Raw genomic sequence first — 46,782 nt, forward strand, 5'->3', positions numbered from 1 at the left:
GTTCCGAAGCACCCACGTCCAGTCCGAGACTGCGTCCCGGACCAATCAGTCCTGCCCAGCATCAGCCGGCAAGACTATTCGAAGAAATCTTGGTCACCCCTTGACGAAAACCATAGGGGCACCCCCCCAGGCTCTTTTGCGATGCGAGCAAAGAGTTCCGGACGATCTGTGCGGAATTCTGCCCGAAATTCCCGCACAGATCGTCCGGAACTCGGCTGACGGCTCCCTCCTGACTCGCGCAGCGTTGCCTGTGGACGGTGATTCTTCATCCACAGGCCAGATTCTTCCTATTCTGTTTCCTCGCCCGGTCGACGATGCTGTCGTCTATGTCCGATGACGTCCGCTGGCAGATGCATGACTTTCCGCAGGTGTTCCGTACACGGGACCATGCAGAACGGGGAATCACCCGGCACAGTCTCTACCATTCGAAGCGCTACGAGGAGGTGCTCCCGGGCGTGAGGATGGACCTCGAGAAGTTCGACCGGTGCGCGGCACCGGTCTGGGCCGACGCCGCATGGCGCTTCGATGCACAGAGACTCCGCGCTGCTCTCCTCCTCTACCCCGCCATCGCTGCCAGTCACGCATTGGCCGCGAGGCTCTATGGATGGCCGCTTCCGTCCAACTGGCTGGATTCGCACCTCCACGTCTCGCTCACGAACCCGAACTCACGAATCAGACTCTCCGAGATCACTCTGCGTCGGATGACGTCGATGTCGGTCAAGCGGTGGTTCGGGCTGCCGATCCTCGCACCTGAGGACGTCATCATCGGTATCGCCGGCGACTTGCTCCAACGCGATCTAGTGAAAGTCATCGACGCTGCCGCCGGCAATTGGCACGGACCGCCGCAGATCCGCCTCGATGAGCTTCGCGTCTCTGTTCGCGGACGCCCCTTCGTCCGCCAACGACAGCACCTCATCGAGGCGGTCGATCTCGCTCGTCCGACTGTCGACTCTCCACCGGAGACGGATCTGCGTCTGTGGGCCGTTGCGGTCGGCCTTCCCGAACCAGTCGTCCATCCGAAAGTCCCCAGCCGCAGTCTCGGGCGCATCGTCGAACCGGATCTCGGGTACCCCGAAGCCTTACTCGCTCTGGAGTACGAAGGCGGTCACCACTTCCAGTCGAAACGACAGAGGGAAAACGACCTCAAACGCGATGAAGCGCTACGGGCCGAGGGATGGACCGTCCTCCACGTGACAAGCAACGTCGACTACCGACAGCTTGAGACTCAGATCCGGCACCACCTCGGGCTCGCGTCCCGCTCTCGTCCAGGCGGTGGCCGATCGGGGTGAGGCATCGGGGTTCTCGTCGGTTCGCCTTGCCCTCGCCGCCGGAGCCGAACCCCTCGCGACGGGAGCCGAAATCAAGTTCCGGACGATCTGTGCTGAAATTGTGCGCCAACTTCAGCACAGATCGTCCGGAACTACCTGAAGTTCCCGCGGCCGTCGACTGCACCTCAGCTCAGGTGGTGCACCTCCTGCAGACCATAGACCGGGGTGTCGATCCCTTCGTGACGGGCCTTGAGCTGCAGGGCCAGGTAGAGCGAGTAGTGCCGTGACTGGTGGAGGTTGCCGCCCATGAACCACAGGTTCTCCTGCTGCGTGGGCTTCCACATATTGCGCTCTTCACCCTCCCACGGGCCGGGGTCCTTCGCGGTGTTCGAGCCCAGTCCCCAGCACTTGCCGACTTTGTCGGCCGTCTCCTGGTCGACGAGGTCTGCCACCCACCCGTTCATCGAGCCGTAGCCGGTGGCATAGACGACGAGGTCGGCAGTCAGCTCGGTGCCGTCATCGAGAACCACTGAGTTCTCGGTCAGGTGGTCGACTTGCCCCTTGACGAGCTTCACCTTGCCGTCGGCGACGAGCTCGGCGGATCCCACGTCGATGTAGTAGCCGGAGCCGCGGCGCAGATACTTGAGGAAGAGCCCGGATTCGTCATCACCGAAGTCGAGTTCGAACCCGGCGTTCTCCATCCGCTGGTAGAAGTCCTTGTCGCGTTCCTTGATCTGGTCGTAGAGCGGGATCTGGAACTCGTGCATGATCCGGTAAGGCAGCGAGGCGAAGATGAGATCCGCCTTCTCCGTCGTCACACCTTTGGCCAACGCGCGCTCGGAATACAGGTCCCCCATCGCGATATCCACGAGCGAATCGCTCTTGACGATGTGCGTGCTCGAACGCTGCACCATGGTGACGTCGACATCGTTCTCATACAGTGCGCCGCAGATGTCGAAGGCCGAATTGTTGCTCCCGATGACGACGACCTTCTTGCCCGCGTAGGCATCGGGGCCGGGATGCTGCGAAGAATGCTGCTGCTCGCCCTTGAACACGTCAGCGCCAGGGAACGTGGGGATGTTCGGTTTGCCCGACATGCCGGTGGCCATGACCAGGTGAGTGGGGCGCAGCGTGAGCTTCTCCCCGTTCCGCTCGACGTCGACCGTCCACTGACCGGCGTCTTCGTCATAGCTCGCCGAGCTGGCCGTCGTCGAGGACCAGTACGGGATCTCCATCACCTTGGTGTAGAACTCCAGCCAATCCGCGATCTTGTCCTTCGGTGCGAACACCGGCCAGTTGTCCGGGAATTTCAGGTACGGCAGGTGGTCGTACCAGACAGGATCGTGCAGGCACAGCGACTTGTACCGTGACCTCCACTGGTCGCCCGGCCGCTCCCACCGGTCGACGACGAGGGCGGGAACTCCAAGCTGGCGAAGGCGAGCGCCCAGAGCGATTCCGCCCTGTCCCCCGCCGACGACGAGGATGTACGGGTCGGCGGTCTTTCCCCAGGAGGCGTCCTCCTCGGCGAGTTTCTCCGACCAGCTCTTCCGCTCGGGATCGACTCCGTGCTCCGCGCCCATGATGCGGCGGGTGCCGCGCGGCTCTTCGTGTCCGGCGATTTCCTGCAGTGAGGTCAGGACGGTCCACGCTTTGGTGCCGTCCTCGTCGATGAGACGGACGAGTCCCTTGCCCCGCCCCACCGAGGTGGTGAAGGTGAACCAGGCTTCGGTCACCCCATCTGCTTCCGCGGCGGGTTCGCTGAGTTCGAAGTTCATGGGCGAGACGCGCTCGAGGTTGTGCGTCAGCAGGTCGGTGACCCCTTCGGGGTTCTCCACGGTCTTGAGGTTCCAGGTGAAGGACACCAGGTCTCTCCAGTAGCTGGCCGTGGCGAACAGTCCAGCCGCGGCCGGGATATCCCGGGCCCGCAGAGCCGATTCGAATTCGTTCAACCACTCGGTGGCGATGTCGTCTGCAGTCAGCTGCCGGCGTTCGATCGTCGTTGTCATGATCACTCCTCTTCGTTGAGCTGTGTGAGTCCAAGCTATGTGCGGCCGGCCCCGGAAGGAAGAGTTGCATCAAGTTGCATGGCCATGCGCGAGGACCGCCCCTATACTCAAGACATGCCTCAGCCCGACCTGGCACACCTCGCCAGGGATCTGACACGCATTCACGATGCCGTGATCACCGGTGGTTCGCCGCCGGTGCAACCGCGCGCGCTCGTCAAGCGCTCGTGGGATCGGATGCTGCGCCTGGGCCTCGATCCTGCAGGCGGCAACCGGAGGCTCGTCGCCGCCGAGGCGGATGTCGAGGCACGCAGGCAGCGGTCGAAGCTGCGCCTGATCATCGACGAGATGAAGACAGTGCTCCTCCAGGCTCCGGACGCCGCGACCTTTATCCTCGTCGTCACCGATGCCGAGGGTGTCATCCTCTGGCGCGATGGAGCCACCGTCGCACGCCGTCAGGCCGATGGTCTGGGCTTCGTCGAGGGTGCGCACTGGTCGGAATCGGTCGTCGGGACGAACGCCATCGGCACGGCCTTGGCTGAGGAATCGCCCGTGCAGCTGTTCTCTGCCGAACACTTCGAATCCTCACAGCACCCGTGGTACTGCAGCGCGGTTCCGATCCATGACCCCACCGACGGCACTTTGCTGGGAATCGTCGACATCAGCGGTCCTGCACTGACTCTGCATCCGACGGTGCAGACCCTGGTCAACACCGCTGTTCGTCTCGCCGAAGCGCGGCTGCTGATCATCCAGCAGGAACAGCTGTCGAACCTCCGTGATCGCATGTCGACGATGCTGCAGGGCTCTCAGGGTCCTGCTCTGGTCGTCGACGACGCCGGCTGGGTCGCCTACCAGCAGGGGGTGAGGAGCCGCGACCGAATCGAGGTGCCCTCACCGGACCGCACGATCCTCATCCCGGGAGCCGGACTCTGCCTGCCCGAGAGGATCACCGGAGGCTGGCTGCTCCGGCCCTCCGGAGACCGCCAGGCGGCAGTGGTGCTCCGGCTCTCTTCCGACCCTGCCGTGCTCGAGGTCCACTCAGGGGCGGATCCGCTGACCGTTCCGCTTACGCCCCGCCACGCACAGATCCTCGAGGCGGTCACCTCGGCGGGGACAGCCGGCATCAGTGCCGCAGAACTCAGCCGGACGCTCTACGGTGACTCCGACCGGCTGGTCACGGTACGCGCCGAGGTGTCCAGGCTGCGACGATCGATCGGTGCACTGCTCGCCACCCGCCCCTACCGCTGGGCCGAGGGAGTCAGCGCGCGGGTGGAGTGATCACTGCCTCCCAGCACCCCGATACGTGCCGAAGTTCCAGAGCACGCCCTCGGGGTCCTGGACGCTGAAGTCGAGTGACCCGTAGTCCTGTTCGGTCAAGCCCACGACTTCGGTGGCCCCGGCACTGATCGCACGACGGTAAAGCTCCTCGACACGGTCCGTTGCGATGTAGACCGAGCCGGAGGCGACACCGGTCTTCGTCATCACTCCCCCGTCATCGCGGACCGAGCCGAGCATGATTCCCCCGCCTTGGGGCCAGGCCAGTTCGGCGTGGTCGACCCGTTGCGAATCCTCGGCGTTCGTGTACTCGACCACGACCTCGAATCCGAAGGCCTCGCACAGGAAGGCGATTGCGGCCTTCGCGTCCCGATAGCGGAACGTCGGCCAGATGTTCGCTGCGGTTCCATTCGACATGTCAGCTCCTAGAGTTCGATCCTCAACGGACAGCTCTCTGCTGCCCGTTACCCCTCTATCGTGGATCGACCGCCTCGGCGAGGTCTTGGACAAATGGGAACTGCCGCCGCTGACGATCGGATCCTCTTTCAGCCACTGTCGAGGACTCGTTCCGGTCAGTATCTTGAAATCGCGGTTGAGATGAGATTGGTCGGCATAGCCGCACACCGTCGCGATCTCGGCCAGCGAAGCAACAGGAGGGTCGATCATCCTCCGGGCACGATCGAAGCGCATGACACGGGCTGCCTCCTTGACCCCGATGCCGAACTCGGCACGGAACTGGGCGTTGAGATGCCGTCTGCTCCACCCGATGCGATCGGCGAGGAGTGAGACCGGAAGCCGTCCACGGCTGGCCGCCATCTCCCGCCATGATTCGAACACCTCCGCTCGAGGCTGCGCTTCCTCATCGACGACCCGCAGCAGCACCTCGTCGATGGCATCGAACCGAGCGGACCAGCTCGTCGCGTCGTTGACGCGCTCATGGAGCTCGGCGGCGATCGGAGCCGAGACCTCGCCGAGGTCGTAGGTGCGGTGGGCGAAGTCGACCGCCGGCATTGCGAAGAACACCCGCGGAGCGAAAGGCGTGAAATTGATCTGGATTCCGGCCATCGTGCCGTTGTGCCGGATGTGCGTCGCCCGCAGATGAAGCCCCGCCAGCAGGACGTCGAAGTCCTCGACGTCTCCGGTCTCCGGATCCGATTGGCGCAGCGGCCGGCCGATCGAGACGATGAAGGTCATCGCCCCCGAGGGCAGGCCCAGGTGCGTCCCCGCGGGGACGCCTGAGATGTCGTAGCCGACGTAGTCGCCGACATAGGGCCGCAGACGCGGATGCGGGCTGCGGGTGAGGTCGTCGCCGGATGCCGCAGACATGCACCCAGTGTATGCCCGCCTCCTCGGCGAGGGCCCTCCCACATCCTGCCGGCTGCGACGACTCACCCGCGCAGCACGACCTCGCGAGAATGCGCGCCACGTGCCCGAATGTGTCTGTCCTGGCTGGCGAAACCGCCGATGACCAGCTGGACCACGAGCATCACCAGCAAGGTGATGAGCGGGACGGTCCAGGACCCGGTCACTGTGTGCAGCCAGCCGATGCCGATGGGACCGAGGCCGGCGAAGAGGTAGCCGAAGCCCTGCGCCATCGTCGACACGTGCCCGGTGTGGTGGGCGTCGGGCGAGCGCCACACGATATAGGACAGCGACAGACTGATCGTCGCACCCTGTCCCAGACCGAGCAGCGTCATCCACACATAGGCGCCGCCCGTGGGAGCCACCAGCAGCCCGGCAAACCCCGCAGCAGTGAGGACGAAGGCGGCAGCAACACCGAGCCAGCGCGGCCGCAGCCGTTGCGCTGCCGCAGGGGCGAAGAGGCAGGTGATGATCGCCGGGAATGCGGAGAAGGACAGCATCCAGCCTGCTTCGTCGGCGGGCATCCCGCTGTCCTGCAGGATCGAGGGCACCCAGGTCAGCGCGGCGTAGTAGCTCATCGACTGCAGCCCCATGAAGCCGGTGACCGCCCAGGCGATCGGGTCGGTCAGTATCGAGCGGAACGGCGGTTCACCGGCTTCGCTGGCAGCGTCTGCTGCACCGTCATGGCCGGCGACCGTCCCTGCGAGGCGGCCGGGGCGCCGACGCATCTGCGGGATCCACAGCAGCGCGGCCAGCACCGCGGGGACAGCCCAGATCCCCAGAGCCCAGCGCCAGGAGCCGCCGACGATCGGCAGCAGCGGGACGGTCAGGCCCGAGGCCGCCGAGGCTCCGAGGAACAGCGCCGTCGAGTACAGGCCCATCATCAGGCCCACCCGGTGGGCGAAATCGCTCTTGATCGCTGTGGGCAGCAGGACGTTGCCGACGGCGATCGCCGCGCCCACGAGCACCGTTCCGGAGAACAGCGCGAGCAGGCTCGGCTGCAGACGCAGAGCAATGCCGGCGGCGAGGATGATCATGACGAGCCCGAGCACCCGGTGCACGCCGAATCGGCGCGTGAGTCCCGGAGTGAGGAACGCGAACGCGCCGAAGGCGAAGACCGGGATCGTCGTCAGCAGACTCCCCACCGTCGCACTCAGGTGAAGATCGCCGAGGATGTCACCGAGCACCGGCCCGACCGAGGCGACGCCGATGCGCAGGTTGAGACCGATGAGGATGAGCCCGGCGCCCAGGACGAGCAGAGAGATTCTGCCCCGTCCGCTCGTCATCCTCCGCTGGAGTGGATCGGTGAGCGTGGTGCCGTGCTCGGTGAGGGAGAGCTCCTCGTTCGCATTCGGGTCGGATCTCTTCATGTCGTCCTTCGTCGTCGCGCAGTCGGTCAGTGCTCGACCATTCAATCGCGAACCGCCTCGGCGGGGAACCGTTAAACTGACGGCAGATGAACAAATTCAGCCACGAATCGCTCAGTCCGGAACTCATCCACCTGCTCGGCCACGATGAGCGCACCCCGGCCCACACCCATGCGCTCGGCCACCTGGTCTACCCGGCGACCGGCGTGCTGTCGCTGGTGACGAGAGACGGCTCGTGGATCGCTCCGTCCAATCGCGTCGTCTGGGTGCCCGCGGAGTTCGAACATCAGCACCGCGCACATGGGGCGACCGACATGCGCGTCGTCTTCCTGCCCGAGTCGATGGCCACATCCCTGGTGCCGCATCCGGCGGTTCTGGCGACGACGCCGCTGGCCAGGGAGGCGATGCTCGCACTCACCGGCCCCAGGCGGCGGGAGAAGGAGAGCACGGAGCGCCTGCGCCTCGTCGTCATCGATGAGCTCTCGGCCACCGGCGAACAGCCGCTGCACCTGCCCGAACCACACGATGATCGACTCCTTGCCGTGACGAAGCTTGTCGAGGAGGACCTGTCGACCCCCGTCTCCCTGGCCGAGCTCGGTCACCGGGTCGGCGCGAGTGAGCGGACGCTGTCCCGCCTGTTCCAGCAGGAGACGGGGATGACCTTCCGCCAGTGGAGGGCCGAGCTGCGGGTCCACCGTGCGCTGCTGCGACTGGCCGACGGGATGAGCGTCTATGACACCGCCGCCGAATGCGGGTGGGCGAACCCCGGCTCGTTCATCCTCGCGTTCACCTCCTTGGTCGGGATGAGTCCGGGGAAGTATCAGCAGTCGCTGGTGTGAGCCGGACCGTGGAGCTCAGCTCCTGCGTTCGTCGGCTCAGTCTTCGCTGGCGCGGGCGAGCAGCTCGGTCAGCAGCGCCTCGGTCACGGCCGTCGGCAGGGCTTCGATGAGCGCCATGAGCGGCCCGAGCCTGCCGGGAACACCACCGCCGGTGCCTGCGAGCCTGAGCAGCAGGGCGCACATCGCCGGGCTCGGCCGATTGCCCCGTGGATAGAGCGCCCGTGCGATCCTCGCAATCGATGCCGCCGAGTGCGGTCTCTTTCCCCGCACCCGATCGGCCGAGCCGGAGACGGCTGCCAGCAGATCGGGCATCACAGTCTCCGTGACCGGGGTGATGGTGAGGTGGACGCTGCGGGGCAGAGACGTGCCGTCGGACTGGGCGTAGCCTGGCTGGTGCTGGAGCATGAACCCCGCCGTCCGCACCTCGTCGGCCAGGCGATGCGGATCGACCCGGCGTCCGGCGGGCACGGATGGGTCCGCGATGAGGGCGAGCGCCGGCCCGGTGGGCCGTCCCCACACGGTCAGGCCGTCGATGTTCTCGACCGCGGCGATGATCGCCTCGGTGGTCCGGCGGCAGGAGGCGACCGCCTCGGCGTAACCGTCATGCCCCAGATAATTGATGACCGCCCAGGCTGCGGCCAGCGGGGATGCCGACTTCGACCCAGCAGCGTGGGATTGACCACGGGATAGGCCGGCCAAGAGTTCGTTGCGAAGAACTGTGCGCGGTGCCGGCGGCGGCCGCGGTGCAACAGCACAGAAACGCCCTTCGGCGCGTACCCGTACTTGTGGAAGTCCGCGGAGATGCTCGTGACGCCGGGCACCGCGAAGTTCCACGGCTGCGTACCCGACCACCACGGCAGTGCCAGTCCCCCGAAGCAGGCGTCGACGTGCAGCGACAGCCCGCGTTCACGGGTGCGGCCGGCCACCTCGGCGATGGGGTCGATCGCTCCGGTCGGGTAGGCCGGTGCCGAGAGCACGACGAGGGCGACATCGTCATCGAGGCGGTCGATGATCTCACCGGCACGCACCCGGCCGTCGGCGGGCACGGGAACGGGATCCCAATCGAGGTCGAACAGCGCCGCCGCCTTCTGGAAGGCGGCATGCACCGTCACCGAGGTGAGCAGTCGCGGCCGGCGAGTCGAGTGCGGATTCTGCTGCCGCCAGAGGTCGCGGGCGGTTTTCACGGCGAGCAGGCAGGACTCGGTGCCGCCGCTGGTGACCGAACCGAACACCTTCCCCCGGGTCCCGCCGGTGATTCCGGTGGCGAAGCGGACGAGGTCCTTCTCCATCCGCGCGATCGAGGGGAAAGTCAGCGGGTCAAGCCCGTTGAGGGGGCGGGCGGATTCCATCGCCGCCCCAGCCAACGTGTCGAGGACCTCGTGACCGGGGTCGTAGACATAGGACAGGACGCGGCCGCCGTGGGTGGGGGCGTCGGCGGTGCGCATCCGGCTGAGCGTTGCGAGGATCTCCTCGGCCCGTGGATCGAGGGGCCCGCGCCGAGGCGGCCCGGCCGGTTCCCCATGGCGGCGCGGCTGATCACTCACGGTCGACCTCATCCTTGCGCAGTCGGTACCGGGCCAAGGTCACCAAGCTGGCGACCATGAGCAGTGCCGGGATGAGCGAGAACGCCAAGGCAATGCCCAGCAGGGCCGCTGCCGGCTGGGCGACGGTGACCTCGGCGGTGGATTCGATGTAGCCGGTGACGGCCAGGACGATCGTGAGCACGGTCGACCCGAGCGCCATGCCGGTGGTCTCCCCTGCCGTCCAGACTCCACCGAAGATGCCTGCTCGATCGCCGTGGGTGCGGGCGTCGACGGAGATGACATCGGGCAGCATCGCCATCGGCAGGGTCTGCATGCCCGCATAGGCGGCACCGGCGAGGACGATCGGGGCGATGATCCAATAGCCGGGAGCCCAGATCAGCGGGATGGAGGCGAGGTTGGCCGCGAGGAAGAGTGCGCTGGCGATGACGAAGGCGCGTTCTTTGCCGAGCCGGCCGGCCACGGACTTCCACACAGCGGCGACGAGGAGCGCCGGGGCGATGAGACTGACGAAGAGCAGCGTCACCGCCCCTTCGTCACCGAGCAGCCAGCGGGCGACGAACTGGGCCGCGGCGAGCATGAGACCGGTGGTCAGCCCTTGGATGACGAAGGTGGCCAGGAGCGCGCGGAAGTGTTGGCTGTCCTTGAGCGTGCGCCAGCCGCTGCGGTAGTGCTCGAGCACCGGGATGCCCGGCGTGCGCGTGTGTTCGCCGACCGGCTGAGCCGGTGTGTCCTCGTGTCGGCTGACCGGCACGATCGTCGTGGCCGTCCAGGTGCCGATGAAGAGGAGGACGCCGGCGGCCACGGCCATGGCGAAGTACCCCAGGTACGGGTTGTCGACGAGGCCGCGGATCTCCGGGCCTCCCCCGCCGAAGATGAGGATGGCGGCGGTGAGCACGACGACGCGCCAGGTCAGCAGGTGGGTTCGTGCCGAATAGCGTGGGGTGAGTTCGGCCGGCAGGGCGATATAGGGCACTTGGAACAGGGAGAAGCAGGTGGCGGCGAGGAGGAAGGAGATGAAGACCCAGACCATTGCGGCGGCCGGCGGCAGGCCAGGTGGGACGGAGAATGTGGCGATGAAGGCGAAGGGCAGGCCGATGGCGCCGAGGATCATCGGGCCGCGACGAGTGCCCTTCGACTGCAGGGCGCGGTCGCTGAGCCCGCCGATGATCGGGTCGATGAGGACGTCCCACACCTTCGCCAGCGTGATGACGGCACCCGCGGCGAGCGCGGAGACGCCGAGGGTGTCGGTGAGGTAGTAGATGAGCACGAGGCCGGGCAGGGTGGCGAAGCCGCCGGTGCCCAGCGAGCCGAGCGCGTATCGGACCGTTGTCGTCCTCGACAGGCCCGGACCACCGTGTCCAGTCATGTTCACATGCTACGTGGCCACGGCCTCGAATGATTGCGCCCACCGCCTGACTCGGTGGCGGCCGCGGTTTCCATCGACTTCGGCCGCCGCGTATTCCCGGATATCCGCTCAGCTGCCCCAGACCTGTGGCTTCAGCCCGTGCTGTCCTCGATAGCGCGGTGACTGCGGTTCCGTCCACTCGCCGAGGAGGCTCTCCGCCAGCCGGTAGACCGTGACCTTGAGCGGGTGGCAGTTGTCCACCGGGTCCTCGTTGTCCTCGCCGAACATCGGTGCGGACAGGTCTCCGCCCGGGCAGGTCGACAGGGCTGCGAGCAGATCCTGTTCGGCGAAGAACTCGAAGTGGTCACCGGGTGTCGCCGGACAGGTCTTCATGAAGTATTCGTCGTTGTCGTTCAGCCCTGTGCACTGGAAGACATTGAGCACATCGTGGACGTCGAACTCCGTGAGGCCATAGGGCAGGACGGCCCGGACCAGATTGGAATGGCAGTGATAGTCGAAGTCGACTCCGCTCAGCATCTGTGAGACATAGGGGTCGCAACGGGTGCCCAAGGTGTCATGCAGCCGACCGCCTTCGGCGTCGGTGCCGTAGTCGGCAAGGGTGTCGCTGACGATCGTGGCCATGGGGCGGAGGAACGGCAGCGTCGACCACAGCCGATCGAAGGTGGACACATGCGCGGCTTGCAGCTGCCGGGTCCTGGCTGCCCAGAAGCGCTCCCTGGGGTCATGGCGATTCCACAGGTTGAGGTCCCCGACCTGCGGGCCTTCGACGGTCGAGATCCGACACACATGTCCGGCGGGGATGTCCCACGCCTGTCCCGAGCGGATTGGCACCGTGAATTCGTCGACGATCTTCCGGTTGTCCGTGTCCTTCCCGATCCGTCCATAGAAGTCTTTGTCGACGTCGAGTGCGGATCCCTGGTAGGCCGCTTCGGTCAGGCGTGCGTTCTGGTTCATGGTCGCCCCTCCCCTGCTGCGAATTTCGGTGGTCTGCCTGCCACGATGCCACCTTCCTGCCCGCGGCCCAAGTGCTTGCCGAGGAGGTCTATGCTGAGAAGAGAGTCGTCGTTCGCGCCGCATCGTAGGAGGTCGGAATGGCTGAAGAGGACATCGACATCGAATTGCAGGACACCGGAGAGTTCCTGGCCAGCATCCATACGGATACTGGGACGGAGGAGATCGTGCTCATCCTCTCCGATGCCGAGGACGTCTCCGACGGCGTGCTGGGCAATGACGAAGCCACCGCACGAGCCACTGTGGAATTCATGCTCAAACATCAGGCCGCCGGAGACCTGCCGGATCGGATCGACCTCGTTGACATCTCCGCAGCGTACGACGGAGGAATCGAGGCCATCCGCGACCTTCGCAGCTGAACTCCGTTTCACTGGACAGCAAGACCCAGGTCGGTCAGCTCTCTCCTGGCCCCTCTCCGAGGAGTTCCCTCCGCGGAGGCAAAGAAGAAACACACCGAAGAGAAGAAGATGACGAACATGTCGGACACTCAGCGTCTCAACATCCAAGCTGTCGACAAGAATGCCTACCAGCCGCTGGTGGCGATGGAGAAGTACATCCACAGCGGCAGTCTCGGCGAGGGTCTGCTCTCGCTCATCAAACTGCGTGCTTCACAGCTCAACGGCTGCGCGTACTGCTTGAACATGCATGCCGGCGAAGCCCGCAAGGCCCAGGTCGACCAGGTCAAGGTCGATGTCCTTGCCGGATGGCACGAAGCCGCCTCCGTCTACTCCGACCGCGAGCAGGCCGCGTTGCGCCTGACCGAAGAGGTCACGCGCATCTCCGACGGCGTCTCCGATGACACGTGGGCGGCCGCCTCGGCGGTGTTCTCCGAACAGGAGATGGTCGAACTGCTCATGGCCGTTTCAGCCATCAATGTCTGGAACCGTCTGGCAGTGGCCACCCACCAGCACCTGGACTGAGGTTCTGAGAAGATCAGTGCACCGAATCATCAGCGTCGTTCGTTCGCTGGCTGATGATCGGCACTGGTCTTCTTGCCCACCATCTTCTTCCACGGCAGGGCCGTCAGCAGTGCGAGGACGGCGATGGCGAGGAACAGCAGCACCAACGGCTGGGAGATCATGGTCCAGAAGTTGCCGCCGGAGAGGCCGAGCGCCTGCTGCAGATTTCGCTCGAGCATCTCGCCGAGGACCAAGCCGATCACGAGCAGCGCCGGAGACATGCCGACGAGACGCATGACATAGCCGAGAACGCCGAACGCCAGAGCAATGTACACGTCTGTTGCGGAGTTGTGGATGCTGTAGCAGGAGATGAGAGCCAACATGAGGATCGTCGGTGCCATGAAGGGCATCGGAATGGCCAAAATCTTTGCGAGCAGAGACGAAGCACTGATATTGACGACGACGCCGAGGATCGCACTGATGAAGAGCGCTCCGACAATCGTCCAGCCCAGTTCCGGATTGGCATCGAAGAAACCCGGCCCCGGGTTGAGTCCGTACATCATGAGATAGGCCAGCAGCACTGCGGTCGTACCTGAACCGGGAATTCCCAGGGTCAGCAGCGGAACCATTGATCCGGAAACCGCAGCATTGTTTGCTGCCTCTGGTGCGACCAGCCCCCTGACAGCTCCCTTTCCCATTCCTGCCGAAGCAGGGGCGAGACGCTTTTCGAGCCCATAGGAGAAGAACGCCGCGATGGTTGTTCCCGCTCCGGGGAGAACACCGGCGATGAAACCGATGATCGACCCTCGGATGCCCGGCAGCGTTCCCTGTCTGAGTTCGGTCTTGGTGGGAAGGAACCGCCCCGACAGACCTTTGACCGCTTGCGAGTTCATGCCCATGTTCGTGCTCGCGAGGATTTCACCGATGCCGAACACGCCGATGATCGCCACAATCGGATCGATGCCTTCGAGGAGTGTGAACGTGCCGAAGGTGAAGCGCGGAAGCCCTGACTGCAGCTCGATTCCCACCGTGGAGATGGCCACCCCGATGACGACTGCGGTGAGACCGAGCATCGGCGCTGAGCCGACAAGAGTGGCACTGAGGACGAGAGCCATGACGACTACCGCGAAGTAGACGGCCGGTCCGAAGGCCAACCCCATCTCCGACATGGGACCGGCGATGAACGCGAGTCCGAGGAATGCAAGGATGCTGCCGAGGAACGAGGCCAGTGCTGAAATCGACAGCGCACTTGCCGCTTTTCCCTTCAACGCCATCGGGTGACCATCGAGGGTGGTCATGATCGCGCCCGGATCGCCGGGGATGTTCAGGAGGATCGCAGAGATGCGCCCTCCGTATTCGGCACCGAGGTAGAGGGAAACCATGAGTGGCAGCGACAGCTCGGGTGGCACGGTCATCGCCACTGGAAGCAGCAGCGCGATCGCCGTCGAGGGGCCGACACCGGGAAGCAGACCCGCGACCGTACCGAGGATGACCCCGAGGAGGATGACGAGCAGCAGCGTCGGTGACGTGGTGATCGTTCCCAGAGCGCTCAACAGATCCGACAGGGTATTCATAGGTTCAGCCCTCCGAACACGAGGTACTCGAGCCAGCCGACTGGAAGCAGCACGTTCAGCCAGACATCGAAGACGAGGAAGAGGATCATTCCGATGACGAGTCCGAGAACGAGCACCCAGACCGCTTTGAGCGGTCTGAGTCGAACTCCGAAGACGAGCGTCGTCGTGAGCACAGAGAAGACTGCAGCCGCCTCGGCGAATCCGATGAGGAAGATCGATACTGTGAACAGTGCGAAGAGAACGATGCACGTGAGCACTCGTACCAGCTCGATGCCGGTCACAGGTCTGGTTTCGCCCTTTCCTCGCAGCAATGAGAACAGGCCGAGCGCTGTGGTGCCTACGAGAACGATGCCGACGACGACAGGGAACGTCTTGGGGCCGATTCCGTCTTCGCCTTCGACACTCGGCAACAGGAGAGCGTTGATGAGATAGAAGAGTGCCAGCCCCAAGAAGACGACCGCAGCGATGGTCTTCGACGCAGCTGTGCTGCCCGGCTCGATCTCAGCAGCGGTCTCCGGGCCTTCGACGGCTGCCGGACCGTCAGCCTGGGCTTCGGAACTCATTTGCTCAGTCCTACCTTCTCCAGCACTTCTCGCGATTCTTCTTCCTCGGGCATGATCACCGTCTCCAGCCATTCGTCGCCGGGCAGATAAGCGGGATTGATGCCGAGTGCATCAGACTGTTTGACGAATTCGTCCGAAGCGACGCCCTTCTTCAGCGCCTTCTGCCACCAGGCGACGGCCTCCTCGGGCATATCTGCCGGGCCGAACACTCCTCGCCAGTGGTTGATGGTGATATCCATATCGAGGTCGTGCCAGGTCGCCGCGCCTGTGCCGGGACCGTCTTCGATGGGTTCCGGGGCCGAGACCGCGATGATCTCCACGTCCCCGCTTTCGACCAGCTCCACAGCCTCCGACATTCCTGTCGAGGCGACATCGATGCGCCCGCCGAGGAGTTCATTGTTGAGGTCACCGCCGTCGGAGAATGCCACGAGATTCAGTGCGCTGAGGTCGTCGACTCCGTATTCGTCGGCGGGTCGGAGGACATTGAGCTGATCATCGCTGGGCACGGTGCCGATGCCGAAGTCGACGCTGCCCGGGTCGTCTTTGATCTGTTCGAGCACTTGCTCGGCTGAGTCGTATTCGGACCCCGACTTCACCATCCAGACCTCGTAGTCTGTGGTCAGCTGCGCAATCGGCGTGAAGTCGTCGATCGACATGTCGGTCGTACCGGTGATGTTCGACAGGAGCACACGGTTGGACTCGACCACCACCGTCGTCCCGTCATTCTCCCGTTGCAGAACTGCCGCTCGTGCAGGGTTGCCACCGCCTCCGCCCATGTTCTCAATGGTGACGAAGCTTTCGACACCCGCGTCTTCGAGTCCGTCCTTGGTGATGCGAGTCGTCAGGTCGAGGCCGCCGCCAGGGGAACCTGCCGCGATCGCGGTGACCCGAGGCGGTGGAAACCCTTCCCCGCGGTCGATTTCGGGCATGCATGCGGTGGTCGAAGCGACGAGCAGAACGCTTGCGATTGCCGCGAGCCCACGAGCTGCGCCGAGAGGAGAACGACGGTCAGCGAGAGCGCTCAACCATGTATGCGACGGCGAAAACATGGTTTCAGACGCTAGCACTTTCCCATATCGATTCTCAACGAATCTTGCGAACATGAGATGAGATTCCTGAGAGTGAAGAAATTATGTCCGCCGAAGGTGGAGTTCAGTGAAGGGCGGGGCCGACATGACTGTCGACCCCGCCCTTCACTATTCATGTGCCTCTGGTGCTCACGTTTTCAGACGGCGACGCGCGCCCTGCCCTCAGTCCGAGACGCGCTTCCTGCCCCACCGGGCCGCTGCCCCTCAGTCCAACAGGTCGTGGCGCACGATCGACTGTTCGCGGTCGGGGCCGACACCGATGACCGACATCCGGCAGCCCGAGATCTCCTCGAGCGCGAGCACGTACTTCTGCGCATTGATCGGCAGGTCGTCGAAGGTCCGAGCCGCGGTGATGTCCTCGCTCCACCCGTCGAAGTATTCGAAGACCGGCTTCGCGTGGTGGAAATCGGTCTGGGACATCGGCATCTCGTCGAAACGCTGCCCGTCGACTTCGTAGCCCACGCAGACGGGGATCCGGTCGATGCCGGTGAGCACGTCGAGCTTCGTGAGCACATAGTCGGTGAAGCCGTTGGTGCGTGCCGCGTAGCGGGCGATGACCGCGTCGTACCAGCCGCAGCGGCGCGGGCGACCGGTGTTGACTCCGAATTCGCCGCCGGCCTTCTGCAGGTATTCGCCCATCTCGTCGAAGAGTTCGGTCGGAAACGGACCGGCGCCCACACGCGTGGTGTAGGCCTTGACGATGCCGACGACCCGGTTGATCCGGGTCGGTCCGATGCCGGTGCCCACGCAGGAGCCGCCGGCGGTCGGGTTCGACGAGGTGACGAACGGGTAGGTGCCGTGGTCGACGTCGAGCATCGTCGCCTGGCCGCCTTCCATGACGACGACCTCGCCGCGGTCGAGCGCCTCGTTGAGCATGAGCTCGGTCTCGGCGACGTAGGGGCGCAGCCGTTCGATGAAGGGTTCGAAGTACTCAACGATCTCCTCGACGGAGACGGCCCGGCGGTTGTAGACCTTGACGAGCAGTTCGTTCTTCTGCCGCAGCGACCCCTCGATCTTCTGCCGCAGGATGGACTCGTCGAAGATGTCCTGGACGCGGATGCCCAGACGCCCGATCTTGTCCATGTAGGCGGGTCCGATGCCGCGCCCGGTGGTGCCGATGGCGCGTTTGCCGAGGAACCGTTCGGTCACCTTGTCCATCGTCTGGTGGTACGGAGCCACGAGGTGGGCGTTGGCCGAGACCCGCAGCTTCGAGGTGTCCGCACCGCGGGATTCGAGGGCATCGATCTCTTCGAAGAGTGCTTCGAGGTTGACGACGACGCCGTTGCCGATGACCGGGGTGACGTTCGGTGAGAGGATTCCTGCGGGCAGCAGCTTGAGTTCGTACTTCTCGCCGCCGACGACAACCGTGTGGCCGGCATTGTTCCCACCATTGGGCTTGACCACGTAGTCGACGCTGGTGCCGAGGATATCGGTGGTCTTACCTTTACCTTCGTCGCCCCACTGAGCGCCGACGACAACGATTGCTGGCATGAGAGTACTTCACCTCGAAGTGAAAGGGGATGTCATTACGCGCTAAGTCTACTGGGTCACACCGACACAACCACCAGCGGGAGCATCCGATCACCGAGGCGGCGCCACCCCTGGCGCCCCGTCCTGGCACACTCTCCCACTCACTCCCTCGACGCTCGTGACGCCGCCGACTGCGCAGAACCGCCAGCATCCTTGTTCGCCACGTCACCCGGCCCTATGCTGAAGTCACCCACGTATCACGTCGTTCGGGCAGGAGCCTTCTGAACGTCGCCGGAGCAGTCGACTTCAGGGCATCACCGCTCTAAGGAGGTCGCTCATGTCCACCACCTCAATGCACCCGGCCACGAGTTCATCGCAGAACCCTTCGCCTTCGTCGCAGAATCTCTCGCTGCCGTACGCCAGCCGACACGACAAGCTCATCGGGTCCGTCATCGATGCCTCCACCACTCTGCTGGCCGCGTACGACCACGACATCGTCAAATTCGGGATGGGGGCACCCGCACCGGACATGCTGCCGGCGAAGGACTTCGCACGCATCGCCGGCGAGGTCTTCTCTCCGGAGAACTTCACCTACGGGGAGACGAAGGGCGAACCGATCCTCATCGAGGCGCTTCACGACTACCTCGCCTCCAGCGGACAGATCCCACCCGAACAGCAGGGCAACCGCGACCGTCTGCTCATCACCTCGGGCGGGATGCAGGGCCTCGACCTCGGGTTCAAACTCTTCGTCAGCCCCGGCGACCTCGTCGCCTGCGAATCCCCCACCTACACGAACGGTTCGGCCACAGCCATGAGCTACGAGGCGGAGATCCTCGAGATCCCCGTCGACGAAGACGGCATGCAGGTCGACGCCCTCGAAGAGCACACCGCACGAACCGGGCGCGCTCCGAAGGTCATCTACACCGTCCCGACGTTCCAGAACCCTGCCGGTGTGACGATGTCCCTGCCCCGCCGCGAACAGCTGCTCGCCTTCGCCCACCGTCACCGTTCGGTCATCATCGAGGACAACCCGTACGGCATGCTCCGCTTCTCCGGCGAATCCCTGCCGGCGCTCAGCGACCTCAGCCCGAACGATCCCCTCATCTTCGGCGTCCGCACCTTCTCGAAATTCGTCGCCCCCGGACTGCGCGTGGGCTGGATCGACGTCGACCCCGAGATCCGCGAACTCGCCGTCAACGCGAAGCAGACGATGGATTCCTGCGCGGCCGTGCCCAACCAGCACCTCATCGCCCGCTGGCTGGCCGAAGGCGGCGCGGACTCCCACGTCGAGGTCCTGCGTCAGGCCTATCGCGAGCGCAAGGTCGCCATGTCCGAAGGACTTCAGCGACTCTTCCCCGGCGAGATCCGAGCCACCGATCCCGACGGCGGATTCTTCCTCTGGGTGACCTTCGACGACGAGACGATCAACACCGAAGAGCTCATGCCCACCGCTCTCGAAGAAGGCGTCGCCTACATTCCCGGGCCCGCGTTCTCCCCTGCCGGGAACTTCTCGAACGCGCTGCGCCTGTGCTTCGCCTCGGCGACGCCCGACCGCATCGATGACGGCCTCGACCGTCTCCGCCGCGCCGTCGATCGGTACCGTTCCGAACGCTGACCTCCCACCACCCCTCGCCGAGGCGGCCGGCCCGACATGTGCACAATCACACGTTGAGCGTGCCCGATTCCGGGGTTCGCGGCCTCGGCAGTCGACGATAATGGAGATATGCGTATCAGACCGATCACCACTGTTGCCCTTGCCGGTCTTCTCGCTCTCAGCGGATGCTCCGGTTCCACCTCGGACGACTCCGAGCAGGCTCCGACCGACGACGCACAGTCCCAGAGCCCGGAAGCGGCCGAAGAGACTCCCAGCCGGCAGGCCCCGACCGAGGGCTCGGACGAGGACTCCGGCACGGACGAGGACTCCGGCTCCGCCGACGATTCCGAGGAATCGCACCTGAAGCTCGACACCGGGGAGAAGACGATCACGATCGACCCCACCGATGTCTACTGCTCCGGGAAGCCGGGCAGTCTCCGACACATCATCGGCAAGACGAACAATGAGCTGCCTCTGGTCAAGGCCGAAGGCACCGATTTCGTCATGGTCAAGGTCGGTCAGGGACGGCCCTTCAAGGCGAATCATCCCAAGGGCGTCGACTTCGGCGACGAGAGCGTGACATTCGACGGAACCGAGCTCGGCACGGCAGTGCTCGACGGAACCATGACCTGCACCGACTGGGAGGACTGAGACAGCTCCCACACACTGCGCGCCGCGACCCCGACTTCGATGGGGCCGCGGCGCGCAGTGCATCCGGCGCTCACTCCATGCTCATGCCCTTGGCCGGGACGATCCGCGACATGGCGCGGGCCGGAATCGCGGAGGCCAGCACGGCGGCGAGGATCGCGGCGGCGGCAATGAGACCGAGCTGCCCGCCCGGAACGTTGAGCACCGGGGAGCTCGATTCCGGGGTGATCGAGGCCGTTCCCACCCAGCCGAAGAACGTGCCCACCGCTCCGCCGAAGACCAGGGCGATGACCGTCATCAGCAGGGACTCGATCGTGATCATCCGCGACATCGACCGACGCGTGAAGCCGAGCGCCCGCAGCAGGGCACCTTCCCTCCTCCGGTCGATCACCGAAAGGGTCAGTGTGTTGCTCACACCGATCACCGCGATGATCACCGCGGCGGCCAGCAGTCCGAGCACCACCGTCAGCGCCACCTGGAACATCGAAGCGAACTCCGCCCGGGTCTGGGCGGGATCGGCATCGGCCTGCGCCCCAGCGCTCTCGAGTTCCGAGGTCAGCGCCTCGATCTGTGAGCCGGAGGCATCATCGGCGATCTTCACCCAGGTCTGTGATTCGGCGTCGCCACCGGCGGCCTTGACGATCCGCGCCTCGTCGGCCCCACTGACCAGTGCTGTTCCGAGGGGAACGTTGTAGGAGCCGACGGCCTTGAGTGAGACCGTGTCCCCGCCGACGTCGACGGTCACCGTCTTGCCGTCGATGTCCTCAGTCCCCTCGTCGAGGCCGATGCTCGAGGGGTCGATGAGCACGGTTCCCTCGTCGACGTCGTAGCCGTCGCTGCGCATGACCGGGGAGTCTGCGGCATCCTCGGCGCTGGCCACGGCCAGATCGCCCGAACCGCCCAGCCCGTCGATGCTCACCGAGGCGGCCGGTGCGGGAACCTCGACACGGTCCTCAACGATCGAGGCGTCGTCGAGGGACGACGTCACCGTGTCCGCGGACCCGGAGACGACGAGGTCGACGGGCGTGTCCTCGGCGGTGGCGAGCTCGAGCGTGCGCTGCAGGCTCGCCGAACCGACGACCACGGCCGTGACCAGGGTGATGCCGATGAGCAGCGCCCCCGTCGTCGAGGCGGTGCGACCACCCGCCGAGCTGGCCGAACGTCCTGCCAGCTTCACCGTCGGCGAGCGCCGGGCCACCACGGCGACCACCCGGGCCAGGGCTGCCACCAGCGGCGGCACGAAGGCGCGAGCGCCGATGAGCAGGGCCACGAAGAGTCCGAAGCAGCCGAGGATGCCGAGGACCACGGACTGACCGGAGGCACCGAGCAGGCAGACGGCGACCCCGACCGCACCGAGCACGAGGGCGATCGTCGCCCGCACCCAACGGAAGCGGGGAGCCGCGGCCGGGACGTCGACGGGACGCAGCGCCTCGATGGGAGAGACCCTCGAGGAGCGCAGCGCCGGGATGAGTCCGGCGGCCACCGTGACGAGGATGCCGACCGCCGGCCCGGTGATGAGCGCCGCCGGCGAAAAGGACATCTGTGCGAACTCGGGCATCCAGAACGCCCGCGCGGCCGCGGCCAGCCCCCAGCCGAGGAGCAGACCGAGTCCGATGCCGAACGCCGACCCGACGATGCCGAGCGTGAGGCTCTCGAGCACCGCGGCCCCGCGCACATGGGACCGTGAGGCGCCGACGGCGCGGAAGAGGGCGAGCACCCGTGTTCGGGAGGCGACGAGCACATTGAAGGTGTTCGAGATGACGAGGGCGGCCACGCCGGCGGCGAGGAGGCCGAAGGCAATGCCGACGGTCGAGAGCATGTCGGAGGAGTCGGACATGGATTCGAGCTGCTCCTCGACGACCTGATCGACGGTCTTGACCTCGACCGCGTCGCCGGCTCCGGAGCGGTCGACGGCGGCGGTGACCGCCTCGGCGAGCTGTTCGCGGTCGGTTCCGCTGTCGGCGACGACGCGGATGGCGTCGGGGGCGAGCTCGGCCGGTGCGGCCGTCAGTCCGGCGTCGGTGAGGTAGAGCGTCAGCCCCGCGGAGGTGGAGGATCCCGCGGCGATGCCTGTGACGGTGAAGCTCGGTCCCTCGTCTCCGCCGCGGCCGGAACCGTCGAAGTCGCTGAGGCTGAGTTCATCGCCGACCGAGACTCCGAGAGTCTTCGCATCGGCCTCGCCCAGCATGAGTTCGTCATCGGCGCTGGGCTCCGACCCTTTGAGGACCTCGTCCTGACCCTGCGGGAGGTTCGTCACCCGACCCGTGACCTCGGCGCTGTCGGAGGACACGGAGACGTAGCCGGTCTGCGTGAGTTGGGCGCTGGAGGCGCCGTCGACCGCGGAGACGGTCTTCGTCAGCGATTCGTCGAGCGAGGCGGAGCCGTCGGCGACGTCTGCGGGGTCCGAGGCCTCGGTTTCGGTGACGGCGACGTCGGCGCCGGACCATTCGGCGCGGACTTGGTTGCGGAGCGTGTCGCCGAACGCCTGCGAGAACAGGAGGGCGGCGACGATGAAGGCCACGGACACGGCGATGGCGATCATCGCGGCGAAGAGTCGGCCCGAGGAGCTGCGGAGGTTCGACCATGCGATGCGGATCATCGGGCACCTCCGAAGGTCGTCGCGTCGGCGGCCGTTCCTGCCGGTCCGGCGGCGTGCGAGCCGGAGGTGCCGGTGCCGGAGGTGCCAGAGCGTGCGGCGCCGGAGCCTGAGGTGCCGGCGGCCGCGGTGACGTTCATCAGCGCGGTGGCCACCGATTCGGGGTCGGGCTGGGACAGTTCCCCGGCGAGGCGACCGTCGGCGAGGAGGACGACACGGTCGGCGCGGGCGGCCGCGCGGGGGTCGTGGGTGACCATGACGACGGTCTGCCCCAGTTCGTCGACGGAGGAGCGGAGGATGCTCAGCACCTCTTCGCCCGCGTTCGAGTCGAGGTTGCCCGTCGGCTCATCGGCGACGATGACGTCCGGTTGGGACACGAGTGCGCGGGCGACGGCGACGCGCTGCTGCTGTCCGCCGGAGAGCTCGTGGGGACGGTGTTTGAGGCGTTCGCCGAGCCCGAGGAGGTCGACCATGCGGCGGAAGACCTGCCGGTCCGGCTTCTTCCCGGACAGCTGGGAGGGCAGCAGGATGTTCTCTTCGGCGTTCATCGACGGCACGAGGTTGAAGGACTGGAAGACGAAGCCGATGCGGTCGCGGCGGATCGCCGTGAGCTTCCGGTCGCTCAGCTTCGAGATCGGGGTCTCGCCGATGATCACTTCGCCCGAATCGGGAGTGTCGAGGCCGGCGAGCATATTCAGCAACGTCGATTTTCCGGAACCGGAGGGTCCCATGATGGCGGTGAAGCGCCCGGCCTCGATGTCGATGCTCAGGTCGTCGAGGGGGCGGACGCTCGCGTCCCCCTCACCGTAGGTCTTCATCAGGGAGATGGCCTGGATGGCCAGCCTCGGTGCCGGGTAGGGGGTCTGGGCCGGTCGGGGGTCTGTGTGTGTCGGTGAGGAATTCATGACTCCAGCTTCGTCGCCCGCCCCACCTGGGCACATCGGACCGGAGGATGGTCTTCGCCGAGGTGGTGGCCGACTCGGCGGGGCCGGGTCATACCTGGGGATGAGTGCCGAAGTCGGTGTTCAGCTTCCCGGCGCGACGAGGCCGGCCTCGTAGGCGAGGACGACGGCCTGCACTCGATCGCGGACCTCGAGTTTCATGAGGATGCGACCGACGTGGGTCTTGACCGTCGGCTGGGCGAGGAAGAGCCGCTCACCGATCTCGGTGTTGCTCAGCCCCTTGGCGATGAGGGTGAGCACCTCCCGCTCCCGCGGTGTCAGCGATTCGAGGCGCCGGACCTCGTCCGCATCGAGCAGGTTCTGCGCGGGCAGGTTCTGTGCAGGAAGATTCTGTGCCGGCATCGGGGACTGTGATGAGTCCGCCGAGGTGGCCGTGAGCGAAGCGTCCTGCCCCGCGCCGAGGTGGGGCAGGATTTCGCTGTCGAGCAGGCGTCGCGTGGTGGTGGGGGCGATGACCGCTCCCCCGTCGACGACGGTGCGGATCGAGTCGAGGAGCACCTCGGGGAGGGTGTCCTTGAGGAGGAACCCCGAGGCTCCTGCCCGCAGGGCACGCAGGGCGTACTCATCGTCGTCGAAGGTGGTGAGGACGATGATCTTCGGGGTGCGGATGTGGCCTTCGTCGGCGAGAGCCAGGATCTGCTCGGTGGCGTCGATGCCGTCGAGGCGGGGCATCCTCACGTCCATGAGCACGACATCGGGCTGAACCTGGCGGACCGTGTCGAGTCCGGCGATGCCGTCACCGGCCTGCCCGGCCACGCTCATATCCGTTTGGGAGTCGATGACCATGGCGAAGCCGGCCCGCACGAGTGCCTGGTCGTCGACGAGGACGACTCGCAGCAGATCAGGGTGGTGGGGGTCCCGGGCGTCGTGGGAATCACGGACGTCTCGGGAGTTCCGGGCGTCTCGACATCCTTGGACGGATTCGGTGTCCTGACCTCTGCCGGCGGTCACCGGCTGTTCCCCTCAGCGGAGTTCGCCTCTGAGACGCGGTCGTTCGTCTCCGAGGCGCGGTCGTTCAGTGCCGGGGCGCGATCGCTCGTCTCCGAGGAGCGGCTGCTCGTTTCCGAGGTCCGGCTGCTCGTCTCCGCGGCGCGGTCGCTCACCTCGGAAGTCCGGTTGCTCGGTTCCGCACCGTCGGTGCCGGCCTCCAGGCCAGCGCCGACGGCGCCCGCACGGCGGCTCAGCGGGAAGCGCGCTTCGACGAGGAAACCGGTCGCGGTGCCGAAGGCACTGTCGGGGATCTTGCCATCGGTGACTCCCCTCGACCGGATCGCCCGTGCCGTCAGAGTTCCTCCGTAGAGGGCGGCGCGTTCCTTCATGCCGACGATGCCGTGCCCGCGGGCGCGGATGCCCCCGTCCTGGTCGGAAGTGCCGCTGTGCGCATTCGCTTGGGAGGGACCACCAGCACCGTCATCGCTGATGCGGGTGACGAGTTCGCCACCGTCGACCTGCAGCGACACATGTGCCCTAACACCGCTGCCGGCGTGTTTGAGCACATTCGTCAGGGCCTCCTGGACGATGCGATAGACCGCGAGCGCGGCACCATCGGGCAGCAGCTCCTCCTCGAAGCTGTCGACACCCGTGATCGAGACGGGCAGTCCGGCCGATCGCACATCGGCGATGAGCGTCCTGATGTCCGCAATTCCCGGCAGCGGTGCCGCCGAGCGGGCGTCGTCATCGTCGGAACGAAGGAAGCCGAGGAGCGAGCGGGTCTGTGCGAGAGCATCGCGTCCGGTGTGGGCGATCGTCTCGAGGACCTCGACGGCCGCGTTCGGGTCGGCCTTCGCCGCGTAGCGTCCGCCGTCGGCCTGGGCGATGATGACCGAGAGCGAATGGGCGATGACGTCGTGCATCTCGCGGGCGATCCGCATCCGCTCGGCATCGGCGGCGAGCCGGGTCTCGGATTCGCGTTCCCGTTCGAGCAGGCGGTTGCGCTCCCAGATGCCTTCGACCTCCCGACGGCGGCGGTAGCCGACATCGCCGAGGAGCCAGGCGATGAGGACGATCGCGGCGCAGAGGGCCACGATCGTGGCGATGAGCAGATACTCCCCGAGCTCCAAGGGGTGCGAGTCCGGTCCGATCGTCGCCTGCAGGGAGACGAGATAGAACCATCCGCCGAACAGCAGCGCCCCGACGAGGCCGAGGCAGAGCGCGATCCGACCGTGGGTGCGGGTGCCCCAGGCGGTCGTCGAGTAGACGGTGAGCGGAACGGCGACGATGCCGAAGTTCGGTCCGATCATCGTGAGCACGCTGAGCAGGCAGCCGAATGCAATGACCATCGTGCTCAGCAGCGGTGTCGTCCGGCGCAGGGCCAGCGGCGCGGTCTGGAGCAGGGCGATCGCGGCGTGGACGGGCACCGGCATGGATGTCAGGGTGTTCGGCTTGGCCGTGCCGACGGCGGAGATGACGGCCAAGGATGCGAGCGGAAGTGCCCAGAGCAGGGAGTCGGCGATCCATGGGCGTGCGGCGAGGTAGCCGCGCACGCGGTCGAACCGATCGGGGTCTCCCAGCCGCAGTTCACTCGCGCGGGCGGGTGCCCTCGATTCTCGGTTGCTCATGGGGCTCATGCTAGTGCGAGCCCCGAGGTGCCCGCATCATACCCAGGACTGATGCCCCTGCCCGAGCGCCTCGGCACAGCCCCACGGTCCCGAGAGCCACCGGCGGCCTATGGCAGAATGGGGGCGACGCCCACGCGTCACGGCGGTGGGGCTCGCCGTACCCAACCTCGGGTTCCTGATTCCGCATCTCGGATATCGGGCTGCCGACAACAGTCCCTACCTCGACCGGCGTCAGCATGCCCGAAAGGTAGGAGTATCCATGGCCGAAATCCGCCCCCTCCATCTGCGTCTGCCCTCTCTGGGGCTGGCCGTCATCGGCGGCAGCCTCGGCACCGCCGCCCGGGAGGCGATCGGCCTCGTCGTGGCCGACCGGGCGGGGATTCCGGTGGCGATCCTCGGGATCAACCTCCTCGGCGCGTTCTGCCTCGGCCTCCTCCTGTCCGGTCTGTCCCGGCTCGGCCCCGATGCGGGACTGCGGCGGACGGTCCGGATCATGGTCGGCACGGGCTTCATGGGCGGGTTCACGACCTACAGTGCGCTGGCCACGGATACGGCGAGCCTCCTCGGCGATGGTCGGATCGGGGCGGGGCTGGCCTACGGTCTGGGCACCGTCGTCATCGGCGGGCTCGCCACCTGGGCCGGGATCGCGGTCGCGTCAACACGAGCGAACAGGGGCGTCCGGTGAGCGCGCCGCTCTTCATCGTCATCGCCGTGGCCGGGGGCCTCGGCGCCGCGGTGCGCATGCTCTTCGACGGCGCCTACAAGGCGTGGAGCCCACGGTCGACGCCGTGGAGCACGCTGCTCATCAACGTCTCCGGCTCGCTCGTCCTCGGGGGCCTCACCGGCCTGGCCGGGGCGAACCTGCTGCCGGAGGGCTGGCATCTCGTGCTCGGAACCGGATTCCTTGGCGGGTATACGACGTTCTCGACCGCCAGTTTCGAGACCATCAGCCTCATCGAGGAACGCAGATGGGGCTCGAGCCTGCTCAGCGGGCTCGGCACGCTCGTCCTCGCCACCGCCGCGGCCGGATTCGGCCTGTGGGTCGGCGGACTGTTCTGACACCGTCCGAGCACGGCGATGCCCGGCGCACCTGCTGCTCCCCGGCTCATCCGCCGCACCTGCTGTTCCTCGGCTCACTCGCCGCCTTCGAGCACCGGATGAGAGCATTCTCATCGCTTCACCCGGCACACCGCGCGCCGGTTCGACCATACTGGTGGCATGGGGCGATTCGGTTGGTTGATGGGCATCGGCACGGTGGTGCTCGCCGCGCTCGCATGGTTCGCTCTCGAACAGTCGATCGACGACGACGGCACCGAGCTCGGCCCGCCCGTCATCGTCCCCTCCGACACCTCGGCGCCGGGTCCCGGCTCCGACGACCCGTCGACCGAACCGACTCTCGAACCGTCGACCGAGCCCTCCACCGGGCCGAGTTCGCCGTCCTCCGATCGTCCCGGAGGCGCCGACCGCATCACTCCCGCCCCACCGCGTTCGGCCGGCGACGATGACGACCTCGACGATGACGACGATGAGCTCGACGACGATGACGACGACCTCGATGACGACGATGCCGACGATGCGGACGACGCCGACGACGATGATGATGATGACGACGATGACGACGACTGATCGGCGTGAGGGAATCACCGCCCGCACCCGGATTCTGGCCTGGATCATGCTCGTGCTCACCGTCGCGGTCTCCATCATCGTCGTGACCACGGCTCGGGCCGAGCTCGCGGGGGTCCGCGCCCATGCCGATGCCGAACTCGAACACGAGGTCGCGAAGTTCCGTGAGTTCGCGTCCAAACCCGACCCGACCGACGGCCACCCCTATGCCTCGGTGCGGGCGCTCATGACGAGTCATCTGCAGAACAACCTGCCCGAGCACACGGAGACCTTCTTCTCCATCATCGACGGCAAAGAGGACCAACGCAGCGCCGACACCCCACCGCTGCGCCTCGATCAGGATGCCCAGTTCGTCGCCGCCGCGGCGAAGGCGAAGACCCCGACATCCGGGGAGCTGAAGACCGCGGCCGGGCCCGTCGCCTATGCGGTCGTCCCCGTCGAGATCGAAGGGCAGCCGCAGCATGCTCAGCTCGTCGTCATCGAGTTTCTCGCCGACGACCTCGACGAGGCGTGGACGACGATCTGGACGATGATCTGGGTGGCCGTAGTCGCGCTCATCGCCGCCGGACTCCTCGGCTGGGTTGTCGCCGGGCGGGTCCTCGAACCCATCAGGCGTCTGCGGGAGACCGCCGCGGGCATCGGTGAGGACGAACTCGATCGCCGCATCGAGGTCACCGGCAATGACGACGTCGCCCAGCTCAGTCTCACCTTCAACCGGATGCTCGACCGGCTCGAGGCGGCTTTCGAGGGCCAACGCCAGCTGCTCGACGATGCCGGCCACGAGCTGCGGACCCCGATCACGGTCGTGCGCGGCCATCTTCAGGTCATGGGCGATGATCCCGTGGACCGGCAGAACACCTTGGAACTCGTCGACGACGAGCTCCAGCGGATGTCCCGCCTCGTCGACGATCTCGTCATGCTTGCCCGCAGCGAACGACCGGACTTCCTCGACCGCACGAACACCGACCTCATGGACCTCGTCATCAGCAGCTTCTCGAAGGCCAGCGCATTGGCCCCGCGCAACTGGATCATCGACGCAGCACCCGAGGGCTTCGGCCTCGTCGACGATGAGCGCCTCACGCAGGCGCTGCTCCAATTGGCCGCGAACGCCGTCGACCACACGACGCCCGAGGACACCATCGCCTTCGGAGGCCGCCTCGACGAGCACAGTGTGCACCTGTGGGTCCGTGACACCGGGGCCGGCATCGCCGCCTCGGACCAGCAGCGCATCTTCGACCGCTTCGCCACGGCGTCGACGAGCCGTGGCGGTCGCAAGGGCACGGGGCTGGGTCTGACGATCGTCGACCGCATCGCCCGCGCCCATGACGGTAATGTGAGCGTGAGGTCCGCTGCCGGCCAAGGCGCCCTGTTCACTCTCACCCTGCCGTGGCACCGCACAGAAGGAGACAGCCGTTGACACGCATTCTCATCGTCGAGGACGAGGACCGCATCTCTTCGTTCGTCGCCAAGGGGCTCGCCGCCGAAGGCTTCGCCACCGAGGTCGCCGATGACGGACATATGGCCGTCGAGTTCGTCCGCAGCGGCGGTTTCGACCTCGTCATCCTCGACCTGGGGCTGCCCGGCCTCGACGGCTTCAGCGTGCTGCGGATGATCCGCGCCGAACGTCATGACCTGCCCGTCATCATCCTCACCGCCCGCGAGTCCATCGAGGACACCGTGGCCGGGCTGTCGGGCGGGGCCGATGACTATATGCGCAAACCCTTCGCCTTCGATGAGCTCCTGGCCCGGGTGCGGCTCCGGCTGCGACCGGCCGAGGCGCAGGAGGCCACGGTGCTGCGCGCCGGTGACGTCGCCGTGGACATCCGCACCCGCCGGGCCCTGGTCGGGGATCAGGCGATCGAGTTGAGTTCGCGGGAGTTCACGCTCCTCGAGGTCTTCCTCAAGCATCCGGATCAAGTGCTCAGTCGCGCCCAGCTGCTCAGCCGTGTGTGGGGGCTCGACTTCGATCCCGGTTCGAATGTCGTCGATGTCTATGTCCGCTACCTGCGGGAGAAGCTGGGTCGGGACGCGATCGAGACCGTCCGCGGGGTCGGCTACCGGCTACGTGTGCCGAAGATGTGAAGACTCTCATCTTCTCCTCATCATCATCTTAATCTCGGCTAGCAATGTGGTGAATGAACACATCAAGGAGGAAACATGTCATTCGCCATTGCTCTGGCCACCGATCTCATCGCGATCTTCGTGCTCGCCTACGTTCTGTACTTCCGCCGGCATCGCCGTCGCGATCTGCTGCTGTCCTATGTTGCGCTCAACATCGGCGTCGTCGCGGTCACCTCGGCGCTGGGTTCGGTCGAGGTCGGCGTCGGTCTGGGCATGGGCCTGTTCGGCATCCTCTCGATCATCCGTCTGCGCTCGGATCAGATCACGCAGCAGGAGATCGCCTACTACTTCACCGCCCTGGCCCTCGGTCTGCTCGCCGGTCTGCACCCGGAGCCGATGTGGCTGACCCCGCTGCTGTCGCTGCTGGTCATCCTCGCCATCGCGATCCTCGACAGCCCGCTGGTCGCGTCGTCGACGCACCGTCACACCTTCACCGTCGACCGTGCGATCACCGACCGCAACGAGCTCATCGCCTATCTCAAGGACGTCTTCGCCGCCGAGACCGTGCGCGTCGAAGTCCTCGACATCGATATGGTCCGCGACACCACGCTCGTCGATGTCCGCTACACCGCCAAGCCTGCCCGCAAGTCCGCCACGACCACCCGCGCCGAGGCGGCCGCCGATTCCCAGCGAACCGGAGCCGTGGCATGGATGCCGGATTCGACCACGTCCGAGGTGCGCTGAGATGCGCACATTGACCGAATCCGAACACGAGACCGGAATCGGGGTCACGCCCGAGACACCGACCGACACCGTGCTCGAGACCGGGATCAACGCCGGGGTCGACACCGGGATCCAGACCGGCGCGGTGCCCGCGGATCTAGCGGCCATCGACGCCCAGTTGGCGGGCATGGAGCCGATCAGCCTCGACGAGCTCAACGCTCAGGCTCGGCTGATGACGCGTGTGGACCGGAAGTACTTCGTGCCGCGGGAGCTGTTCCTGCAGCTGCTCACCGCCACCGAGGATGACTTCAAGGTCCTCGAGATCGCTGGGAAGCATCGTTTCGAGTACCGGACCGTGTACTTCGATACTCCCGAATTCCGGTTCTTCCGCGATCATGTGCAGGGCCGGCGCCAACGGTTCAAGGTCCGCACCCGCACGTATGTCGACTCCGGTACCAGCCACCTCGAAGTGAAGTCGAAGGGATACCGAGGGCAGACGGTCAAGCAGCGCATCGCCCACCCGTTCGATCGGCCCCTGGAGCTGACCGGAAGCGGACAGAACTTCGTCGATTCCGTCCTCGACACGAGGACCGAGGCCTCGGCCCGACCGCGGTACACCGCCGCGGATCTCACTCCGGTGCTCGAGACCGTCTACGATCGGGTGACACTCACTCACGATCACCAACGGCTGACCTGCGATCTCGATATCGAGGCCCGCAACGGCAGACGGTCCCATGGCGGGCCGCGCGATGTGCTCGTCGAGACGAAGAGCGCCGGCGGAGTGAGCATCTGGGACGATCTGCTCCAGCAGGCAGGCATCCGCGAACACAAGGTGAGCAAGTACTGCGTCGGTGCCTCGCTGCTCAACCCCGAGCTGCCGGCCAACCCGTGGAACAGGACGATCCGTCGCTACTTCCGGTGACGACGCCGTCCTGTCGCCTTACGCTCGCACGGGCTCGTTCTCCCGCCGGTCCTTCTTCCGCCCGCGGGCCAGGTCGATGATGCCGATGACTCCGGCGAAGACGATGACCAGGGCGATGAACCCGAAACCGGCGACGATGGCCGCGCCGTACCCGGCCAGCGGCTGGACGACGAAGAACACGGCGGTGACGATCGCGATGCCGATGGCCGTACCCACCCGCTGCCCGGTCTGCATCACGCCGCCGGAGCTGCCCGCGTAGTCGACGGGGACCTCGGCGAGCGTGAGCGTCTGATTCGGGCTGATCGCCATGCCCTGCCCGAGGCCGGTGATCCCGAGCGTGAGCAGCAGCCACCAGATGCTGACTCCCCAGGACTCGTGGGCCAGCACGAGGAGCGCCGAGGCGACGACCCCGGTGAGACCGATTCCGACCCCGAGGACGACCATCTTCCGTCCGAAGGTGAGCACGACACGGCCGGCGGCCTGTGCGGCGATGGCCGAGAGCAGCGCCGAAGGCAGACCGATGAGGCCGGCATGGAGGGCGGGGAACCCGAGACCGTTCTGCAGGTAGAGCGCCACGATGACCCAGATGCCGGGCATACCGACGAAATACATGGACGTCAGCGAGGCCCCATAGGCGAAGCTGCGTGTCCGGAACAGCTGCATGTCGACCATCGGTGATCCGCCTCGGCGGGCATACCGGTTCTCCCAGCGCACCCAGAAGACGACGATGAGCGCACCGACGGGCACGAGAGCGTAGATCCAGGCTCCTGCGCTGCGCTCGAGGAAGGGGAGCATGATGAGCAGAGTGCCGACGGCAAGCAGCACGAGGCCGACCGGGTCGAAGTCCGCGCGCTTGCGGGTGTGCGGTTCGGTCTCGGTGCCGGACCCGACCCACGCACTCTTCGGCAGCCAGAAGCGGCCGAGGATGATCGCGGCCAGAGCGATCGGGACGTTGATGAGGAACGCCGAACGCCAACCCCACTCCTCGCCGAGCACAGCGATGAGCCCACCGCCGAGGACGGGTCCGATGCCCACGGAGACGCCGACGATCGTGCCGAACATCCCGAAGGCGCGACCGCGCACCTTGCCGTGGAAGTACTGCTGGAGCATCCCCACACCCTGCGGGCTGAGCAGCCCGGAGCCCACGCCCATGACGACGCGGGCGATGTTGAGGATCAGCGGGTCGGGCGAGAGCCCGGCGATGAGGGATCCGAGCGCGAAGACGCTGACGCCGAGGACGAAGAGCCTGCCCCGGCCGAAGAGGTCACCGGCACGGCCCGCCGCGACGAGGAACACCCCGAAGGCCAGCGTGTAGCCGGAGAGCACCCATTGGATCGCCGAGTTCGAGGCGCCGATCGAGCGCTGCATATCGGGCAGGATGACGTTGACGATCGAGACGCTCAGCAGCGACATGAACATCGGGACGAGCATCACTGCAAGGATCTTGCGCTGCTCAGCTGTCATGACCGTCTCGGAAGTATTACCCATTCATATAGTTCTACGCCGCCCCACCGACAAGCACAATCGGTCTCCGTGGTGCGTTTGCTCACGCGCCACGGAGACCGATGTGTCCGACGGGGTCGGGCGGGCCTACTCCCCCTTGCCGATGGCTTCGGCGGCGCTCGGGTCAGACGAGCGGAGGAATTCCTCAATGCGCGCGGCTTCTTCGCCTTCGCCGATCGCACCGGCGGCACGGCCGAGCGCGTAGAGGGCGCGGAGGAATCCGCGGTTGACTTCGTGCGAGTACGGGATCGGGCCGGCGCCGCGCCATCCGGCGGCGCGCAGGGCGTCGAGTCCGCGGTGGTAACCGACGCGGGCGTAGGCATAGGCGTCGACGAGGCGACCCTCCTGGTGGGCTTCATCGGCGAGTTCGGCCCAGGCCAGGGAGGAGGCCGGCAGCGCTGCGGCGACGTCGATGGGTTCCTCACCGGCGTCGATGCGCTTCTTCGCGTCCACATCCGGGTGATCCTCAGGCAGGTAGGTCGGCTGCGGTCCGAGCTGGCTCGCGTCCAGGTTGCCGATGTGTGAGGGGTTTCCGATGGGCTGTGTCATGGCGTCTCCTTCTTCGTCAGGGTGTCATCGTCGGGGTTGTCAACGGCAATGCGCCGAGGCGGCTGTCCGCCCCAGCTGCACGTTCAGTCGGACTTCACTTCGGAGGGCAGAACCTTGTATGGGTTCGTGCTCAGGGCGCCGACGGCACCGGCATCGGCGAGAGTCTCGAGTTCCTTCTTGTCCTTGACTCCGGTCACCCATACGGCGAGGTCCGATTCGGTCCAGTCCGCCGCCGCGTCTGCTTTCACCGCCACTGCGGTGTAGCCGGCCGGGCCGAGGTCCTCGGGTGAGCTTCCGGAGTAGTCTCCGGTGAACATCGCATCGACACCGGCATCGGCGGCGGCACGGGCCACCTCGGCGTCATCGGTGCGCACAATCGTCGATTCCTCGAGCCCCGCCTCGGTGATGGTCTTCAAGGCCGGTTCGGCCACCTCGGCGGAATCGATGGCGGGCAGGAAGACGGTGTCGCCGCCGACCTCGCCGACGAGGTCATCCCAGGTGATGGTCTCGCCGGCCTGCGTGTCCTTGCGCGGAGGCGTGATCGAGGCATCACGGAATTCGTCGACGGTGATCTCGTCGAGGTCCTTCTTCAGGCCCATCTGCTCGGTCGCCGTCTCGGGGTTCGCGGCGACGATCGTCCCGTCGCCCAGCGCGGTCAGGGTCGGGGCGGGCAGGTAACCGAACTTCACGTTCTCGGTGAAGGCGATCTTCGAGTTCGCCGGGTACACCGCGGATCCGCCGTCGAGCGCGGCGACGGCCGGCGGGTTGAGGGAATCGACGGTGAGCTGGTCCTTCGAGCCGAAGACGTTGAAGAGGAACACGCCGAGAACGAGGAGGACGACGATTCCGCCGGCCCACAGGGGTGCGTAGAACTTCTTCGGCTCCGGCCGATCCGGCACGGGGGTGCGCTCATTGGATTCGGGATCGACGGCCGGCAGCGGGTCGGTGAGGCCACGGCCGTAGCGGTCCTTGTCGATTCCGCTGCGCTGCTTCCTGCTCGGCTTCTTCTTGCTCATCGGCTGCTGTCCTCCGTCGTGCCGGCCCCGGTGACCAGGCCCTTGAGGAATCCGGCACCCCAGCACAGGTGCATGGTCGGCAGGACGATGCCGAACCAGAACCGTTCCCTGCGGCCGCAGTCCTTCGCCGCCGAGGCGGTTGCCAGGATGCCGGCGATGTAGCCGAAGCTCGGCACGTGGATCAGGGAGGTGAAACGGCGGAGGAACTTCGGCCACTTCTTCGTCGTGCCGCTGAGCTGGAGCAGGGTTTCGAGGACCGCCGCCCCCATGCCGAGCACGAGCACCGGCGGGGCGAAGTAGCGGATCGAGTTCTGCCCGCCGTAGCGGCGGATGAGTTCGGCCCGCCAGATTCCCGTCGCCCAGAACTGCTGGGCGATCTTCGACCAGGTTCCGCGCGGCCAGTAGGTCACCTGCATGTCCGGGTTGAACCAGATGCGGCCGCCGGCGGTGCGGATGCGCAGGTTGAGTTCCCAGTCCTGGCCGCGTTTGATGCCTTCGTCGAAGCCTTCGAGGGTTTCGAAGACCTCACGTCGGTAGACGCCGAGGTACGCGGATTCGGCTTCCTGGGCTTCGTCGCCGGAATGGTAGGCGGGCCCGCCGAGTCCGACCGGGGACATGTAGGCACGGGCCACGGCTTTCTGGAAGGCGGTCTTGCCGCGGGCAAGCATGAGTCCGCCGCAGTTCGCGGCTCTGGTCTCGCGCAGGGTGTCGATGGCCTGCTGTGTGTATTCGGGGTTGAGGCCGGAGTGCGCGTCGACGCGGATGATGACCTCGTGACGGGTCGCGGCGAAGGCGAGATTGAGCCCGATGGGCGTCGCGGCCTGCGGGTTGTCGACCGTCTGGATGCGCGGATCGGCGGCGGCCATCTGCTCGATGATGGCGTTCGTGTCGTCGGTCGAGGGTCCGAGCGCGAGGACGACTTCCTTGTCCCCGTCGTAGTCCTGGGACAGGATCGTCGTGATCGCCTGCCGGATGTGCTCGGCCTCGTTGAGCACCGGCATGATGTAGGAGACGCCGGGCTTCTCGGGCAGCGGCGGCAGCCCGTCCGGGGTCAGGATCTCAAGTACTTTCGACACGCCTTCAATCTTCCCATATCCCCGCCCTTCCGGCCTTGAGGGGGCACACAGGCAGATCCCCTCGCCGAGGCGGCCCGATCACAGCCCGCGGGCGATGGTCACTACTCGCGATTGCCGATCACAGTCCGCGGGCGATGAGTTCCTTCATGATCTCGTTCGTGCCGCCGTAGATCTTCTGCACGCGCGAATCGGCGTAGAGGCGGGCGATCGGGTACTCGAGCATGTATCCGTACCCGCCGAAGATCTGCAGGCAGCGGTCGACGACGCGGTTCTGGGCGTCCGTGACCCAGTACTTTCCGGCCGAGGCCCGTTCGGTCGTCAGCGTTCCCTCGATGTGTTCGCTGGTGAGATGGTCGACGAAGGTGCGCACGGACAGCGCTTCCGTCGCACATTCGGCGAGGACGAACTTCGTGTTCTGGAAGTCGAGGATGGACCGACCGAAGGCCTCGCGGTCCTTCGCGTAGGCGACCGCCTCGCGGACGGCGAACTCCGCGGTCGCCGCACCTCCGACGGCGATGGCCAGACGCTCCTGCGGCAGCTGCTGCATGAGTTGGAGGAAGCCGCGACCCTCCGTCCCGCCGAGGACGTTCTCGGCCGGGACTCGCATGTCCTCGAAGAACAGCTCGCGGGTGTCCTGCCCGTGCAGGCCGACCTTGTCGAGTACGCGGCCGCGGGAGAACCCGGGCAGGTCGGCCACCTCGGCGACGATGAGCGAGAGCCCCTTCGCCCCGGGCTCATCGCTTGTGCGCGCCACGATGATGACGAGGTCGGCGTGGGTGCCGTTGGTGATGAACGTCTTCGCCCCGTTGATGACGTAGTCGTCGCCGTCGCGCACGGCCCGGGTCTTCACGCTCTGCAGGTCGGAGCCGGTGCCGGGTTCGGTCATCGCGATGGCCGAGACGAGCTCGCCCGTGGCCATACGCGGCAGCCACCTCTGCTTCTGCTCCTCGGTGCCGAAGGCGTTGATGTAGTGGGCGTTGATCGTCGAGTGGACACTGTTGCCCCACGCGGTGTCGCCGACGAATCCCTGCTCCTGGAGGAGGACGGCTTCATGAGCGAAGGTGCCGCCTCCGCCGCCGTACTCCTCGGGAATCGACACGCACAGCAGACCGGCGTCTCCGGCGCGGTTCCACAATTCGCGATCGACCTGCTTCTGCTCGGCGAAGCGGGCTTCGTTCGGCACGATCTCCTTGGCGATGAATCCGCGCGCCAGATCACGCAGATCATCTGTTTCCTGGGTCTCCCACGCGCCGCGGTATCCGTCGAGAATCATTGCTTCGTCTCCTGTCTGTGGTGTGCTGTCGTCTCTTCGAGTGGCCGTTGTGGCCGAGCCGGTGCTTGGGCGAATCCGAGCTGCCGGGGCCTCAGCCCAGCGCGACCTTCTCGATCGGCAGATCATGTTCGTCGGCGAACGCCATCCAATGCGCGGTGGACTCGACGACGAAGGCCCGCTCGAGCTCCTCATGATCGGATCCGAGCAGCGACGCCAGGGCCTTCGCGAAATGCGGTTCGAGGCAGGCCACCGCGACATGTCCGTCGGCCGTGGCATACGTCCGATACACGGGCAGTCCCCCGCCGAGGATGGCCCCCGGTGAGCTCAATCCGTGCCGTGCCGGTCCTGCCGCCCATCCGGCCGCCTCGTCGAGGACGACGCGTTCGACGATTCCGCCGGCGTCCTGACCGGAGGCGCGTTTGGCTTCGAGCCGCCGCAGTCCGGCCAGCGCCCGCAGCGCGGCGTGCTCACCGCCGAGGACATCGGCGACCGGCACGGTGGGCATGGTTCCAGGGACGAGGGTGGAATGCGCGGCCTGATAGGTGAGGTCGTGTCCGGGCACATCGGCGCGGTCGCCGGCGAACCCGACGATCTCGACGTGGACGAGCCCATGCTTGTCCACGAGCTGAGGCAGTCCGAGCGCGGCTGCGGCCCGTGGCCGCATGGAGGTGAGCAGGATGTCGGCGCCGGCCACGAGCGTCTCGAGTTCCTTGACTCCCACCGCCTCCTTGAGATCGATGGTGCGGATCTCCTGCCCTGCGGTCAGTTCACCGTAGTACTCGGGGACCGTCTGATCGAGGGGGTCACCGCTCGGAGGCTCAACCTTGATGACATCGGCACCGAGAGCGCTCAGCCGCGCGGCGGCAAGCGGCCCCGGCAGATTGATCGCGAGCGAGATCACCGTGATTCCGGCGAGTGGATCGTGGTCAGTCATCCAGAGCCCTTCAGTCGAATCCGTTCCGCGCTTTTGAATGAATGTATAGGATATTGAAAGAACGTTCAATACTTTCACGGCAGATCGAGGCCGGAAGAGGTCTGCGAGAATGGACGCCGACGACAGGGGTGAAGACATGAGTATGCCGCCGCATCCGGGCAGCAGAGACGCTGACGCCGATTCCGAATTCCCCGATTCGGCGACCCCTCCCACGCAAGCGGCAGCGGCTCCCACGCAAGCCGACCCCGCGACAGCGGACCTGACCAGCCGCGCCCGCATCCGCAATGCCGCCCTGCATCAGTTCGCGAGCTTCGGCTTCGCCGGGACCCCTTTGCGCGCCATCGCCGCCGAGGCGGGTGTGGCGATCGGACTGATCTCCCACCACTTCGGGTCCAAAGACGGGCTGCGTGAGGCCGTGGAGAGCTGGATCGTCGACCTGTTCGAGTCCGCGATCGCCGGCGCCGATGCCGCCGCGCACGATTCCGTGGCGGGGGCAGCCGGCCGAGACGCAGCTGTGGCGCGCATGCTGGAGCAGAATCCGCTGATCGTCAGCTATCTGCGTCGCGAGCTCCTCGAAGATCCCGAGTCCCGCACTCTCATCACTCGCCTCTCCCGGCTCTCACGTCAGAGCGTCGACTCGATGCGCTCGAGTGGGCTCGCCTCGACGGATCGCGATCGCGTCGAGCAGGTCGTCACCGTCATGGTCCGCCAGATGGGCCGACTCTTCCTCCAGCCCTTCGTCGATCAGATCGTCGACTCGTTCCCCGCGGACGAACGCCCGCAGACGAAGCCGGAACTGACCATCGACGTCCACGTCCCCCACGACTGAGCACACCCGCACACCGCCAGGACGTCACGGCTGAGCAGACTCGCACCCCACCAGGGTCTCCACGACTGAGCAACTCGCGCCTCATCAGGACCTCCACGGCACGATCGCCCGGTGCGCCTTCCTGCGAAACCGAGCTGCCACCTCGGCGAGGGTTGTGCCGTACCGCACATTCCCGTAGATTCATAACATAGGACATCAGACGTCCTATGTGTCAGTCGGGACTCGACGCTCTCACCGGTCCCCTACGAACTTCACGTGAGGAGGGAGCATGGACGCTCCGGGACTCGGCGGCCTCAACTGGGCCGTGATCATCATCTACCTCTTGGCCACCCTCGGTATCGGGGTCTGGTTCACCCGGCGAGCCAGCGGAGGAACAGAGGAGTTCTTCAAGGCCAGCGGACGGATCCCGGCATGGGCGGCAGGTTTCTCGATCTATGCGACGACGCTGTCGGCGATCACCTACATGTCCACGCCCGAGCAGGCCTTTCTCGCCGACTGGTCCTATGCGGCCGGCAATATCGCGATCTTCGCGATCGTCCCGCTGCTGGTGATCTTCTACATCCCCTTCTTCCGCAAGCTCGATGTCACCACGGCCTATGAGTATCTCGAGGAGCGCTTCGGTCCAAGCATCCGCGTGATCGGTTCGGTTCTCTTCGTCCTCTTCCATATCGGCCGCGTCGCCATCGTCATCTACCTGCCGACCTTGGCCATCAGCTCGGTCACCGACATCAACCCAGCGCTGGTCGCCGGAGCCGTCGGCGTGCTCTCGGTCGTCTACACCTTCCTCGGCGGCATCGAAGGCGTCATCTGGTCCGACGTCGTCCAAGGCATCATCCTCCTCGTCGGCGCCGCCGTCATCCTCGTCTTCGGCATCATGGCCCTCGACGGGGGCCTGGCCACCGTGGTCACTGACGCCGCCGCCAACGACAAGTTCATCTCCGCAGACAACTGGAAGTTCGGCGGAGCCGCCGCGGCGATCCCGATCGTCTTCCTCGGCTCAGTCTTCAACAACCTGCATCAGTACACGGCCAGCCAGGACGTCGTCCAGCGTTACCAGACCACGGATTCGCCGAAGTCGACAGCACGTTCGCTCATCGTCAACGGCTTCCTCGCCCTGCTGACGATCCCCCTGTTCTACGGGATCGGCACCGTTCTCTTCAGCTTCTACAAGCATTCGCAGGCCCTGCCCGAGGGGTTCAACACCTCGGCGCTCGTGCCGTACTTCGCGGTCACCGCGCTGCCGGCAGGAGTCTCCGGACTGCTCATCGCCGCGATCTTCGCCGCCGCACAGTCGACGATCTCCTCGAGCCTCAATTCGATCTCCGCATGCGTGACCGTGGACATCCGCGACCGCTTCTTCCCACCCAAGACCGGCCAGGCCCGCACCGGCGTCGGCTTCTCCCGCGCCGTCATCGTCATCGTCGGCGCCCTGTCCGTGTCCGTCGCGCTCTACCTCTCGGCAACCGATCAGGCCCAGACCTGGGATCTCTTCCTGTCCATCACCGGGCTCTTCGGCGTCCCGCTCGCCGGCGTCTTCGCACTCGGCATCTTCACCAAACGCGCGAATACCTCCGGTGTGCTCGCCGGGCTCGTCGTCGGTGCAGGACTGGCTTGGTTCGTCCAGGAGCGGGCCGGACTGACCCCGTTTGCGGTCTCCACGGTCGCCTTCATCGGCGCTATGATCTTCGGCTACCTCATCTCGCTGCTCACCGGCACCTTCGGCCGCCGCAGCGGCCACGATGTGCTGCCGCTGACGATCTACGCCAAGCGCGCCGCCTACACCCGCAGGGTCCCCACCAACCCCGTCGAGGCGGTCGCCGCCTCCGCGGCCACCGCGAACTCGGCCCCGTCGATCGGATCGCATCCGACCGATTCGAGGGCCGCCTCGACGGCAGTCAAAACGAACGACAAGCAAGGACACGACCATGACTGACTTCCACGGAATCATCCCCCCGCTGCTCACCCCGCGCACCGCGGGCGGCGACATCGACCGGGCGGGACTCGCCGCCCTCGTCGATCACCTCATCGCCGGCGGCGTGCACGGCATCTTCGTGCTCGGATCCTCGGGCGAGGTCCCCTACCTCTCCAACGCCGAACGTGACCTCGTGCTCGAAACCGCACTCGAGGCCGCGGCCGGGCGGGTGCCCGTGCTCGTGGGCATCAGCGAACAGACGACGGTCCGCGTACTCGAGGAAGCCGACCGGCTGCTGGCCATCGGCGGGGACGCCGCCGTCGTGACGACTCCGTTCTACGCGCTGTCCGACGCCGCCGAAGTCGAGCGCCATCTGCGGGCAATCGCCGCCCATGTCAGCGTGCCGGTCTTCGCCTACGACGTGCCCGTGCGCACGCATATGAAGATGCCGCTCGACGTCCTCGTCCGTCTCGCCGAGGAAGGCGTCATCGCCGGAGTCAAGGACTCCTCCGGTGACGACGTGGGCTTCCGTCGCCTGCTGCTGGCGACGAAGCACCTGCCGGACTTTGCCGTGTTCACCGGACACGAGGTCGTCACCGACGGGGCCATGCTCGGCGGTGCGGCGGGAATCGTCCCCGGCCTCGGCAACGTCGACCCCGCCGGCTACGTGCGCATCTTCGACGCGGCGAAGTCCGGCGACTGGTCGACCGTGGCCGCCGAGCAGGATCGTGTGGCCCGACTCTTCGACATCACCGGTGCGGCGACCCCGGGGCGGGTGTCGGCCGGCGCAGCGGGTCTCGGCGGGTTCAAAACCGCGCTGCAGCTCATGGGCGTCATCTCCTCGAACACGATGGCCGAGCCGATGGAGTCGCTCAATGCCGCAGAGACTGAGAAGGTCCGCATGCTCGTCAGCGCCGCAGGGCTGCTGTGACTCTGCCCGCCACCGTCGCCGTCGACATCGGAGGCACGAAGATCCGTGCCGGCTCCGTCATCGGCGGTGTGCTCAGGCATGTGCGCGGCGCGCCGACGCCTGCAGCCGAGGGGGCGGCGGCGGTGCTCGACACCGTCGCCGAGGTGGTCGCCGCCGTCATCGCGGAAGCGCAGGCTTCCCGTGCGGCCGACTCGGCCGCCGGCAGCGGGCTGGCCGATGCGGGCTCCGTCGGTGGCGACTCGGCCCGTGTGGCACGCTCTTCGGTCAACCTCGACTGGCGGATCGGCGTTGCTTCGGCCGGGGTGATCAACCCTGCGACCGGTGTTGTGGTCTCGGCGACGGAGTCGTTGGCCGGCTGGGCCGGCACCGAGCTGACCGCCGAGCTCGAATCCCGCACGGGACAGCCGGTGCGGGCCGTCAACGATGTCCACGCCCATGCCCTCGGTGAGGCTGCTGCCGGCGCCTCCCGCGGCATGAGCAGTTCGCTGCTCGTCGCGGCCGGGACCGGCATCGGCGGCGGGGCCATCATCAGCGGGAGTCTGCTCACCGGTCGGAATTCGGCAGCCGGACATATCGGGCATGTGCCATCTTCGGCCGCGGCCGGGCTGCTCTGCCCGTGCGGCGGGACCGGGCACCTCGAAGCGATCGCTTCGGGCCCGGCGATCCTCGCCACCTATCAGCGACTCCTGCGAGGCGACGACTCACCGGCCTCACCGGCCTCGGCGGCAGTTGCGGCCTCCGGTCCCTCCTCCCCTGCTTCCGCCCACAACCCGGCTGGAATTCCTTCACCGTCCGTCCCTGCCAGCACTCGCGAATTGGCGGCGGCCGCCTCGGCGGGAGATACACTTGCCGTGTGTGCCTTCGACACGGGCGCACGAGCCTTGGGCGCGGCGCTCGGCGGGATCGTCAATGTCCTCTCCCCCGAGGTCGTCGTCATCGGCGGCGGCCTCGCCGATATGGACGACACGTGGTGGGCACCCCTACGCGAGGCCATGACCGTCGAGCTCATCCCCGCCACCGCCGAGATCGAGCTGCGGAAAGCAGAGTTGGGGCAGGATGCCGCCCTCATCGGCGCGGCCGGGCTGTGGGGTGCTGGACCGATCCCGCAGCACACCGAACGAGTCCCACGGAGCGACGAGAAGGAAGAGACTCACTGATGCTGTCGAAGATCGAGATCCTCGATACGCTGCGCGGACGACTCATCGTGTCCGTGCAGGCCTATCCGGGTGAGCCGATGCGGAATCCGACCACGATGGCGCAGATCGCGGCCTCAGCGGTGGCCGGCGGTGCGACGGCCGTACGGGTGCAGGGTCTCGGCGACATTCAGGCCTCCCGCTCAGCCGTCGAGGTGCCCGTCATCGGGCTGTGGAAGGACGGCAGGGACGGGGTCGTCATCACCCCGACGTTCCAGCACGCCTATGCCGTGGCGCTGGCCGGTTCCCACATCGTCGCCATCGACGGAACCCGGCGGGAACGGCCGGACGGGCTGAGCCTGGTCGAGACTGTCTCACGTCTCCACGAACAGACGAACGCCCTGGTCATGGCCGATTGCGGCAGTTTCGACGATGCTTGCGCCGCGGCTGAGGCCGGCGCCGACATCGTCGGCACCACCTTGGCAGGATACTCGGGCGAGCGCGTACCGAGCGACGGCCCCGACCTCGAACTCATCAGCGAGATCCGTTCCGCCGAGCTGCCTGCGATGCTCGTCGCCGAAGGCCGGATCCACACCCCCGCCCATGCCGCGGCCGCGCATGAAGCCGGCGCCGATGCGGTCGTCGTGGGAACCGCGATCACTCACCCCACCACGATCACCTCATGGTTCGCCGAGGCGCTCGAAAGCTGAGCGGAAAGGGCTGAGCGTAGAAGGCTGAGCGGAGAATTCTGACCGGGGTCAGGGCTCTCACAGGCTCTGCCGAGCGGTCGAAGGCCGGCCCTGTTCAGAGATTCTGCCAGGCAGGCTTGCTCTCGTACGCGTGGCGATAGTAGTCGCCGAGCTGCAGCCGCGAGGCCGCGGCGTCGTCGAGCATCACCGTAACGTGCTGATGCATCTGCAGTACGGTCGCCGGCCACATCGCCGAGATCGGCCCCTCGACCATCTGATGCACGGCCTCGGCCTTGTTCCCGCCGGTGGCGATGAGCATGAGGTGCTTGGCCTCCATGATCGTCCCCATCCCCTGCGTCAGGCACAGCTTCGGCACCTGCTCGACATCGCCGTCGAAGAACCGCGCATTGTCGACCCGCGTCTGATTCGTCAGTGACTTCACCCGCGTCCGCGAAGCCAGTGAGGATCCGGGTTCGTTGAACGCGACGTGGCCGTCGGTGCCGATGCCCAGGATCTGCAGGTCGATTCCGCCAGCCTCGGCGATCATCCGTTCATAATCCGCCGAGGCGGCCGCCAAGTCATCTGCGGTTCCGTCGGGACCGTGGACTGCCCCCTCGGCGAAGTCGACGCGGGTTGCGATCTCCGTATCGATGACATTGCGGTAGCGCTCCGGGTGGTCAGCGGCGATGCCGACGTATTCGTCGAGCATGAACGCCTGGGCGTGGGCGAAGGACAGGCCCTCACTGTCGTGGCGCCGAGCCAGCTCATCGTAGATGCGCAGCGGACTCGATCCGGTCGCGAGCCCGAGGACCGGCGCGGTCTGCTCGCGCAGCAGACACTCGATCGCGTCCGCGGCCAGCCCGGCCAGCGTGTGCTCATCAGCGATGACAACTTCCATGAGGTCTCCTTCGGTTTCGGCATCCGCTGCGATGTCGTGAGTCTGCTTCGACGTCTTCGCCCGAGTACAGTTCTATGTCCTCAGTCAATCACTTCTTCTCGAGGGCGCGCATGATCGGCTCGTAGTGGGCAGTGATCGCGGCGCGGAAGGCCTCGGCGTCCCCGGATTCCGCCGCGGAAAGCATGAGTCCGTGCGCTTCCGCCGTCTGCTTCAGATCAGCGGCCACCGCAACGTTGAGCTTCGGCAGCACTGCGGTGTGGACGTCCCAGAACGCTGCGACGAGTTGGCCGACGAGCGAGTTGCTCAGCTGAGCGAGCAGCCCTGTGTGGAAGGCGCGATCCTGGTGCGGGAAAGTCTTGCCTGCGTCGGCCAGCGCGGTCATCTCATCGACCAGGGCCCGCAGATCCGGATTCGAAGTTCCCCGCATGGCGTTGACGATCTGCTCGGACATTCCATGGTCGAGGGCCTTGCGGACCTCGACGACATCGCGCAGCGCGTCGAGGTCGTCACCGGGGCTGAGCACTCCGCGGAAGACGAGGGCTTCGACAAGTGCCTCGAGGGTCATCTCGCCGACGTAGGTGCCGTGCCCGTGGCGGACGTCGACGATGTCGAGGGTGGAGAGTTTGCGGATGGCTTCGCGCACGTTCGATCGAGAGACACCGAGGCGGGAACACAGCTCGCCTTCGGTGGGCAGGAGGTCCCCGGGGCTCAGTCCGTCTGAGAGGATGAGATCCTTGATCCTGTCGGAGGTCGTCACCTTCCGATCGCCCGCTGTCGCCTCCGTCATGAGCACCTTCTGCCGTTGGTTCTTTGCCGAGCCTCCAGTATACGTCTGACATCAGATGTGTTGGCGGTCTGTTTCACATTCGATACGGTCGGCCGTCCCATTGTCGATCCGCCTCCGCCCGGCCGCGTCGGCAGACCGACTCATGGTGTCCTTGCCGCCCGGCCGCGCCGGCAGACCGACACCTGGTGTCCTTGCCGCCCGGCAGGTCGACACCTGGTGTCCTTGCCGCCCGGCAGGTCGACACCTGGTGTCCTTGCCGCCCGGCAGACCGACACCTGGTGCCCTTGCCGGCAGCCTTGCCGAGTCCGCTGCCTGCTCTGTCATCTGCGCATTGCCCTGTCATATACGTCGTGCCTTGTCATATACGTGGCCAGAGATGACAACTAGGGTGGTAGACATCAGCGGTCGCCGTGCGGCCGACAATCACGACGCAAGGAGCACTCATGACTGGAGCGGCGGTTTTCATCACCGTAGTCATCGTCATCGTCGTCATCGCCATTCTGCTGTTCGGGAAGCTGCGAACAAGCATGTTCTTCACGGTGAAGACGCAGGAGAACGTCGTCGTCGAGCGGTTCGGCAAGTTCAAGAAGGTCGCGAGGCCGGGACTGAACACGAAGGTGCCGTTCATCGAAACGACGAGCAAGCCGATCTCGCTGCGGGTCCAACAGCTCGAGGTCAACATCGAGTCGAAGACGAAGGACAACGTCTTCGTCACCGTTCCGGTCGCGGTCCAGTACGTCGTCGAAGAGGACAATGTCGCCGACGCCTACTACCGCCTGGCGAACTCCGAGGAGCAGATCCGCTCGTATGTCTTCGACACGGTCCGCTCGGCACTGTCGGGACTGACCCTGGACACCGCGTTCGAGTCGAAGGACGACATCGCTGAGAACGTCGAGCGCCGTCTGTCCGAGTCGATGAAGCGCTACGGCTTCAAGATCGTGAGCACTCTGGTCACGGACATCACCCCGGATCCGCGGGTGCGCGAATCGATGAACTCGATCAACGCCGCCCAGCGCGACAAGGTCGCAGCGCAGTCCCTGGCCGAGGCCGACAAGATCAAGCGCGTGACTCAGGCACAGGCCGAATCGGAGGCGATGCGTCTGCACGGTGAGGGTGTGGCCGCTCAGCGCAAGGCGATTGCCAACGGCATCGCCGAGCAGTACGCGCTGCTGCAGGAGGTCGGCATCGACCGCACCGCCGAGCAGCTGCTGATGATGACCCAGTACTTCGACACGATGCAGAACGTCGCACAGGAGGGCCGGTCGAACGTGCTGTTCATGCCTTCGAACCCGGGCGGCCTGGGTGAGATGGGCCAGGAGATCAGGACCGCCCTGTTCACCGCCAACGCCGCCCAGGACGGTTCGCACCTGCCGGCGCCGACCAACCGCAACGACTCGGACAATCGCTCACACCGCAGCTCCGAAGCAGACTCCGGGCGCAGCCACGATGGCGGCGCAGGAGGCAACTCCGGCGGCCATTCCGGGCAGGGTTCCGGACCGTCCACGGACCAGGGCTCGGCTCAGGGCCAGGGCTACGGTCCAGGCGCCGGGCAAGGCTACGGGCAGGATTCCGGACAGGGCTACGGTCAAGGTGGAGTTCCTCCGCAGCCGAACACACCCCCGAACTCACCGGTCCAGGCCGCCGCTCAGCAGTGGCTGAACCGCAAACGCGGTCAGAACCCTCAGCAGTAGAACCAAGCCGGCCCCACCTCGGCGCACGGTGCATTCCCACCAAGGAGATCAGTTCCTTCAGAATGGGCGGATGAAAACGCTTTTCATCCGCCCATTTCAGTCTCAGAAAACCCTTAACCGGCTCATCGTAATTGAGAGTGTAGAACCGGTCTGAAGCCACCGGACTCGAGCAGACACCTCGCGATGTAATGCGTGAGGTTGCGGAATCCCAGCGCGGACCCGCGTAGATGCTCGAGTCTGCCGTT

Annotated in this window: 43 protein-coding genes; 20 read left to right on the forward strand and 23 right to left on the reverse strand. The window is 66.3% G+C overall.

Annotated features, from left to right (window positions below; translation table 11 throughout):
- The first annotated feature begins 326 nt into the window (after window positions 1-326).
- A complete protein-coding gene (locus EB836_RS18540; RefSeq protein WP_240690081.1) occupies window positions 327-1,289 on the forward strand; it encodes an endonuclease domain-containing protein in 963 nt (320 codons plus the stop codon).
- Between the two features lie 164 nt (window positions 1,290-1,453).
- On the opposite strand, the gene EB836_RS16215 is transcribed toward EB836_RS18540, so the two are convergent.
- The gene (locus EB836_RS16215; RefSeq protein WP_135542253.1) at window positions 1,454-3,274 is read right to left on the reverse strand and encodes an NAD(P)/FAD-dependent oxidoreductase; all 1,821 of its coding nucleotides are present in this window, start codon (window positions 3,272-3,274) and stop codon (window positions 1,454-1,456) included.
- 114 nt (window positions 3,275-3,388) lie between these two features.
- On the opposite strand from EB836_RS16215, the gene EB836_RS16220 reads away from it, so the two are divergent.
- On the forward strand, window positions 3,389-4,549 hold the full coding sequence (locus tag EB836_RS16220; protein ID WP_240690083.1) for a GAF domain-containing protein: 1,161 nt from the start codon (window positions 3,389-3,391) through the stop codon (window positions 4,547-4,549).
- On the opposite strand, the gene EB836_RS18545 is transcribed toward EB836_RS16220, so the two are convergent.
- Window positions 4,550-5,872 carry a helix-turn-helix domain-containing protein gene (locus EB836_RS18545; protein ID WP_240690085.1) on the reverse strand — a complete coding sequence of 441 codons (1,323 nt, stop codon included), beginning with the start codon at window positions 5,870-5,872 and terminating at the stop codon, window positions 4,550-4,552. It lies immediately after the preceding gene.
- 62 nt (window positions 5,873-5,934) lie between these two features.
- Entirely contained in the window at window positions 5,935-7,278 is a 1,344-nt protein-coding gene (locus EB836_RS16235) for an MFS transporter (protein WP_135542257.1), read from the reverse strand.
- Window positions 7,279-7,364: 86 nt separating this feature from the next.
- Between EB836_RS16235 and EB836_RS16240 the strand changes: the two genes are divergently transcribed.
- A complete protein-coding gene (locus EB836_RS16240; protein ID WP_135542259.1) occupies window positions 7,365-8,114 on the forward strand; it encodes a helix-turn-helix transcriptional regulator in 750 nt (249 codons plus the stop codon).
- Window positions 8,115-8,150: 36 nt separating this feature from the next.
- Here EB836_RS16240 and EB836_RS18550 read toward each other — a convergent pair whose 3' ends face one another.
- From EB836_RS18550 to EB836_RS16255, 4 genes are all read right to left on the reverse strand, one after another.
- On the reverse strand, window positions 8,151-8,633 hold the full coding sequence (locus EB836_RS18550; RefSeq protein ID WP_240690086.1) for a hypothetical protein: 483 nt from the start codon (window positions 8,631-8,633) through the stop codon (window positions 8,151-8,153).
- Between the two features lie 2 nt (window positions 8,634-8,635).
- Window positions 8,636-9,658, reverse strand: a complete 1,023-nt coding sequence (locus EB836_RS16245) for an aminotransferase class V-fold PLP-dependent enzyme (protein ID WP_240690088.1) — start codon at window positions 9,656-9,658, stop codon at window positions 8,636-8,638.
- On the reverse strand, window positions 9,651-11,024 hold the full coding sequence (locus EB836_RS16250) for an MFS transporter (protein ID WP_135542261.1): 1,374 nt from the start codon (window positions 11,022-11,024) through the stop codon (window positions 9,651-9,653). Before EB836_RS16250 ends, EB836_RS16245 begins: the two co-directional genes overlap by 8 nt.
- A gap of 108 nt (window positions 11,025-11,132) precedes the next feature.
- Window positions 11,133-11,978 carry a DUF1989 domain-containing protein gene (locus tag EB836_RS16255; protein WP_135542263.1) on the reverse strand — a complete coding sequence of 282 codons (846 nt, stop codon included), beginning with the start codon at window positions 11,976-11,978 and terminating at the stop codon, window positions 11,133-11,135.
- A gap of 137 nt (window positions 11,979-12,115) precedes the next feature.
- Between EB836_RS16255 and EB836_RS16260 the strand changes: the two genes are divergently transcribed.
- Window positions 12,116-12,394 (forward strand): hypothetical protein, encoded by a 279-nt coding sequence (locus EB836_RS16260; protein WP_135542265.1) that lies wholly within the window; start codon window positions 12,116-12,118, stop codon window positions 12,392-12,394.
- A gap of 108 nt (window positions 12,395-12,502) precedes the next feature.
- The gene (locus tag EB836_RS16265; protein WP_205683399.1) at window positions 12,503-12,955 is read left to right on the forward strand and encodes a carboxymuconolactone decarboxylase family protein; all 453 of its coding nucleotides are present in this window, start codon (window positions 12,503-12,505) and stop codon (window positions 12,953-12,955) included.
- 29 nt (window positions 12,956-12,984) lie between these two features.
- Here EB836_RS16265 and EB836_RS16270 read toward each other — a convergent pair whose 3' ends face one another.
- The 4 genes from EB836_RS16270 to EB836_RS16285 all read right to left on the reverse strand — a co-directional run bounded on the left by EB836_RS16270 (window position 12,985) and on the right by EB836_RS16285 (window position 17,650).
- Complete coding sequence (locus tag EB836_RS16270) at window positions 12,985-14,508, reverse strand: tripartite tricarboxylate transporter permease (RefSeq protein ID WP_135542266.1); 1,524 nt, start codon at window positions 14,506-14,508, stop codon at window positions 12,985-12,987.
- Window positions 14,505-15,071 carry a tripartite tricarboxylate transporter TctB family protein gene (locus EB836_RS16275; RefSeq protein WP_167854493.1) on the reverse strand — a complete coding sequence of 189 codons (567 nt, stop codon included), beginning with the start codon at window positions 15,069-15,071 and terminating at the stop codon, window positions 14,505-14,507. Before EB836_RS16275 ends, EB836_RS16270 begins: the two co-directional genes overlap by 4 nt.
- On the reverse strand, window positions 15,068-16,000 hold the full coding sequence (locus tag EB836_RS16280; protein ID WP_167854494.1) for a tripartite tricarboxylate transporter substrate binding protein: 933 nt from the start codon (window positions 15,998-16,000) through the stop codon (window positions 15,068-15,070). The genes EB836_RS16275 and EB836_RS16280 overlap by 4 nt, the downstream gene beginning before the upstream one ends.
- 363 nt (window positions 16,001-16,363) lie before the next feature.
- Complete coding sequence (locus EB836_RS16285; protein WP_135542272.1) at window positions 16,364-17,650, reverse strand: adenylosuccinate synthase; 1,287 nt, start codon at window positions 17,648-17,650, stop codon at window positions 16,364-16,366.
- 316 nt (window positions 17,651-17,966) lie between these two features.
- Between EB836_RS16285 and EB836_RS16290 the strand changes: the two genes are divergently transcribed.
- Both EB836_RS16290 and EB836_RS16295 read left to right on the forward strand, forming a co-directional pair.
- The gene (locus EB836_RS16290) at window positions 17,967-19,244 is read left to right on the forward strand and encodes a PLP-dependent aminotransferase family protein (RefSeq protein ID WP_240690090.1); all 1,278 of its coding nucleotides are present in this window, start codon (window positions 17,967-17,969) and stop codon (window positions 19,242-19,244) included.
- 108 nt (window positions 19,245-19,352) lie between these two features.
- Window positions 19,353-19,874 carry a hypothetical protein gene (locus EB836_RS16295; protein WP_135542274.1) on the forward strand — a complete coding sequence of 174 codons (522 nt, stop codon included), beginning with the start codon at window positions 19,353-19,355 and terminating at the stop codon, window positions 19,872-19,874.
- A gap of 70 nt (window positions 19,875-19,944) precedes the next feature.
- Here EB836_RS16295 and EB836_RS16300 read toward each other — a convergent pair whose 3' ends face one another.
- The 4 genes from EB836_RS16300 to EB836_RS16315 all read right to left on the reverse strand — a co-directional run bounded on the left by EB836_RS16300 (window position 19,945) and on the right by EB836_RS16315 (window position 25,987).
- A complete protein-coding gene (locus EB836_RS16300; RefSeq protein ID WP_135542276.1) occupies window positions 19,945-22,470 on the reverse strand; it encodes an FtsX-like permease family protein in 2,526 nt (841 codons plus the stop codon).
- The gene (locus EB836_RS16305) at window positions 22,467-23,372 is read right to left on the reverse strand and encodes an ABC transporter ATP-binding protein (protein ID WP_205683400.1); all 906 of its coding nucleotides are present in this window, start codon (window positions 23,370-23,372) and stop codon (window positions 22,467-22,469) included. Before EB836_RS16305 ends, EB836_RS16300 begins: the two co-directional genes overlap by 4 nt.
- Window positions 23,373-23,492: 120 nt before the next feature.
- Window positions 23,493-24,266, reverse strand: coding sequence for a response regulator transcription factor (locus tag EB836_RS16310; RefSeq protein ID WP_135542328.1), 774 nt, complete (start codon window positions 24,264-24,266; stop codon window positions 23,493-23,495).
- Between the two features lie 110 nt (window positions 24,267-24,376).
- On the reverse strand, window positions 24,377-25,987 hold the full coding sequence (locus EB836_RS16315) for a histidine kinase (RefSeq protein WP_167854495.1): 1,611 nt from the start codon (window positions 25,985-25,987) through the stop codon (window positions 24,377-24,379).
- Between the two features lie 259 nt (window positions 25,988-26,246).
- Between EB836_RS16315 and EB836_RS16320 the strand changes: the two genes are divergently transcribed.
- From EB836_RS16320 to EB836_RS16350, 7 genes are all read left to right on the forward strand, one after another.
- On the forward strand, window positions 26,247-26,672 hold the full coding sequence (locus tag EB836_RS16320; RefSeq protein WP_135542282.1) for a CrcB family protein: 426 nt from the start codon (window positions 26,247-26,249) through the stop codon (window positions 26,670-26,672).
- Entirely contained in the window at window positions 26,669-27,046 is a 378-nt protein-coding gene (crcB, locus tag EB836_RS16325) for a fluoride efflux transporter CrcB (RefSeq protein ID WP_135542284.1), read from the forward strand. The genes EB836_RS16320 and crcB overlap by 4 nt, the downstream gene beginning before the upstream one ends.
- A gap of 159 nt (window positions 27,047-27,205) precedes the next feature.
- Window positions 27,206-27,613, forward strand: a complete 408-nt coding sequence (locus EB836_RS18245; RefSeq protein ID WP_167854496.1) for a hypothetical protein — start codon at window positions 27,206-27,208, stop codon at window positions 27,611-27,613.
- Window positions 27,513-29,027, forward strand: a complete 1,515-nt coding sequence (locus tag EB836_RS16335) for a HAMP domain-containing sensor histidine kinase (protein ID WP_167854497.1) — start codon at window positions 27,513-27,515, stop codon at window positions 29,025-29,027. Before EB836_RS18245 ends, EB836_RS16335 begins: the two co-directional genes overlap by 101 nt.
- Window positions 29,024-29,692: a response regulator transcription factor gene (locus EB836_RS16340; RefSeq protein WP_135542288.1), complete on the forward strand. Its 669-nt coding sequence runs from the start codon at window positions 29,024-29,026 to the stop codon at window positions 29,690-29,692. Before EB836_RS16335 ends, EB836_RS16340 begins: the two co-directional genes overlap by 4 nt.
- Window positions 29,693-29,767: 75 nt before the next feature.
- Window positions 29,768-30,415, forward strand: a complete 648-nt coding sequence (locus EB836_RS16345) for a DUF4956 domain-containing protein (RefSeq protein WP_135542290.1) — start codon at window positions 29,768-29,770, stop codon at window positions 30,413-30,415.
- Between the two features lies 1 nt (window position 30,416).
- Window positions 30,417-31,316: a polyphosphate polymerase domain-containing protein gene (locus EB836_RS16350; protein ID WP_240690092.1), complete on the forward strand. Its 900-nt coding sequence runs from the start codon at window positions 30,417-30,419 to the stop codon at window positions 31,314-31,316.
- 18 nt (window positions 31,317-31,334) lie between these two features.
- On the opposite strand, the gene EB836_RS16355 is transcribed toward EB836_RS16350, so the two are convergent.
- From EB836_RS16355 to EB836_RS16380, 6 genes are all read right to left on the reverse strand, one after another.
- Entirely contained in the window at window positions 31,335-32,804 is a 1,470-nt protein-coding gene (locus tag EB836_RS16355) for an MFS transporter (protein ID WP_240690094.1), read from the reverse strand.
- Window positions 32,805-32,906: 102 nt separating this feature from the next.
- The gene (locus EB836_RS16360; protein ID WP_135542293.1) at window positions 32,907-33,368 is read right to left on the reverse strand and encodes a DUF3151 domain-containing protein; all 462 of its coding nucleotides are present in this window, start codon (window positions 33,366-33,368) and stop codon (window positions 32,907-32,909) included.
- Between the two features lie 83 nt (window positions 33,369-33,451).
- Window positions 33,452-34,384, reverse strand: a complete 933-nt coding sequence (locus EB836_RS16365) for a hypothetical protein (protein ID WP_135542296.1) — start codon at window positions 34,382-34,384, stop codon at window positions 33,452-33,454.
- Complete coding sequence (locus EB836_RS16370) at window positions 34,381-35,460, reverse strand: glycosyltransferase family 2 protein (RefSeq protein ID WP_135542298.1); 1,080 nt, start codon at window positions 35,458-35,460, stop codon at window positions 34,381-34,383. The genes EB836_RS16365 and EB836_RS16370 overlap by 4 nt, the downstream gene beginning before the upstream one ends.
- Before the next feature lie 118 nt (window positions 35,461-35,578).
- Window positions 35,579-36,733 carry an acyl-CoA dehydrogenase family protein gene (locus EB836_RS16375; protein ID WP_135542301.1) on the reverse strand — a complete coding sequence of 385 codons (1,155 nt, stop codon included), beginning with the start codon at window positions 36,731-36,733 and terminating at the stop codon, window positions 35,579-35,581.
- A gap of 91 nt (window positions 36,734-36,824) precedes the next feature.
- Window positions 36,825-37,667, reverse strand: coding sequence for a CoA transferase (locus EB836_RS16380; protein WP_135542303.1), 843 nt, complete (start codon window positions 37,665-37,667; stop codon window positions 36,825-36,827).
- Between the two features lie 136 nt (window positions 37,668-37,803).
- Here EB836_RS16380 and EB836_RS16385 point away from each other — a divergent pair, with 136 nt between their 5' ends.
- The 5 genes from EB836_RS16385 (at window position 37,804) to EB836_RS16405 (ending at window position 43,182) form a co-directional block, all read left to right on the forward strand.
- Complete coding sequence (locus EB836_RS16385; RefSeq protein WP_240690096.1) at window positions 37,804-38,496, forward strand: TetR/AcrR family transcriptional regulator; 693 nt, start codon at window positions 37,804-37,806, stop codon at window positions 38,494-38,496.
- A 268-nt stretch (window positions 38,497-38,764) separates the two neighbouring features.
- The gene (locus EB836_RS16390) at window positions 38,765-40,429 is read left to right on the forward strand and encodes a sodium:solute symporter (protein ID WP_135542305.1); all 1,665 of its coding nucleotides are present in this window, start codon (window positions 38,765-38,767) and stop codon (window positions 40,427-40,429) included.
- Entirely contained in the window at window positions 40,422-41,339 is a 918-nt protein-coding gene (locus tag EB836_RS16395) for a dihydrodipicolinate synthase family protein (RefSeq protein ID WP_135542307.1), read from the forward strand. Before EB836_RS16390 ends, EB836_RS16395 begins: the two co-directional genes overlap by 8 nt.
- Complete coding sequence (locus EB836_RS16400) at window positions 41,336-42,496, forward strand: ROK family protein (RefSeq protein ID WP_240690099.1); 1,161 nt, start codon at window positions 41,336-41,338, stop codon at window positions 42,494-42,496. Before EB836_RS16395 ends, EB836_RS16400 begins: the two co-directional genes overlap by 4 nt.
- Entirely contained in the window at window positions 42,496-43,182 is a 687-nt protein-coding gene (locus EB836_RS16405; protein ID WP_135542309.1) for an N-acetylmannosamine-6-phosphate 2-epimerase, read from the forward strand. The genes EB836_RS16400 and EB836_RS16405 overlap by 1 nt, the downstream gene beginning before the upstream one ends.
- Before the next feature lie 94 nt (window positions 43,183-43,276).
- On the opposite strand, the gene nagB is transcribed toward EB836_RS16405, so the two are convergent.
- Both nagB and EB836_RS16415 read right to left on the reverse strand, forming a co-directional pair.
- Window positions 43,277-44,059, reverse strand: coding sequence for a glucosamine-6-phosphate deaminase (gene nagB, locus EB836_RS16410; RefSeq protein ID WP_135542312.1), 783 nt, complete (start codon window positions 44,057-44,059; stop codon window positions 43,277-43,279).
- A gap of 88 nt (window positions 44,060-44,147) precedes the next feature.
- Window positions 44,148-44,846, reverse strand: a complete 699-nt coding sequence (locus EB836_RS16415; RefSeq protein ID WP_135542315.1) for a GntR family transcriptional regulator — start codon at window positions 44,844-44,846, stop codon at window positions 44,148-44,150.
- A 443-nt stretch (window positions 44,847-45,289) separates the two neighbouring features.
- Between EB836_RS16415 and EB836_RS16420 the strand changes: the two genes are divergently transcribed.
- Window positions 45,290-46,537 carry an SPFH domain-containing protein gene (locus tag EB836_RS16420; RefSeq protein WP_135542318.1) on the forward strand — a complete coding sequence of 416 codons (1,248 nt, stop codon included), beginning with the start codon at window positions 45,290-45,292 and terminating at the stop codon, window positions 46,535-46,537.
- Window positions 46,538-46,782 lie beyond the last annotated feature (245 nt).

Source organism: Brevibacterium sp. S111 (assembly GCF_004745075.1).
In the GTDB taxonomy this organism is placed as follows: Bacteria; Actinomycetota; Actinomycetes; order Actinomycetales; family Brevibacteriaceae; genus Brevibacterium.

Excerpts from the sequence above, each read along its gene's own strand:
- EB836_RS18540 (WP_240690081.1), top strand. The coding sequence starts at position 327 with ATGTCCGATGACGTCCGCTGGCAGATGCATGACTTTCCGCAGGTGTTC.
- EB836_RS16215 (WP_135542253.1), bottom strand. The coding sequence starts at position 3,274 with ATGACAACGACGATCGAACGCCGGCAGCTGACTGCAGACGACATCGCC.
- EB836_RS16220 (WP_240690083.1), top strand. The coding sequence starts at position 3,389 with ATGCCTCAGCCCGACCTGGCACACCTCGCCAGGGATCTGACACGCATT.
- EB836_RS18545 (WP_240690085.1), bottom strand. The coding sequence starts at position 5,872 with ATGTCTGCGGCATCCGGCGACGACCTCACCCGCAGCCCGCATCCGCGT.
- EB836_RS16235 (WP_135542257.1), bottom strand. The coding sequence starts at position 7,278 with ATGAAGAGATCCGACCCGAATGCGAACGAGGAGCTCTCCCTCACCGAG.
- EB836_RS16240 (WP_135542259.1), top strand. The coding sequence starts at position 7,365 with ATGAACAAATTCAGCCACGAATCGCTCAGTCCGGAACTCATCCACCTG.
- EB836_RS16250 (WP_135542261.1), bottom strand. The coding sequence starts at position 11,024 with ATGACTGGACACGGTGGTCCGGGCCTGTCGAGGACGACAACGGTCCGA.
- EB836_RS16255 (WP_135542263.1), bottom strand. The coding sequence starts at position 11,978 with ATGAACCAGAACGCACGCCTGACCGAAGCGGCCTACCAGGGATCCGCA.
- EB836_RS16260 (WP_135542265.1), top strand. The coding sequence starts at position 12,116 with ATGGCTGAAGAGGACATCGACATCGAATTGCAGGACACCGGAGAGTTC.
- EB836_RS16265 (WP_205683399.1), top strand. The coding sequence starts at position 12,503 with ATGACGAACATGTCGGACACTCAGCGTCTCAACATCCAAGCTGTCGAC.
- EB836_RS16270 (WP_135542266.1), bottom strand. The coding sequence starts at position 14,508 with ATGAATACCCTGTCGGATCTGTTGAGCGCTCTGGGAACGATCACCACG.
- EB836_RS16275 (WP_167854493.1), bottom strand. The coding sequence starts at position 15,071 with ATGAGTTCCGAAGCCCAGGCTGACGGTCCGGCAGCCGTCGAAGGCCCG.
- EB836_RS16280 (WP_167854494.1), bottom strand. The coding sequence starts at position 16,000 with ATGCCCGAAATCGACCGCGGGGAAGGGTTTCCACCGCCTCGGGTCACC.
- EB836_RS16285 (WP_135542272.1), bottom strand. The coding sequence starts at position 17,650 with ATGCCAGCAATCGTTGTCGTCGGCGCTCAGTGGGGCGACGAAGGTAAA.
- EB836_RS16290 (WP_240690090.1), top strand. The coding sequence starts at position 17,967 with ATGTCCACCACCTCAATGCACCCGGCCACGAGTTCATCGCAGAACCCT.
- EB836_RS16295 (WP_135542274.1), top strand. The coding sequence starts at position 19,353 with ATGCGTATCAGACCGATCACCACTGTTGCCCTTGCCGGTCTTCTCGCT.
- EB836_RS16300 (WP_135542276.1), bottom strand. The coding sequence starts at position 22,470 with ATGATCCGCATCGCATGGTCGAACCTCCGCAGCTCCTCGGGCCGACTC.
- EB836_RS16305 (WP_205683400.1), bottom strand. The coding sequence starts at position 23,372 with ATGAATTCCTCACCGACACACACAGACCCCCGACCGGCCCAGACCCCC.
- EB836_RS16315 (WP_167854495.1), bottom strand. The coding sequence starts at position 25,987 with ATGAGCAACCGAGAATCGAGGGCACCCGCCCGCGCGAGTGAACTGCGG.
- EB836_RS16320 (WP_135542282.1), top strand. The coding sequence starts at position 26,247 with ATGGCCGAAATCCGCCCCCTCCATCTGCGTCTGCCCTCTCTGGGGCTG.
- EB836_RS18245 (WP_167854496.1), top strand. The coding sequence starts at position 27,206 with ATGGGGCGATTCGGTTGGTTGATGGGCATCGGCACGGTGGTGCTCGCC.
- EB836_RS16335 (WP_167854497.1), top strand. The coding sequence starts at position 27,513 with ATGAGCTCGACGACGATGACGACGACCTCGATGACGACGATGCCGACG.
- EB836_RS16345 (WP_135542290.1), top strand. The coding sequence starts at position 29,768 with ATGTCATTCGCCATTGCTCTGGCCACCGATCTCATCGCGATCTTCGTG.
- EB836_RS16350 (WP_240690092.1), top strand. The coding sequence starts at position 30,417 with ATGCGCACATTGACCGAATCCGAACACGAGACCGGAATCGGGGTCACG.
- EB836_RS16355 (WP_240690094.1), bottom strand. The coding sequence starts at position 32,804 with ATGGGTAATACTTCCGAGACGGTCATGACAGCTGAGCAGCGCAAGATC.
- EB836_RS16360 (WP_135542293.1), bottom strand. The coding sequence starts at position 33,368 with ATGACACAGCCCATCGGAAACCCCTCACACATCGGCAACCTGGACGCG.
- EB836_RS16365 (WP_135542296.1), bottom strand. The coding sequence starts at position 34,384 with ATGAGCAAGAAGAAGCCGAGCAGGAAGCAGCGCAGCGGAATCGACAAG.
- EB836_RS16375 (WP_135542301.1), bottom strand. The coding sequence starts at position 36,733 with ATGATTCTCGACGGATACCGCGGCGCGTGGGAGACCCAGGAAACAGAT.
- EB836_RS16380 (WP_135542303.1), bottom strand. The coding sequence starts at position 37,667 with ATGACTGACCACGATCCACTCGCCGGAATCACGGTGATCTCGCTCGCG.
- EB836_RS16385 (WP_240690096.1), top strand. The coding sequence starts at position 37,804 with ATGAGTATGCCGCCGCATCCGGGCAGCAGAGACGCTGACGCCGATTCC.
- EB836_RS16390 (WP_135542305.1), top strand. The coding sequence starts at position 38,765 with ATGGACGCTCCGGGACTCGGCGGCCTCAACTGGGCCGTGATCATCATC.
- EB836_RS16395 (WP_135542307.1), top strand. The coding sequence starts at position 40,422 with ATGACTGACTTCCACGGAATCATCCCCCCGCTGCTCACCCCGCGCACC.
- EB836_RS16405 (WP_135542309.1), top strand. The coding sequence starts at position 42,496 with ATGCTGTCGAAGATCGAGATCCTCGATACGCTGCGCGGACGACTCATC.
- nagB (WP_135542312.1), bottom strand. The coding sequence starts at position 44,059 with ATGGAAGTTGTCATCGCTGATGAGCACACGCTGGCCGGGCTGGCCGCG.
- EB836_RS16415 (WP_135542315.1), bottom strand. The coding sequence starts at position 44,846 with ATGACGGAGGCGACAGCGGGCGATCGGAAGGTGACGACCTCCGACAGG.
- EB836_RS16420 (WP_135542318.1), top strand. The coding sequence starts at position 45,290 with ATGACTGGAGCGGCGGTTTTCATCACCGTAGTCATCGTCATCGTCGTC.